We start from the raw sequence: 57,671 nt of genomic DNA on the forward strand, positions 1-57,671 counted from the left end.
TTGCTTTTTATGAAAAGCAAACAGATGAAACAGATATCCAAACTCGGTCTCGCGCCGGGCATTTTCAACGTCAATGAGCCGGTTATTTTCGGTTTGCCGATCGTGATGAACCCGATCATTATCATTCCGTGGGTGATCGCACCGATGGTTGTCACGCTCGTCACCTACCTGGCCATGTCGGCGGGGATCGTGCCCCCTCCTACCGGCGTGACCGTGCCCTGGACCGTCCCCCTTTTCATTAACGGGATTATGGCGACCAATTCCGTCATGGGCGGCATTATGCAGCTGGTCAACCTCTGTATTGTGTTTATTATCTGGTTCCCGTTTCTTAAAGCGCTGGACAAATTAAACATGGCAAAGGAAAAAGAAGCCGAGGCCGAGCAGCATGCACGGGATGACAGCATGAGTATGTAATCAAAATCGCAGTAAGGGAGAGAAATCAATTGACTGAATCAAATATTCAATATCGTTTTCCGGAAGGATTCTGGTGGGGGTCTTCCGCCTCCGCCACCCAAACAGAAGGCGCCGCCGACAGAGACGGAAAAAGCCAAAACATATGGGATTACTGGTATGAAAAAGAGCCGAGCCGTTTTTTTAACGGCGTCGGCCCCGGCGACACGTCACGTTTTTATGATCAATACAAGGAGGATATCCGGCTGATGAAAGAAATCGGCCACAACTCCTTCCGGCTGTCTATTTCCTGGTCAAGATTGATTCCGGACGGAACTGGAGAGGTCAATCAGAAAGCGGTCGCGTTTTATCAGGACGTCATCGATGAAATGCTTGCCCATCGCATTGAGCCGTTTGTCAATTTGTTTCACTTTGACATGCCTCTCGCCCTTCAGCGTAAGGGGGGCTGGGTCAGCCGGGACACCGTTGACGCGTTTGAACATTACGCCAAAACATGCTTTTCGCTATTCGGTGACAAAGTGAAAAAATGGTTCACTCACAACGAGCCGATTGTGCCGATTGAAGGCGGCTACTTATACGACTTTCACTATCCGAATCACGTTAATTTTCAAGAAGCGGTGCAGGCCGGCTTCCATACCCTGCTGTCGAATGCAAGGGCTGTCAAAGCCTACAGAGAATTGAAACAGGACGGACAAATCGGAATCATTCTGAATCTGACGCCTTCTTATCCGAGAAGCTCACACCCTGAAGATCTGAAAGCATCCCGGATTGCCGACGCCTTTTTCAACCGCTCATTTTTAGATCCCGCCGTAAAGGGCGAATTTCCTGAGGAGCTTGTCGAGATTCTCAAGGCGGAAGGCTTTCTGCCGCGTTACGAGAAAGAAGATCTCCGCCTCATTCAGGAGCATACGGTTGACCTCTTAGGCGTGAACTACTACCAGCCGAGACGCGTCAAGGCAAAAGAACATGTTCCGAATCCGCACGCCCCTTTCCTGCCTGAGCGTTTCTTCGATCCGTATGTTATGCCCGGACGGAAAATGAACCCTCACCGCGGGTGGGAAATATACGAAAAAGGAATCTATGACATTCTCACCAATCTCAGAGAACATTACGGAAATATCGAATGTTTTATTTCCGAGAACGGCATGGGAGTTGAAGGCGAGGAACGCTTCCGCGATGAAAACGGCATCATTCAGGATAATTACAGGATTGAATTTATCCGGGAACATCTCAAATGGGTGCATCGGGCCATCGGAGAAGGTTCAAATGTAAAAGGCTATCACCTGTGGACTTTCATGGACAACTGGTCTTGGACAAATGCTTATAAAAACCGCTACGGCTTTGTATCTGTCAATCTGGAAAACGGGGGCGAACGGACCGTCAAAAAAAGCGGCCGCTGGTTCAAAGCCGTTTCCGATCAAAACGGATTTTAACAGATGAGGAGGTACGGCCATGCTTGGAGGTATTGAAGCCGGCGGCACGAAATTTGTCTGTGCCGCCGGACAAAAAGACGGCACCATTCTGGACAGGGCGGAGTTTCCGACGGGAGAACCGGATGACACACTCAGACAAGTCATCCGTTACTTTAAAGATTTCCCGATAGAAGCCATCGGCATCGGGTCGTTCGGACCGATTGACATCCGCCCCGACAGTCAAACATACGGGTGCATCACCGCGACGCCGAAGACAGCCTGGCGGAACTGCCCTATTCTTCAAACGATCAAAAGCGCACTGCATATTCCCGCAGGCTTCACCACCGACGTTAATGCGGCGGCGCTCGGAGAAGCTTCTTTCGGCGCGGCCAAAAACACGGACAGCTGCCTCTATTTGACGGTCGGCACTGGCATCGGAGCGGGCGCCATCATGAACGGCAGATTTGTTCAAGGGCTGTCTCATCCTGAAATGGGCCACATTTATGTCAGAAGACACCCGGACGACGGCTACAAAGGCAATTGCCCTTACCATACAGATTGCCTGGAAGGCCTCGCGGCAGGTCCCGCCATTGAGAAACGCTGGGGGAAAAAAGCATATCTGCTGGCGGATCAGCAGGAAGTGTGGGAGCTTGAAGGCTATTATATTGCCGAAGCGCTTGTGCAGTATATTCTCATACTTTCGCCGGAAAAGATCATTCTCGGCGGGGGCGTCATGAAGCAGCATCAGCTGTTCTCTTATATCCGTCAGCACGTGAAAAAGCGGCTGAATCAATATATTGATCTGCCCGACATTGAACACTTCATCGTTCCCCCTCAATTAGGAATTCACTCCGGCGCGGCCGGTTCGCTCGTATTGGCGGAGCGCGCATTAGAGACGGCAAACCGGGAGGCGGGAAAATGATGAAACTCTTATTTTTGGAACCGGTTTTTAAAGAAAGATTATGGGGCGGGACGAAGCTGCGCGATACATTCGGGTATGAGATTCCTTCTGAGCGGACGGGAGAGTGCTGGGCGATTTCAGCTCATCCGCACGGTACATCCATCGTGCGGAACGGGCCTTTTTCCGGAACATCATTACACCGTCTCTGGAATGAACACCCTGACCTGTTCGGACATCCGAAAGAAGACGCTTTTCCCCTGCTCACAAAAATTCTTGACGCAAATATGGACTTATCCGTGCAGGTTCATCCGGATGACGCATATGCACATCGGCATGAAAACGGAGAACTCGGAAAAACGGAATGCTGGTACGTGTTGGACTGCAAAAAAGACGCGGAGCTCATTTTAGGGCACCGCGCCCAAACAAAAGAAGATTTCGTTCGGCTCATTGAACGAAACGAGTGGGATCACCTGCTCCGCCGCATCCCCATTAAGCCCGGCGACTTTTTCTATGTCCCGAGCGGCACACTGCACGCTTTATGTGAAGGTACGCTCGTCCTTGAAATCCAGCAAAGCTCTGATGCCACCTACCGGCTTTACGACTATGACCGGACGGATGGGAACGGGAATAAACGCGAGCTTCATCTTCAGAAAGTAATTGACGTAACAGACATTCCCCATACCGATGAAAATGTAAAAAGCACTAAGCATCGGATCGGAGATGCTCTTATTACGATACTCGCCGAAACACCTTTCTTTTCAGTTTATCAATGGGATGTGAGCGGGAAAGCATCATTGCCCGCACCCGGCCGGTATTTACTCGCAAGCGTCATTAAAGGACGCGGAGAACTGGATGGATGCCCCGTTCACAAAGGCGATCACTTTATCGTGCCGGCGGATTCCGGAGATTTTGTTATAGAAGGAGATTGTGAGGTTATCGTTTCACATCCTTCATCATCTTAAAAATCAGGAGGTCTTTTATATGCTTAAAAAGTTAGCAGTCTGCCTGTCTATCGTTTTATTACTCTTAGGAGCCGCCAGTCCGATATCGGCTCACACCGTTTATCCCGTCAACCCAAATGCCCAGCAGACGACAAAAGATATCATGAACTGGCTGGCCCACCTGCCCAACCGTTCAGAAAACAGGGTCATGTCCGGAGCGTTCGGCGGGTACAGCGATGTCACTTTTTCAATGACAGAGGAAAACCGCTTGAAAAACGCGACGGGACAGTCTCCCGCCATCTACGGCTGTGACTATGGGAGAGGGTGGCTGGAAACAGCGGATATCACCGATACTATCGATTACAGCTGCAACAGCAGCTTAATCTCATACTGGAAAAGCGGCGGCCTCCCTCAGGTCAGCCTGCATCTCGCAAATCCGGCCTTTCCATCTGGAAACTATAAAACGGCCATCTCAAACAGCCAGTACAAAAACATCCTTGACCCTTCAACTGTGGAAGGAAAACGGCTTGAGGCGCTGCTCAGCAAAATTGCCGACGGCCTTACTCAGCTGAAAAATCAAGGCGTCACCGTTCTGTTCAGACCGCTGCATGAAATGAACGGCGAGTGGTTCTGGTGGGGGCTGACAAGCTACAACCAAAAAGACAATGAGAGAATCTCGCTGTACAAAGAGCTTTACAAGAAGATATACCGCTATATGACAGAGACAAGAGGATTGGATAACCTTTTGTGGGTGTATTCGCCGGATGCCAACAGAGACTTTAAAACAGACTTCTACCCAGGCTCATCTTATGTGGATATTACCGGTCTGGACGCTTACTTCACTGATCCGTATGCGATATCAGGCTATGATGAAATGCTGTCTCTGAAAAAACCGTTTGCCTTTGCCGAAACCGGTCCGTCCGGCAATATCGGAAGCTTTGATTATGCTGCTTTTATTAATGCGATCAGGCAAAAATACCCTCAGACCGCGTACTTTTTGACATGGGATGAACAATTAAGTCCGGCGGCCAATCAAGGCGCGCAAAGCCTTTATCAAAACAGCTGGACGCTGAACAAGGGCGAAATATGGAACGGCGGGTCCTTGACGCCGATCGCGGAATAACCGCTTCTTTTGAAAATCGGTTTTAAAAAACGGCTCTGCTGGGCATATTGTTACCGTTCAAAAAGGAGGGTTCAACAATGGAAAATAACAAAAACAGCGAAGAAACGCTTTCCAGTAAGACGACCGGTAAAGGCGAGTCAGAAGACACGCTGACAAACCGGCAGGGCCATCCGGTCACTGACAACCAGAATGTCAGGACAGTCGGCAATAGAGGACCGACGACATTGGAGAATTATGATTTTTTGGAGAAAATCAGCCACTTTGACCGCGAACGGATTCCCGAGCGCGTCGTTCACGCGCGCGGCGCCGGCGCACACGGATACTTTGAGGCGTACGGAAGTTTTGGAGACGAGGAGATTTCTAAATATACAAGAGCGAAAGTGTTTCAAAAGAAAGGAACGAAAACTCCGGCGTTTGTGCGGTTTTCTACCGTCAACCACGGGAAGCATTCCCCGGAAACATTGCGTGATCCCCGGGGTTTTGCCGTTAAGCTTTATACCGAAGACGGCAACTGGGATCTGGTCGGCAACAACCTGAAAATCTTTTTTATCCGTGATCCGCTGAAGTTCCCGGATCTTGTGCACGCATTTCAGCCTGATCCCGTTACGAACATTCAGGACGGCGAGCGTATTTTCGACTTCATTTCCCAATCACCGGAAGCGACTCATATGATCACTTTCTTGTTTTCGCCGTGGGGCATCCCGGCCAACTACCGGCAGATGCAGGGCTCAGGCGTCCATGCCTACAAATGGGTCAATGAAGAAGGAAAAGCCGTGCTCGTCAAATATCACTTTGAACCGAAACAGGGCATACGCAACCTGACACAGAAGGAAGCGGAAGAGATTCAGGGGAAAAACTTTAACCATGCGACACAGGATTTGTATGAGGCGATTGAAAAAGGCGATTACCCTGAATGGGAAGTGTATGCGCAAATCATGACTGATGACGAGCACCCCGAGCTGGATTTTGATCCGCTTGATCCGACCAAGCTGTGGTATAAAGACGATTTCCCTTGGAAGCCGATCGGTAAATTGGTTCTGAACAAAAACCCGGAAAACTACCATGCCGAGGTGGAACAAGCATCATTCGGAACGGGCGTGCTTGTGGACGGCCTTGATTTTTCAGATGACAAATTACTTCAGGGACGGACATTCGCCTATTCAGATACCCAGCGGTACCGCGTCGGCGCAAATTACCTGCAGCTTTCGATCAACTCGCCGAAAAAGCATGTCGCCACCAACCAGGAAGGCGGGCAAATGCAGTATCGGGTCGATCGGGCAGAAGGACAAAACCCGCACGTCAACTATGAGCCGTCCATTATGGGAGGACTCACCGAAGCAAAGCAGGATGGGAAAGACCATACACCTCATGTCGAAGGCGATGTGAAGCGGGAAGCGATCGACCGGCCGAATAACTTCGGCCAGGCCGGTGAAACATACCGCAGATTTTCGGAATTTGAACGGACCGAATTGATCACAAACCTGGTCAATACGCTTTCTTCCTGCCGGAAAGACATTCAGGATCAAATGATTGAGAATTTCACAAAAGCAGATCCGGACTACGGAAAACGTGTTGCGGAAGGGCTGAAAAAAGCCTCCGAAAGCAGCAGCGGCGGGCCGATCGGCACTACTGATACAGCACAAGCCGCAAAACAGGCTGAACAGGAAAGCCATCCGTCTGATCCGTATTAAATAAAAAAACAGGACAATCGCGTCCTGTTTTTTTTTGAGCTAATTCAGCTCCTGTATATTCTGCTCCGCCGCGGCCGCAAATACTTTCGGCTCCGGACGGTCAAGATCTTCATGGAATAAACTTACTTTGTGAATCTGCCGGTTGTCGTACAGATGAAAGTAGTAGTTCCCGGTGTCACAGCACATAACCGACGTATACTGCGTATAATCAATTTCATTCTCCTCTGTGATCACCGCGCCTTTTGGAATATTCACATTGGACAGCACGTGAAAAGCGGCCGTAACGCCATCCGTTTCATGAGCGGCAGGCTCTAAATGCTCTTTCAGATAAGCGGCTCTGATGAACCGGGATGGCGGCGTGTAATCACCGGGAAGCCCGATCGTTCCAGATCCTTGGCCGAAAGCGGTTAATGTCATTCCGCCCAATGTTTTGCTTTCTGACTGCTGCGGCCTGATTCCGATATAATGGCGCAGATTGGTCACATGCCAAGGAAATTCCGGACTGTTGGTCATCACTCCGGGTTTGTTGTCATATACTTTCATTCCCTCCGGTGTCGGCTCGATGACAATGCAGCCGCCCGTGCGGTCTGATAAAATCCAATGAAGAGGCAGCACCGTATCCAATAACATTAACTTCTTCTCTACAATCGTCAGCATTGAGAGCTTTTCCTTTATGTCTTCAAGAGATTCACAGTTTGATAAGGCCCAGGTGACAAACTCATGAGGAGCAATGTGACAGGTGCCCTCCCGTTCTGCTTTCTCGTATCCCGCAAAGCCCGGAAAATACAGCGTCGCACACGACAGCCCTTTTTCATTTACGCCGTCGGCAAACAGAACATTGCCGAGATTTCTCCCCATGCCGATAAATGCGTATTTCGTCTTATGCATCCTGCCGTCAGCTTCGCTTTTCCAGCTGTACTGACGAGGGTAAAGCACGACGTCCGTACCGAGCTGAAATGCAAAATCCATCGTTCGCGCCAATAGGTGATTACCGTCTGTCGTTTTCAATGTAAGACTTGTACACATATCATCAATCCCCTTTTCATTAATGAAATTTACACAAAGTAAACTATTCTTTCAGCTTAACGAATAATGGCTCCATTCGTCAAAAGATTGACACATTTCTCCTTCATACATATTAGTCAGTAAGCATATCCATGCCTTTTAATCCCTGGTAAATCGTTTAGGCGGCAGTGTTTGTACCGTTTTTCAAAAAAACTTTGAACGGCTGTCAGCGAGGCTTTACAATGTTTTTCCTGCATGCTGGAATTTGTAAACGGCAGGTCAATCTGTTAAGCTATGTCTTTATGTTAAAGAAGAACATACGGAGGAGATTATCTATTGAAAGTAGAAAGGCGAACGATTGAACATATTCCGCATGACGAAAGACACGGAAAGGCTAAAGATTTATTCCCCGTCTGGTTCGGGGCTAATATGCATATTACGACGTTAGTCACAGGCACACTGCCCGTTACAATGGGACTCGATCTCTTTTGGAGTATCGCCGCCATTGTGATCGGAACCTTTATCGGCGCAATCTTTATGGCGTCTCATTCCGCACAAGGACCTCAGCTCGGAATTCCGCAAATGATTCAAAGCCGCGCGCAATTCGGCGTGATCGGAGCGATTCTGCCCCTCTTTTTGGTCATGTTTATCTACCTGGGCTTCTTTGCGAGCAGTACGATTCTCGCAGCCGGTACACTGAGCAGCTTTGTCCCGATTCCGGCTTCATGGTGTATTATCGGCTTAAGCGCCATCTGTTTTTTACTCACGATCTACGGTCATGATCTGATTCACAAAATGCAGAAAATCCTCTCTTGGACCTCCTTTGCCGTTTTTTTTGCTGCAACAATTCTTATTTTTCAACTGCCGATTCCTTCAGGAAGCTGGGTGCCCGGCTCATTAGATCTGCCTGTTTTTCTAGTGGCGGTCAGCGCGGTGGCCACATGGCAGCTGGCATACGCGCCATATGTCGCAGATTATTCCCGTTATCTGCCGGTCAAAACACCGGCATCGCATACTTTTTGGTACAGCTATGCAGGTACGTCAGTCAGTTCCATCTGGATGATGCTTCTCGGCGCCATTTTGACGACGGCGCTCCCGGAATTTACCGCTAATGCGGGAAATGAGATTGTCCGATTGTTCGGTCCGTTTTCCTTTATTATGCTGATCATCGTCCTGTTCGGGCAAATGGCGATCAACGTCTTTAATTTATACGGAGCCTTTATGTCAACCACGACTACCTTGGAGCCGTTTTTAAAACTGAAGGTGACGCCGAAAACGAGAGTGGTAATGATCCTTTGTGTGACGGCAGCGGGTACTGTATTAAGTCTCTTGGGCCAAAGCAATTTCATGGAACTGTTTTTAAATTTCATCTTTTTCATCAGTTATTTCTTAATTCCATGGACGGCGATCAACCTCGTGGATTACTATTTTATCCGCCGCGGAAAATACCACGTCAAATCGATGTTTGACGTCAACGGGCAATACGGCAGGGTCAATTGGATTACAGCGGCCGCCTTCGTTTTGTCGATTATATTAGAAATCCCGTTCATCAATACATCCTTTTACATCGGGCCGCTCGCTGAAATATTCGGCGGAGGCGACATTGCCTGGGTCATCGGCCTGGCCGTTCCGTCGCTGCTGTATTATGTCCTGATGAAGCACCGTCTGAAACAACGTGTGATCAAAATCATCTCTAGAAAAAAGTTCTAGATGAATCTAAGAAAATCAATTAAATTAACCCATACCTTATCCCTAAACCAATCCTTCTCCCGCAAGTTCTAAAGAACAATATTTCAAACATTCTATTCCATAAAACATTTCGGATAACCGAAATCAAAACTGGAATATATTGAATTTGCTTATTTTTCTAGTTAATATAAAAAGCGACAAAGGCCTTTGTAAATAATTTCTTGAAAAATAGGAGGAAACAAATTGTTCGGACCAATTTTAAAAGCATTAAAAGCTCTTGTATCTAAAGTACCTTGGGGTAAGGTCGCATCATTCTTAAAATGGGCAGGTAACTTAGCTGCTGCAGCTGCTAAATATTCATATACAAGTGGTAAGAAAATCCTTGCATATATCCAAAAACACCCAGGAAAAATCGTTGATTGGTTCCTGAAAGGATATTCTGTATACGACGTTATTAAAATGATTCTTGGCTAAGTAATACAAATGAACTACACAACAAGTTGGTTTATACCCCATTCTTGATGTGTAGTTCTTTAAATGTTATTATATATTAAAAGAATAATCCATATAATATATAATAAAAAAGGAGATTTATCTACTTGGAAATTCTTCGTATTGAAAATGTTAAAAAAACCTATGACGAGAAAAACATTCTTTCTATTGAATCTCTCAAGATAAAAAAGGGTACAATTTGTGGGTATTTAGGACGAAATGGTGCTGGGAAGTCAACTACTATTAAGATTGTTATGGGTATTGAATTGCCAAATCAAGGTGAAGTCTACTTTTTAAATAATAAGATTAATTATAATCAAAATGACTATAAGAGATATATTGGTTACTGTCCGGATTACCCCGCTGTTTTTGAGAAGCTGACTGTTTTTGAACATTTAAATTTTATAGCCTATCTTTATGGAATGAAAGATGAAGGTCAAATAAAAGAAGCAATAGACAAATACCTAGAGCACTATGAAATGGAAGAGTACAGAAATACCCTTATTCAGTCTTTATCGAGAGGGAATAAGCAAAAAGTATGTATTATCTCATCTGTCATACATCAACCAAAACTGTTATTGTATGATGAACCTACATTAGGCCTTGATCCCCTAAGTATTAAACAATTCAAAAAAATGCTGAACGACTTTACTGATAATGGTGGAACTGTTTTTTTATCTTCTCATTCATTAGATATTATTGAAGAAATTGCTGACGTTGTATATATTATAGATAAAGGAAAAATAATTAGAGATAATATCTCAGTAAGCGAAATACGTAACACGCTTAACAGCGTTGAAGAATATTTAGTTTCTGCGGTAGAAGGAAGAGAAGTATGAATTTTTATAATTATTTAAAGTTTAAATATAAAATCAGCAATACTGCTAATACCAAAAAAAATTCTAGGATTGACTTATACGCCCAAAGAATTGCTTTTGTTATTTTAATTTCCTTTTTAACATTAATCCTTTATTTCGTTATAAAATTGTTCCCTCATAATATACAAGTTAATATGAATAAGTATACCCTTGGGCTTTATGCTTTCCTTTGTCTTATATCCTTTTCTTCTTCAGTAAAACAATATTATAAAGAGTACTTCCTTTCAATTGAACGCGAGATATTAATTATAGCTCCAATCCAAAAATCTCAAATAATACTTTCAAGATTTTTTGTTGTAACTTTAGAAACAATGATTTTAACTGGATGTTTCTTAACTCCATTTGTTATTGCGAATTTCTTTGCCGGGAATTTAGAATTTAATATTGTATTAGCGACAATGATTCAGATTATTTCTGTATCTTTCTTTTGCAGTTCTCTTACTCACATTTTCTTTGCCCTTGCCTTTCTTATCTCTAAAGGACATGGTCTAAAAACTGTTGCCTATACTTTAATGACTATTTTTGCAGTCGCAGTAATTGGATTAATAATCTTTTCAAATAACTATAAATCTTATTTTATAGCACAAAATAGCACCACAAAATACATACTTTACGGAGTTGTGAAATATTCAGACTTTTTAATATTAAATCATGCAGATGCCTCCGATGTATTGATTTTTATCCTGTTGATAATTTTCTACAGTTTAGTAATAACAGCAATCGCTTTTTATCTCACAAAGCGTTGTTATCGTAAAGGATTATTATCAATCTCATCCCGGGAGCTTAAAAAATCATTTTATGCAAGGAAAGTTTCTTTATTTATTAATAAGTATATTCAAAACTATTTTTTAAAAAAAGATATTCTTTATCTCATTAGATCTCCGAAAATGTTTTCAATATACATAACACCTATACTCTTCACCAGTGTAATTGAAATTAGAAATAAATTCGTATCTTCGGAGCATTTGTTACCTATTTTTATTACTGTTTTTGCTTTGGTCATTACCTCTATTTCATTATCTCTTGTGCAATCAGACGATCTTAATCATAAAGATTTATTGTTTACAATACCTTTTGATTTGGAGTCGTTGTACAGAATAAGAAGTCGATACCTATACTTGATATCGACTGGCATCGCAGGAATTTATTTGGTTATAGTATTTTTAACGGAATCTTTAAGATGGGAGTATTTTCTGTTTGGCGTGTTGGAATTGATGATTCTGACATATATTAATTCAAAAGTAATGCTGAGAAGAGTTTTCCAAAAAAGTAATTATAAATCTCATGGATATAGATATAACGGGTCTTTAGCTTTTATTATTTTCACTCATTTTCTTATATGGAATGTTCCTTTAATAATTTCATTTAGTCTCATATATGAAATTATTAACTTAACACTTCTTCAAAATCATTTATCAAACCGTTCTATTTTTATATTAATAACCCTATTAATAATAATATTTATCATGCTGTATAACAGCAAAAAAACATATGTATCAAAAAAAGGAGATTAATATTATGTCAAGTAAAAATGAGAAAAAGACAACTTTAGAGAAAATTAGTTTGGGCTTCTCTATTATCTGTGTAATATTTCTTTTGTTGAAATTCACCGGTATTCTAAATACCATTATTGACTTTTTTAAATAATAATTTTCAAAACTGCTGTCCAGACTTTAACAAACAATTCCATCTATAGATTAGATGGAATTGTTTGTTAATGAAGTGCTATATCAATCAAATAACATATCTTTTAATATTTTATATTTATTCCGACTAAGTGATAAAATTTCATCTGTATCTTTAAGTTTAAGATTATATGATTTCATATAATTATCAGGTTTTATTTCTTCTATTTTTTTTAAGGGTACTATATAGGACTGATGTATTCTGAAAAAACCATAACTCTGAAGTTTAATTTCTAAATCATTCAAACTTTCCTTACTATCAATAATTTCCTCATTTACTAAATGAATTTTCGTATTGTCTTTTTTTTTCTCAATATAATTTATATCTTCTATATCAATGAACTTTGATAATCCCTTATTTTTTATCACCATTTTTTCAGTTTTATAAAAATTAAAGGCATGACTCATAATTCTTTTTACAGTTTGATTTAAACGAAATACATTAATTGGTTTAACCAAATAATCTTCCGGATAATACTTATAGGCTCTAATTCCAAACTCAATGTAGGAACTTATGAATATTATTTTCACATTCGGATAATTAATCGTTAGAAACTCTGCAACTTCAAAACCATAAGCATTTGAAATACTCAGGTCTAAGATAGCAATATCAAATTTATTTGTGTTAATTTCCTTCAGCAGCTCTTCTGCTCTTGTAGTAGCAAAAACCAACTCTAATTCAGATATACTGTTTACTAAATTGACTAATCTATACAAATCGGATATATCGCTTTCTAAAATCACTACTTTTAATTTATTCATATTAAAATCACACTTTCAAACATACTTTTACAAAGAAACAACACAAGGATCTTTTGTACTAGGTTCTCTCAATATTTAGAAATTCAGTACCCGAAAAGGAGAAGACGTTACTTTATAACTAGGTTTTCCTTACCTTTTCATGACACAATAATTAATAAAAACAACAAATTAAATAGGTTTAGGTACCTAAAACCTCTGATTGGCAAAAAATTCCCGTTAATTTGTTATAATATATTCAAAAAGGAGATTGTGATGGCAAACAGAACAAATAATATATCTGAAATTGAACAAGAAATAATTAAGTTAATTGCATGTGAGATGCCCAATAAACAAATTGCAGATAAACTAAATTATTCTCAAAGGATGATCGAGTATTATATAGCTCGGATATCCAAGAAACTAAATGCGCAGACCAGAGTGGGGATTATTGTTAAAGCTTTCAAACAAAAACTCCTGATATGAATTTAATTTTTAATTATATAAAGTGATTTTTTAGTTAGTCCCTTATTATAAAAAATTATTGTTGCAACCTGGAAAGTAACCCCCGCTTTTTAAAAACGGGGGACTTATTTTAATTATCCCATGAATATTTCCTCAAGGCTTGGCTCTTCAACTATTACTCTATATATATCGATATTCCTTTCAGTTAATATCCTAATAATAGTTGGAATTTTGTCTTCAGAACTTACAGAAAGTGAGAATTCATTCTTCTTAATGAAAATATCGGATCCAAAGTTGCCCACTGCATCTTTAATATCATTAAGATTTTCTTCTTTTACAGAGTGTTTAAATTTCACTTTAATATTAGATGTATATTGCTTTTTCAACTCCATTAAAGTACCTTCATTGAAGATACTTCCTTTTTTCATAATAGCAATCTTTGAACAGATTTTTTCAATTTCGTTTAAATTGTGAGATGTCATAAAAATAGTTTTACCTTCTTCTTGTAAGCTTACGATTAAACTTTGAAGAAGTAATGCAGATTCTGCATCAACCCCTGATGTAGGTTCATCCAAGAAAATTAAGTCAGGATCATGTACAATTGATTGCGCAATTCCAAGTTTCTTTTTCATCCCGAATGAGTACTTACCTACTTTTTTATTTGCATCTTTGATCAATCCTACTCTTTCCAAAACATTCTCACATTGGGGAGTTGAAATTTTTCTTCCATTAATTTTTGAGAAATACTTTAGATGGTCAACAGCTGACATAGAGTCATACAAAGTAGAATAGTCCGGAAGTACACCTATACGATTTTTGATTTTGTCAAGGGATTCTTCATTAAGCAATTTAAAACTTCCAGAGGTCGGTCGAATTATTCCCGTAATCATGTTTATAAAGGTTGATTTTCCGGCTCCATTTCTCCCCAAGAATCCATATATCTCCCCACGTTCTACCTGAAGACTGACTTTATTGACTACAGTTTTTGAACCATACACTTTAGTTAGATCATTAATTTCGATAGCGGTCATTACAAATCTCTCCTTTTAAATAGAAATATTGCGACATATAATATGATGGTAGCGTAAATAAGATTTATAAAAATAAAGTATCCGCCTAAATATGAGTAATAAAAAGGTGTAAGATACTTAAACCAACTAATCCAACCATTCGATGAGAAGAGAGCCCACAGACTTATCGCAGGAAAAACCAAAGAAAATATAATACTAAAAAACATTGATACTCCGGGTTTTGGAATAATCACAGAAAAAAGTATCGTGAAAGATATTCCAACAGTTATAAACGTCATACATTCCGCGACACCTGACCAAAAAAATTCTTTTGATACAAAAGTGATTAATATGTATGAGGCTATAATACAAAATAGCCAAAATAGCCATATTCCAAAAAATTTCCCCAACAGAATTTTCAATCTTGATGATTTAGTTACTAAAAACCGCATAGTCCTCATATTAATTTCTCTATTTATAATATCGTGTGATAGCCCTGAAATTAATAAAAGACCGATAAGAAACACAATACTAAATATCCCCATCGCATATCCATTTGAATCCAATCCTAAATCTTCGATTTTAGAAACACTCTCCATTAAATCAGCAACTAAATACGAAACTGCAAATAGAATTGCTATCGTTATAATGGATTTCACGCTCTTAAACAGACTTTTAAATTCTTTAAAACAAATGGTCCACACCATTATCACTCCTTTTAATAAATATTTACTTATATATAGTATTATAGGTGAATTATTTACACAATAATTAATCACTTTAATATTCCCTTAAATATTAAAAATTACCTATTATGATTTAAATTAAGTTGATATAATCTTTATATTTAGCAAAAATATAACCTCCTCTTATTGCTGATATTATGTAGTAACAATGTGTAAATTGGTGTAATCCCAATAATAGGATCTCTGGGTAAAGAATATATTCAGTCATGTCTGGTCTGACACAGTAACCTTAAGTATAGCTTATATATATTTGTGTATCTTGTTCGATCGTTCTTCTTGTGTATTCATGCTTTTTGCCACTCACCTTTAAAATACGCGGATCAGTGAATAAGACACGGCTGCACACCATATCATGCATAGATTATATAAAAACGACACCAAAAATTTTTTAGGGTAGTTGTATGTGTAAAACGGCTTCATCTCTTCCCGCTACAATGATTCCAAAAAGGATGGTTGATATCTAGTTAATTTCTTTTTCAAGCAGACCTTTCGAAACATGAGAAAGTCACCATCTTTTGAAATCTATCTTTTTTATTTTATCGGATTAGAATGAATACTCAAAAATAATTGCTGTCAAAGTTTTTCCGCAACCGAAAAGGCGCCTTCCCTATGAAGACGCCTTTTCTTTATTCATATTCCTTCCATACACGCGGCAGCAGTTCAGAAAGTTCGTGCGCCAATAAGGTATGGGCGGAGCGCTCTTTCGTCCATAATTCCGCACATTCGCCGTGAAGGCGGACGGCGTTCAATACGGCGTGCTTCGGGTCTTGATGACAGCACAGCATGCCGAGAATCATTCCCGACAGCGTGTCGCCGGTCCCGCCTTTTGCAAGCGCGCCGTTTCCGGTTGTATTCCTGCGGCATTCCCCGTCGGGAAAAGCGATAATGGTTTCGTTTCCTTTCAGGACAATCGTGACATGAAGCCGCTCCGCCCATTCCGCGGCATATTCCGCTCTGTTCTGCTGAATCTCTTGAATCGGAAGGCCTGTCATTCTGGAAAATTCGCCGGGATGAGGCGTCAAGATCACGGGAGCTTTCCTCTTCGGATAGGTTCTTTTCGTAATGGCGCCCGCATCCAGTATGACGGGATAATCGCCAGAAAGCAGCTGATCAGCCGCCTGCTGCACTTCGTCTGTTTGGGGAAGGCCCGGCCCGATGGCAGCGGCCCGGATGGTTTCCCCGGGCTGGCCCGCCGCGGCTTTTTTCCACCCGTCCCGCCAGTACGTGGCTTCCGGCAGCACCGGGACGATAAGCGGAATGACGCCTGCCGATGTACCGATGACGAGCTTGCCGACACCGCTTCTCATCGCGCCCAATCCGGCCAGAAGGGCGGCTCCCGGCATGTCATCGCTCCCGGCCAGCAATAACGCCGTCCCGAACGTTCCTTTATGGCTGTCCGCCTCCCGTTTCGGCATCGTATCTTTCACATCCTGTTCCGTCCAATCCATTATATTCATCTCTGTACCTCCTCTTCTGTCTCCTATTTATATTCCAAACAAGAAGAGATTTTAAACCGCACAAAAAAACAGCCGCTCGTTTGCGGCTGTTTATGTTCTGATCGGAACATCAAGACGGTAAAGCTTCCAGTACCTTTCGTTTTCTGCAAGCAGCTCTTGATGGGTTCCTTCCATTTCTGCTTTTCCATTTTCTAAAAAGACGATTTTATCAGCTGTTTCCACACCCGCTAAATGGTGTGTAATCCAGAGGATCGTTTTCTCTTTAAAGACATCAAAAATCGTATCAAGCAATTCTCGTTCAGTGACCGCATCAAGGCCGACCGTCGGTTCATCAAGGATAATGACCGGCGTGTCTTGGAGCAGAATACGGGCAAGCGCGATCCGCTGCCGTTCCCCGCCTGAGAAACGAATCCCCGTCTCCTGCACGGACGTTTCATATCCGTCAGGCAGTGATTCAATATAATCATGCAGCTTCACTTGCCGAGCCGCACGCTTAACATCTTCATCACTCGCCTTGCCGTTTCCGAGCCGGATATTGTTCATAATGCTCGTGTTAAAGAGATGAGGTTTCTGATTCAAAACGGCCACCGCTGAGGAAATCTGCTCCTGCACGGCCGCAGTTTCCAGCCCGTTCAGCATCACCTTGCCCGAATCGGGAACTAAGGCGCCTTCAATTAAAGCGAGAGAGGTCGACTTACCGGAGCCGCTCCTGCCGAGCAGCGCCATTTTTTCCCCCTGGCGGAGAGTGAAGGAAAAACGGTCAAGCACATGACTGTGCTGATCATAAGAAAACGTCACGTTATCAAATGTAAGTGTCACATCGGATACATCCAGTATCTCATCTATCTGCTTCACCTCACGACTTCGCAGCTCCGGAGCCGCCTTACTCATTCTTTTGATGGAATCCTGATAAGAAGGCACTTCCGTCAGCGCATCCGAAAGGGGCAGAAACGCCTCCGTCAATGGAAATACGACAAGCACAAAGGCTGCGATCATCGTGTTGGCGATGCTGCCGTCCGCATACTGACCCGCCGTCCAGAACAGCATGATCAATATGAAGCCGCCGACAAGGCATTGCGCGGCGAGATCACGCCATCTCGTAAACCGCTGACGCTTGCTTTCAAGGTCAAACCATGCCTTCTCTTTCTCTTCATAAGAGGAAATAAAGGCCGCCTGTCGTCCCGAGAACATCCAGTCGCTCACGCCGAGCACGGCATCTGTCAGCCGGCTGTAGAGCGTATTCCGGCCGCTTTTCAGCCTCATGTTTTTCGCTCTCGTCACAAGAAGCGACACAACCGGAAACAATACAACCAATATAAACAGGTAAATCGCCGCAAAAGCGGCAAACGGCCAGGAAAAAAAGCCGAGTCCGATAACGGATGCCGCATACAGCAGCAAAGCGGAAACCGCCGGGAAAATCGTTTTTAAAAACGCATCCTGCAAATGCTCAATATCCTCAGCCAAAATGCCGAGCATGTCGCCCGTCCGAAAACGGGATGAAAGCATGAGCGAGGCCGGCTCCAGCATATTGTAAAGCCGCACCCTCATATCGGACACGATTTTCAAAATGATATGGTGCCCCGTCAGGCGCTCGGCGTACCGTGAGACTGAACGGGCAATCCCGAAGGTGCGCACGGCCACAATCGGAACGTACACCAGCAGGATATTCTCAGGCCTTGTCGCCGACTTAGAGATCAAAAAACCGGAAGTGAACATGAGAAAGGCCGCCGAAAAAATCGTCACCGCGCCTAAAAAAATCACAAGAACAAACAAACGGGCATTTTGCTTTATATACGGCAGAATCCATTCTTCTTTTCTCATGTTCTTTCCCCCAGTTGCGCCTTTACAAGTTTGGCATATACGCCTTGTTTCGCCATCAATTCGTCGTGGGTGCCGATTTCCGCCACCGCGCCGTCATCAAGCACGATAATTTCGTCCATCTCAAGCATCCAGTGAAGACGGTGAGTGGCCAGAAAGACAAGTTTGTTTTCAAACAGGTCTTTCATCGTTTCTTTTATTTCATATTCTGTTTCAATATCAAGGTGAGCGGTCGGCTCATCCAAAAGGAGAATCGGCCGGTTTCCTAAAAAGGCTCTGGCCAGCGCGACACGCTGAGCCTGCCCTCCGCTGAGCGCCCGTCCGCCCTCGCCGATCCGGCCGTCAAGGCCGCCGGGCAGATCGCGGATCAGTCCGGAAAGACCCGCTGAATCAGCAGCGCGCGCCGTTTCCTCACGGGAAGCATCAGGATGATAAAACCGGATATTATTCATAAGCGTGTCATCAAAAATGTACGGATGCTGCGGAATATAAAGCAGCTGCTTCTGCCAGCCGTCTGACTGCAGATGCGAGCGGGATTCACCGTTTACCTTGATCTCACCGGACGCAGGCTCTAAAAAGCCGCCCAGCACATCAATGAGTGTCGATTTTCCCGCACCGCTTTCCCCGATAATTCCGATTTTCTTCTTCCCTTTAAAGGACAGATGAAATTCAGACATCGATTCTCGGACGGACAAACGCGTAAGCTGTAATTCATCCCCGTCAGTCCACGTATCAAGTTCGAGCGGCTTTTCATCTTTAAAACCGGGCTGCGCCAAAATCGCTTGAATGGTTTTCCCCGCCTCCTGCCCGTTTAACGTCGCGTGGTAATCATTTCCCACTTCGCGGACCGGGAGAAAATATTCAGGCGCGAGAATCAGCGCTGTCAATGCCGGACCGAGCAGAATTTGTCCGTCTATCAGCCGCAAGCCGAGAAACACAGCCACTGTCGCAACCGACAGCATCGTAAAGAAATCCAGGGCGAATGATGATAAAAACGCGACCCGGAGCGTGCTCATCGTCGCCTTGCGGTATCTCTCACTGACATGAAAGATGTTTTTGCTGTGTGATTTGCTTAATCCTAAAAACCGCAATGTCTCCAGTCCGCGGAGCGAATCCACGAAATGATTGGAAAGCGTCTGATAGGACTTCCATTGGCGATCGGCTTTTTTCTGTGCGACAAGTCCGAGCAGGATCATAAATACAATCAAAATCGGAAGCGCAAGAATCAGAATCAAAGCCGATGTTTTATCCTGAAAAAACACGTAAATAACAACGGCCGCCGGCACAATCGCCATGCTGACCATTTTCGGCAGAAACAGCTCTAAATAACGGCGGAACTGGCTGATGCCTTCCATCGCCAGCGTCACCATCCGGCCCGTTCCCTCTTTTTTCGCAAAGCGGGGGCCGAGACGGAACAATTGCTCAAGAAATCTTTTTCTTAAGTCTGCGCCGGTTTGCGCGGCATATTGGTACACGATTTTCTGCCGGACCGCGGTTACCGCATGCCGGACCAAAAACGCAAGCAGGAAAAAGCCGATAACCGGATAAAGAGAAGCAATCCGCTTCCCGTTAAATAATCCGGTTACCGCCTGGCTCAGCCATTCCGCCTGCAAGATGATGGCGGCCGTTTGTATAATCGTTAATCCCGTAATGATCGCAAGAATCCGCTTCATTCCTTTATAAAGAAACAGGTCTTTTCCCATTAATAAGTCATAGGCTCCTTATGGCTGACGCGTTTCCGGAAGACATAATAGCTCCAGATCTGACTGCCGATGACAAACGGCAGCAGAGTCAGTGCAACAATTGTCATGACTTTAAGTGAATAATCACCGGATGACGCGTTAGCTACTGTTAAGTCATACGCGCTTTTCAGCGAGCTGACCATGACGCGCGGGAACAGAGAGATAAAAATCATCGCAACTGTCAAAGCAAGACCCGCGCCGGTCATACCGAATGCCCAGCCGTCTTTTTTCTTGCTCATGAACACAACAGCAAGAACGTTGCAGATGACAATCAGCACGAATACCGGAATCGTGATGTTTGCCCGGCGTGTAAACATATCCGTATCGTATGCAGACATCGCAAAGAAAGCAAGTACAACAAGAAAGATAACACCGATTACGCGTTTTGCCATTTTTCTCGCACGCTCTTGTAAATCACCGATCGTGCGCAGTGTGACAAACATTAAACCGTGCAGGAATGAAAGAAGGGTGACGGCTGCTCCGCCAAGGACGGAATACACGTTCACAATATCTGAGAAACCCGCATGCATATTCATATGGCCGTCAATCGGCATGCCGCGGAACAAGCTTGTGAAGATAAGGCCGAATACAAACGGCGGGATAAGGCTGCCGAAGAAAATCACCCAGTCCCATGTTTTGACCCATTTTAAATGATTCACTTTTCCGCGGAATTCAAACGCCACCCCGCGGCCCATTAAAGCAAGAAGGATGATGATAAACGGAATATAATATCCGCTCAGCATCGTCGCATACCAGTTCGGGAATGCCGCGAAGATCGCTCCCGTACCTGTCAGCAGCCATACCTCATTCGCATCCCAGAACGGGCCGATGGTGTTAATCAGCACTCTGCGTTCTAATTCATTATGGCCAAGAAATCGGGTCGAAATGCCGACACCGAAATCAAAACCTTCTAAAAAGAAAAATCCGACAAACAAAACTGAAACGAGTACAAACCAAAGATCATGAAGTGACCCCATGGTAGACCTCCTGACTGAACGGATCCGTTGATACAGGAACATCCTTGTGATCATCATGGTCCGCACCTTTTTTAATTTCACGAACGAATAGGAAGACAAGCAGCGCGCCTAAAATCAAGTACATGACGCCGAAACCGATAATTGAAAACAGCAGAGATCCCGTCGTTACGTTAGGCGAAACGGATTGTGCGGTTGTCATCTGCCCCATAACCGTCCACGGCTGGCGGCCGATTTCAGTCATAATCCATCCGGCAGAGTTCGCAATGAACGGGAATGCGATCAGTGCGATCATGCCCCGTAAATACCACTTGCTCGTATGAAGCTTTTTGCGGCGGTTCAGAATAAAGCCTGCAATCGCGGCAAAAATCATAAGCGCACCCGCTCCCGCCATAATGCGGAAACTCCAGAACGTCGTTTTAACAGGCGGGATATAGTCGCCTTTTCCGTACGTTTTTTCATATTCTTTCTGAAGTGTTTTCATCCCTTTCACACTGCCGCTGAACTTCTGGTAAGCCAAGTAGCTCAGTGCGTAAGGAATTGAAATTTCTGATGTGTTTTTTTCTTTATTCGTATCAATATTCGCAAAAGCCGTCCACGCGGCAGGATCACCGCTGTCATCCCAAAGCGCTTCACTGGCGGCCATTTTCATCGGCTGCGATTCCATTAAATGCTCAGCCTGCATGTGTCCGCTGAACGCAACGCCGATACCGGCGATCAGACCGACAATCATCGAAAGCTTGAAAGATTTATGGAAGAAAGGCACTTCTTTTTTCTTCAATAATTTAAATGCGCTGACACCAGCGATAAAGAAAGCACCCGTCGCAAGCGCTCCGAAAATGACGTGAGGGAATTCAACCCAAAGCTGAGGGTTTGTCAAAAGCGCTCCGAAGTCATTCATTTCCGCGCGGCCGTTTTTAATCGTAAAGCCGACCGGCTCCTGCATGAATGAGTTTGCCGTCAAAATCCAGAAAGATGACATAATCGTTCCGAAGGATACAAGCCAAATGCAAAGCAAATGCACTTTTTTAGATAAACGGTCCCAGCCGAAAATCCATAATCCGATAAAAATAGACTCCATAAAAAACGCCAAAAGCGCTTCAATCGCAAGCGGAGCCCCAAATACGTCCCCGACAAAACGGGAATAATCAGACCAGTTCAATCCGAACTGGAATTCCTGAAGAATCCCTGTGACGACGCCGACAGCAAAGTTAATTAAAAAGAGATGCCCCCAAAATTTAGCCATTTTGAGATAGGTCTCTTGTTTTTTGACAACGTAAAGCGTCTCCATCAAAGCAACCATAAACACAAGCCCGATAGACATAGGCACAAACAAGAAGTGAAACAATGTTGTAGATGCAAATTGAATGCGGGCTAATACCAACTCACTCATGATGTTTTTCCTCCAATCTGGTAAATTGCTCAACATTTCACAAACATAGTGAAATCATTGCTCGGTATTTCACAAAAAATGATATATTTGCTCAATGTTTCACAAATTCGTCAAAACTATTGAAATATCAGCCTGTACACCCTGGGGGACAGCGGCTGTCATAGAAATGATTCAATATCATTACTTTACAACGATTCAGCCCAAAAAAAAAGATCAATATACCTAAAATCAGGCTGAAATTGTGACTGATTATTGTCGGATTTGTAGAGATTTTATGTCAGCACCTAGGATATTTGTCCCTTTGATATCGTACCTCTTTTTTATTCGTGTGGCGAACAAAATGCTTTTCTCGGTGAAAAAGCCCGCCAAATCGCCATTTTGAGAAAGAAAATGTGAAGAAAGCATGTCCTCTAGTAAATTCATAATATATGAACAATTTAAATTTTTTAGTATACTTTAAATGGGGATATTTTTTCACTACATAACGACTGGGGGAACAAGCATGGGAGAACTTCAACCAAAATTGCAAACGGATTCAATCCAAAAACAGGAACGGACTGATAACTGGTTTGCCAGAGCAATGAATATAAGAATCGGCATTATTCCTCTTCCTATCTATATCCTGCTTTTCTTGCTTATTACGGTGTTTGTCATGAGCCGTGATGTAAAAAGCGACATTCTGACATCAATTGCCGTCATGAGTTTTTTCGGATTTACCTTCGGCCAGATCGGAAAATCCATTCCGATCGTGCGGTCCATCGGCGGCCCTGCGATTCTCGCAACCTTTATTCCATCCGCTGTCGTCTACTACCACCTGCTTCCGAAAGACATTATTACTTCAACAACAGAATTCACGGAAAGCTCCAACTTTCTCTATCTATTTATTGCCGGTATCGTCGTCGGCAGTATTCTCGGGATGAAAAGAGAGACGCTCGTCAAAGCTTTCGTTAAGATTTTTATTCCGCTGATCGCCGGGTCTATCGCGGCCGCCATCGTCGGCTTATGCGTCGGGACGCTGCTCGGGCTCGGCTTTCAGCACACGCTGCTTTATATCGTCGTTCCGATTATGGCGGGGGGTGTCGGTGAAGGCGCGATTCCTTTATCCATCGGCTACTCCGATATTATGCCGATGTCCCAGGGAGACGCCTTTGCGCTTGTGCTGCCGTCCATCATGCTCGGCAGCCTGTGCGCCATTATGTTATCGGGTTTGCTGAATGTCATCGGGAAACGCAAACCGGAATGGACGGGCAACGGGAAGGTTGATAAGTCTGATCATTCCGCTCCCGCATTGGAACAGCCGGCCGATGATAAAACGTTTGATTTGTCCTTTTTCGCTTCGGGCGGTATTTTAGCGGTTTCCCTTTATTTGGTCGGCATGCTGGCGCATGATTTCTTTCAGCTTCCGGCTCCAGTCGTGATGCTCGTCCTTGCCGTTCTCATTAAGCTGTTCAGGCTGGCGCCGGCTTCGATTGAAAACGGAGCCTTCGGCGTCTCGCGCTTTTTCTCGACAGCCGTGACCTATCCGCTCTTATTTGCGATCGGCGTTTCAATGACACCGTGGGACAAACTGATTGCGGCGTTTACGATCAGCAACATCATTACCATTTTATCAATCGTCGTCACGATGATGGCCGTCGGTTTTCTGACCGGAAAATGGCTGAATCTGTACCCGATTGAGACGGCGGTTATTAATGCCTGCCATTCCGGCCAGGGCGGCACCGGCGACGTCGCGATCTTGAGCGCCGCTGAACGGCTTGAGCTTATGCCGTTCGCCCAAGTGTCGACCAGAATCGGCGGAGCGATTACCGTGAGCGTCACCCTTCTGCTGCTTCATCAATTCTATTAAACTGAAAAAAAGCCTCCGCATATGCGGAGGCTTTGTTATTTCATCACATTTTGAATATAAGAGCCGAATGCCGCGCCGGACATGCCCGGCGACACACGGACGCGGTGAAGCCCGTAAAGCCCCTGATCTCTAGACGCCGCTCCCGGCTCTGTCGTGACCGCCATACGGTAGCCTGACGAGGCGGCGGCTTTAAATGTTTCTTTATTATATCGTCCGACAGGGTAGCTGATCATAGACGTCCGCTGCCCGAACATTTGATCAAATAAACGCTTAGAGTCCTTCATTTCACGTCGCTGCTGCTGCGGTGTGAGCCCGTTCAATTCGAGATGGTTCATCGTATGGCTCTGAATGGAAATGCCGTGGGCGGCCATCTCCTTCATTTGCTTCTCAGTCAGATGATTCTTATGCCCGATAAAGTTTCCGATCATAAAGATTGTCGCTTTCATCTTGTATTTCTTTAAAATGGGATAGGCCGCTTTCACATTGTCTGTATAGCCGTCATCAAATGTGATCAGAACACATTTTTCACGCGGCTCCTTATCCTCCGTCAGCATCAGATAGGCTTCTTCAGGAGTCATCGTATAATAGCCGTGATCATGAAGCCACTTCATATGCTGCCGGAATTCTTCCTTCGGCACACGCAGGCTGTTTCCCTCTGAAATGCTGTGATACATCAGAATCGGCAGTCTCGCCGTCCCTTTCGTTTGAACCCAGACGGACGTATCCGGCTCTTTTTTGATTTGCCTCTTTACGGACTTTTTTTCGCTGTGCGCTTCTGCCTTCGGAATGCTTTGTTCGGCGCTTGCCTCATGGCCCGAGCAGGCGGCAAGTGTAAACACGGCAGCCAAAAGGCACATGCACATGATCATGCGTTTCATCGTTTTCCTGCTTTCTGTCTTCTATTTACTTTTTATATCGGTTATGCGTCATAAATTGTTACATCAAAAAAACCGGACATCCAGCTGTCCGGCTTTGCGTTATGAGCGGATTCTGATTTCTGTTTCACTGTCAAAAAAGTGAGCCTTATTCATGTCGAAAGCGACGGTCAATTCCTCACCGGCACGAATGTCATGGCGGGCATCAATCCGGGCGATAAAATCCTGATCCCCGATCCGGGAATAAACCATAATTTCTGACCCGAGCAATTCCGCGACATTGATTTTAGCTGTGATGGATGAATTCTTATAAGATTCTACCACAATCAGCTCGTCATGTATGTCTTCCGGGCGGATGCCGAAGATGATATCTTTGCCGGCATACCCTTTTTCCCGGAGCATTTTCATTTTCCCTTCCGGCACGCTGAGAGCGGCTGAACCGATCTGAATGGCGCCGTCCGTCAGCTTTCCTTTGAAAAAGTTCATCGCCGGAGAACCGATGAACCCGCCGACAAATACGTTTTCGGGATGTTCATACACTTCTTTCGGGGTGCCGATCTGCTGAATTTTTCCGTCCTTCATGACTACGATGCGTGTCGCCATCGTCAGTGCTTCTGTTTGGTCGTGCGTCACATAGATTGTGGTTGTTTGCAGCCTTTGGTGGAGCTTAATAATTTCTGCCCGCATCTGCACCCGAAGCTTTGCGTCCAGATTTGACAGCGGCTCATCCATTAAGAACACTTTGGCGTCCCTGACAATCGCCCGCCCTAATGCAACCCGCTGACGCTGTCCGCCGGAGAGCGCCTTCGGTTTGCGGTGCAGATACTCTGTGAGCCCCAGCATTTTCGCCGCTTCTTCAACCCGTTTTTTAATCTCCGGTTTCGGCATCTTCCTCAGCTTCAGACCGAATGCGATATTATCATAGACCGTCATGTGCGGATATAACGCATAGTTTTGAAACACCATGGCGATATCCCTGTCTTTAGGAGCGATGTCATTCACTCTCGTGTCACCGATATAGAAATCGCCCTTCGTAATGTCTTCCAGCCCGGCTACCATCCGCAAAGTTGTCGACTTGCCGCAACCCGACGGACCGACAAACACGATAAACTCTTTATCTTTAATATGAAGGTTAAAATCATCGACAGCCGCTTCTTTTTGATCGTAATACTTATAAATATGCTCGAGCCGAAGTTCCGCCATGTATATCCCCCTTTATTTGTAAACGCTTTCTTAAATAGGATTGTAACAGCGTCAGACGGCGGCGGATATAGGCAATGTTCATAAAAAAAGTCCGCTGCCTTCGTGCACATTTCCCATTTAATGTGATTTTTCATATTGCAGACAAATGAAATAAGCCAGCAGGGCGCCCCGATATGTCTTAATATCAATACCTGAGCGTTCCGCAAATTTATCAATCCGATATTGAAGACTGTTGCGGTGCAAATGCAGTTTTTTCGATGTGAGCGACATGTTCGAGTTATGTTCAATAAAAGTCTGAATCGTATGCTTCAGCTCCGGTTCTTTCTGAAACAGCAGCGCCGCTTCTTCGTGAAGCAAGGCTGAGAGCTTTTCTCTGCTTTCCTCCGTGAGCATGGCCGGAAATACCGTTTCCGCGGTCAGCGTGCTCAGCTGCGGGAGATGACGCCGGCCGATCTGACAATATTGCTGTTCTCTCTGATAATGAAGGCGCAGACGTTCCCCCTTGCAGTAATACCTTCCGACGAAAAAACGAACACTGAAATAAAAATCGCCTTCGAGAATCTTCACAAAAGATGCGATGTCATCCGAATCTGGCGCTTCCAGCTTTTCTTCCTCCACAATCACGCCATGATCCCTCCCCGTCCGGACAACTGTATATGAAACCGGCCAGAAATGGCGCAGCGCTTCTGTGAATGCCCCCCAGTCCCGTTCTCCCAATAAGTCATAATGGATAAAACGGACACGCGGCTCCTTGACATCAGGCACCGGACCTTCTTCCAGCAGAAAACGCCGCCACCTCTTTGCTGCCGCCGTCTCCGGAAAAAAAACGCCTTTTTCTTCAGCGGGCGTCAAAAATGATTCCAGAAGCAGTTTCTCCTTCGGGGTGATATCCTCCTTCGGAATGGCGACATAGACCCGCCTTTTCTCATCATAAAAGCAAAAGACATCCTCCGCCGTACAGCACGTATCAGACAACACAGCCCTCGGGTAAATTGCCAATAACGGGTTCATATGCGCTCCTTTCTATCGCTCTATCATATTTTCAGTATAAAACGTCCGGCCGATTGTATCCACTTCGTTTTAAGAAACAGCTTTCAGGCTATTTCCCGGGAAACGAATCATAACCGCTTCTGCCGGCATAAGAAAAAACCCTCCGCGCCGGCAGAGGGATCCTTTTTATTTAGAGATATCGACGAAGCCTTCACCAAAGACATCACGCACATCATGAACAATGACAAACGCTTTTGTATCACAGCTTTTAATAATTTTTTTGAGCATGGAAAGCTCTTGTTTCTGGATGACGATATATAAAATTTCCTTCGACTGCCCCGTGTAATTTCCTTTACCCGACAGCAGCGTAACCCCTCTGTCCATCAGCGTGTTGACCTGTTCAGCGATTTCGTGCTTATGCTCAGATATAATTGTCACCGCTTTTTTCGTATTCAGGCCTTCAATGATAAAGTCCATCACCTTCGTTCCGATGTACAGCATAACAATGGTAAACATCATTTTTTCCGCACCGATGATGAAATAAGAACTGAAGACGACAATCAGATCAAAGAACAAAAGCGCATAGCTGATATTCCAATCGAGATATTTGTTCGCAATCCTCGCCAAAATGGCAGAACCCGCAGTCGTGCCACCGACTCGAATAATGATCCCGATTCCGACACCGGCAAACACACCCGCAAAAATAGTATTAATAATGAGTTCATGTGAAGGCGAGTGCCAATCATGCGTCAGATGCAGAAACAGTGAGTTGGCGACAACGGTAATGATCGTATAAAGCGTTGTTTTTCCGTCTAAAAATTTATATCCGATAATCAATAAAATCCCGTTCAAAATGATATTCGTCACCCCGGGCGACCATTCAAACACATAGTACAAGATCAGGGTGATTCCCGTTACCCCGCCCTCTCCAAGATCATTCGGAATGGCGAATAAATTAACGGCCAAAGCAAAGATAAAAGCTCCAATAATCAGCATCAGCACATCCAGCAATCTCTTTTTCATCCCAGACACTCCCTTTTTTATAAAATCAAAAAAGCCCGGGAGAGCACTCTTCATTAAAAGAGCAGAAACTCCCGGGCTTTTATCCCAACGTGTCACAGCAGGAACCTGCTGTGTGTTTTCTCTCGGTCCAGACCAATTCAGCATTGCGGAACCCTAGAAAACCACTGTTTTTTATGTTCAGTTTTTATATTATCTTTCAAGATTATACGGGAAATCACGAACATGTTCAACCACTCTTTTTTCATTAAACCTATGGAAAATGCGAACGATCTGCCGATACTAAAAAGGACCTTAAAATACATGACTAAAAAATCATTAAAATACTTTTTTTCTCAAAATATTATTGACTATAGGTTATTTTACAGGCATTATAGTATGTAGTTTTTAAGAAATAGTTTACATAGGAGGAAATATTATGGCAGGCAACCTGGTGTCTTGTAAGGCGTGCGGCAAAGAAATCGCTAAAGGCGTTAAAAAATGCCCAAACTGCGGTAAAGATCAGAGAAACTTTTTCATGAGACATAAAATCATCACATTGCTTCTGGCAGTGGTGGTTATTATCATTCTCGTAAACATCGGCGGCGGAGGCGGTTCTTCATCATCTAAAACTGCGTCTTCAAAAGCTGCGGAATCTAAAGAAAAACTGTATAACATCGGTGACACTGTTAAGACTGAGAAAACTGAAGTTACTGTTACGAAAGTGGAAAAAAGAGATTCAGTAGGCTCTCAATTTGTCGAGAAAAAAGCGTCTGACGGCGGCGTTATCGTAGCTGTTCAATACACGGTTAAAAATGTTTCAAACAAGCCGTTAAGCTCTTTCTCCATTCCAAGAGCGAAATTAGTAGATTCTAAAGGAACATCTTATGATTCAGATATTGATGCTTCTTCAAGCTATGCAACAGAAACAAAAGTAGACAACAGTAAAATTTTAAGTGACTTGAACCCGAACATTAAAGTGACTGACGTAAAAGCTTTTGAAGTGGATAAAAACGCATACTCTAAAGGCACTTGGAAATTAAAGTTCAGCAACGATGTTGAAGTGAAAATTAAATAATCATCATAACAAAAGAGACCCTCATCATTTGAAGGTCTCTTTCTTTTTACACCTTTTGGTACCCGTTCACATTGGAGGACTGCCACTTCCAAGAGTCGGCGCACATTTCTTCAAGCCCGCGCTTTGCTTCCCAGCCTAATTCAGCCTTCGCTTTGGCCGGGTCTGCGAAGCATGCGGCGATGTCTCCCGGGCGCCGGTCGGCAAAACGGTACGGCACTTCTTTTCCTGATACTTTTTCAAACGCCTTGACCATCTCCAGAACGCTGTAGCCTCTTCCTGTGCCGAGATTATAGGCGTCGGCGCCCGTTGTGTTCAGCACCTTTTCGAGCGCTTTGACATGGCCCTCGGCAAGGTCAACGACATGGATGTAATCCCGCACGCCGGTGCCGTCCTTTGTCGGATAATCATTGCCGAACACCTGCAATCGCTCAAGCTTGCCCACAGCGACTTGTGCGACGTACGGCATTAAATTATTCGGGATGCCGTTCGGGTCTTCTCCGATCCGGCCGCTCGGGTGCGCGCCGAACGGATTAAAGTAGCGGAGCAGCGCAATGCTCCATTCAGAGTCCGCATTATGCAGATCGCGTAAAATCTGTTCCAGCATCAGCTTTGTCTGCCCGTAAGGATTGGTGGCGCTTAAAGGAAAATCCTCAGTGATCGGCGTTGTTTCCGGAACGCCGTAAACCGTCGCTGAAGAACTGAAGACGATTTTTTTCACACCGTGTGCCTGCATGGCTTCACATAAAATAAACGTTCCCGTCAGATTATTATGATAATAACGGAGCGGAACAGCCACAGACTCACCGACGGCTTTTAATCCCGCAAAATGAATGACGGCTTCAATCTCATTTTCAGCAAACACCCGGTGAACGGCGTCACGGTCAAGGAGATCCGCTTCATAAAACACAAGCCCTTTTCCGGTAATGTCTTTCACACGCTCCAATGCTTCCGGTGAACTGTTTGACAGATTATCCAGAACCACGATGTCATAGCCGCCGTTTAACAGCTCGACACATGTGTGGCTTCCGATATAACCCGCTCCGCCTGTCACTAAAATCGCCATGAAGAAAGCCTCCCCTATTGAATGAATTGACCATATTATATCGGTTTTTTCTTCCTCAATCATCCATTTCCAAAAAGTTTAATCGTTTAGTCATCGTTTCTTCATAATTTATTTTCATTCGCGTAAAAAACAGAGCCCTCGATTCAAACGGGTTGTGAAATAGAAATCCCTCCCCCGCGCATGGTAAGATAAGACAAAGGAGATGACGGTATGAAAAATGAAATCATTGAACGCTTTACCTCTTACGTAAAAGTCGATACACAGTCTGACGAAAACAATGAAAACTGCCCTTCAACCCCCGGCCAGCTGACATTGGCCAACATGCTGGCAGATGAATTAAAGTCGATCGGCATGACAGAAATTACAGTCGATGACAACGGGTACGTCATGGCGACTCTGCCGGCGAATACGGATAAAGACGTGCCGACTGTCGGTTTTCTGGCTCACGTGGACACCGCGACCGATTTTACCGGAAAAAATGTGAATCCTCAGATTATTGAAAGCTACGACGGGCATGATATCGTTCTGAATGACAAACTCAATGTCGTCCTGTCGCCTGAGCAATTCCCGGAACTTTCCCGCTATAAAGGCCAGACGCTGATTACAACAGACGGCACGACGCTGCTCGGAGCCGACAACAAAGCGGGCATTGCCGAGATCATGACGGCAATGGCGTACTTGATCAAACATCCGGACATCAAGCACGGAACGATCCGAGTCGCGTTCACGCCTGATGAAGAAATCGGCAGAGGCCCTCACAAATTCGATGTCGGCCGCTTCAACGCCGCGTTCGCCTACACGATAGACGGAGGCCCCCTCGGCGAACTGCAATATGAAAGCTTTAACGCAGCCGCCGCAAAGCTTACTTGTTACGGAAAAAGCGTCCACCCGGGAACGGCGAAAAACAAAATGGTCAACGCTTCAAAAATCGCGATGGAATTTCATCACGCGCTGCCGAAAGAAGAAGCGCCGGAATATACGGAAGGGTATGAAGGCTTCTATCATTTACTTTCCATGGACGGAGACGTTTCTGAAGCCGCCCTGTCGTACATCATCAGAGATTTTGACAGAGACCGCTTCGCAGAACGAAAAGAATATATGCAGAAAACCGCCGATGCGCTGGCGGCCAAATACGGCAAGGAAAGCATCAAGCTTGAACTGCGTGATCAATATTACAACATGAGAGAAAAAATCGAACCGGTCAAAGAGATAGTCGATGTCGCGTATCAAGCCATGAAAAACCTCGACATCGAACCGATTATCGAACCGATCCGGGGCGGAACCGACGGCTCACAGCTCTCTTACATGGGACTGCCGACACCGAACATTTTCACGGGCGGCCAAAACTTCCACGGAAAATATGAATACATTTCCGTCGATCATATGGAAAAGGCGGTAAACGTCATTGTTGAAATCGCCAGGCTCTTTGAAGAGCGCGCTTAAAACCAAAGCCCCCTGCTTTGGTTTTTTTCTTTCACATGAAACCTTTCCTTCTTTCTTTCCGTATATAAGGTATGAAATGGAAAGAAGGAGTGAAGACTATGGCAAGAGGGACTGTAGCGAAAGAATTGAAAAAAACCTTAAAAGACCCGCGTGTACTGGAGACAAAATCAAACCCTTTTAAAAAACTGCGGAAAATGTTCAAACGATTTTTTTAAGATAACATCTCGTTTTCTTTAAAAAAATAAAGAAAGCGCTGTCAACTCGCAGTCATCTGTTAGAAGCAGTTATTTTGCATATCATAAGGTTTTTTAGGGTACTGAATAACACAAAGCAAACGAAAACACCGAAGTAGTTAATTAGACACTTACAAAAAATAGTAAAAAAGTTATATAAACGATCATCATTCATCAGCCGATACAATCTATAGAACCACAACAAGAGCAAAATTTCTTCAACCCATAGTTATTTTTACGGAAAATGACGTTATTTTTTAAAAAAGTGACAATTGTTTGAATACTTTTCGTTTGTTTTTTCGTACAATAATAATACCAAAACTTTTTTTGGGAGGTATGTAAAATGATGCTACTTATTTTCGCTGCTTTGACAGGGTATCTTGTTTTCTCTTTCAGTAAGGACAACCGCCGGAAAACGCCAAAGACAAGCCCGCTGGTGACAGCTGCCGACACGAATAACATCATTGATTTAAATGCGATCCGTCAAAAACGCCGGATGCCGCTATCATAAAAACGACAGCTGCCGCAAAATCGGCAGCCTTTTTTTATGCACCCGGCCGATATGAAACCTTCCGCCTCCTTTTTTCGTACAACATAAAAAAGGAGTTTTTTTATGTACCATTTTTACATCAAAGAGCGAATGTTTACGTTTAAGAATCGTTTTCAAGTGTTTCTTGAAAGCGGAAAAGAAGTCTACAATGTTGAAGGAAAGCTGTTTTCATTCGGTGATGAACTGAAGCTGACTGATTTGGACGGCCGCACGCTCGCCAGCGTCAATCAGAAACTGATGTCGCTCGTTCCCCGTTACGAGATTTCCGTCAGCGGCAAACCCGTCTGCCAAGTCATCAAGAAAGTCACGTTTTTCAAACCGAAATTTGAAATTTCCGGACTCGGCTGGAATCTTACCGGCGATGTGTGGGGCCGGAATTTTCAAGTGACAGACGGAAAATCAAACCGGATGACCGTCACCAAATCATGGATGAGCTGGGGCGATTCCTATCATTTGCAGATTGAAAAGGAAGAGGATATTGCTCTTTGTCTTGCCATCGCCATCGTGATAGATATGATTCTATTTGAGGGTGACAAATAAAAATATTTATCGAAATATATTGACAATATGAGAAAACATACTAAGATTAAGAGTATTACAGTTTATTCTGAAAAATAGCATATTTCCTTATCAAGAGAGGTGGAGGGACTGGCCCTATGATACCCGGCAACCGCTGTTCAGCAGAATGGTGCTAAATCCTGAAGATAAGGTTGAGATTTGCGGACGCAAGCTCTTCCCTATCCGAGGGAAGAGTTTTTTTATATTTCATCAGGAAAGAAGGAATCGTTCATGTCACAGCAAAACACAGAACAACCATCGCATACTCTTCTAAGAAAAAACCCGCCGTTTCGCGCGGATCAGGTCGGAAGCCTGCTGCGGCCGGCGGCTGTGAAGCAAGCCCGCCTGCAAAGAGCGGCGGGTGAGATTTCGGCAGAACAGCTGCGCGAAATCGAAAACAGAGAAATCATCCGCAGCGTGGAAAAGCAGAAAGAAACCGGCCTCAATGTCGTGACTGACGGCGAATTCCGCCGTGCCTGGTGGCATTTTGATTTTCTCGAAAATTTAGACGGGGTTGAGGCATTTACGCCTGAAAGCGGCATTCAGTTTCACAACGTACGGACGAAAGCGCGCGGCATTAAAGTAACGGGTGATATTGATTTTTCTCAGCATCCGATGCTCGAAGATTATAAATTCCTGCACAGCATTGCCGGCGATGCTGTTCCGAAAATGACCATCCCAAGTCCGAATATGCTGTTTTTCCGCGGAAAATTGGAAAAAGCGGACTACCAGAATGATTACAAACAATTTCAGCACGATGTGTCAAAAGCGTATAAAAAAGCGATTCAAGCTTTCTATGACGCCGGGTGCCGCTACCTTCAGCTTGATGACACCGCATGGGCCGTTTTCTTATCTGAAGCGGGGCTTCGTCAGATTGAAGATTTCGGCACAACGCCGGATGAGCTGCGCAAGCTGTTTGCCGCTTCCATTAATGACGCGATCAAGGACCGCCCTGACGATCTGAAGGTTACGATGCATATCTGCCGCGGCAACTTCCAATCCACATGGACGGCTGAAGGCGGCTATGATGCAGCGGCTGAAACGATTTTTGACGGGCTTGACCTTGACGGATTGTTCCTGGAATATGATGATTCCCGCTCCGGCGGCTTTGAACCGCTCCGCTATGTCAAACGCTCTGATCTTCAGCTTGTGCTTGGATTGATTACATCAAAACATGGCGAACTTGAAGACAAGGACGCGATTAAACGCCGGATTGAAGAAGCTTCACAATATGTCAGCCTGGATCAGCTTTGCCTCAGCCCGCAATGCGGATTCGCCTCCACTGAGGAAGGAAACCTGATCACAGAAGAACAGCAATGGGCGAAACTGCGTCATGTCGTCAGCATTGCCGGTGAAGTCTGGAAATAAAAAAAGACACGCAATCAGCGTGTCTTTTCTGTTTACAGAGGACCGGTTCCGATTAAAATATCGATATCTATCGTAATATCCGCCGCTTTTCGGCTGATAAACCGCCGGATGCTTTCATCAGTACATTTCCATGTTAAGGGCGTCATTTTCACAAGCCGCTCGAGGTCAGGCTGCGATAAGGTCTTCGTGTAACACAGCCGTTTGCGCTCAAAGGTTTGAAAGCCCGCTTGGAATCGTCCGGCCGCAGAATCGGCGGTGTCATTCCGCCGAGGACTGTCTCCGAAGAAGAATTCCCTTACTTCCTTCAAATAATCACGCCGCGGCACCGCTTTAATGACTGTGCCGCCCTTTCGTAAAAGCCTGCTGCATTCCTTGTAATTCCAAGGTGATAAAACAGACATCACGACATCAAAACAGCTGTCGGCAAACGGCGCATCCGCCACATCAGCAACGGCAAAAACCAAATGATCCCCGAAGGCCTTTGCGGCATGCAGCACACCTTCTTTCGAAAGATCAATGCCGATTCCCGTCACGGAAAAAGCGGGCTGAAGCCATTTGCATACGGCGGCTAAATGAGTACCTTCTCCGCATCCCGCATCCAATATCGCCGCCGTTGTTTGCGGAGATTGAATGCGGCTGATGATGGCGGCGATCTCCTTTTGAACCGGGACAAAAAATTCCCGGCTGTCAAAAAGAGCGCGTCTCGCTTCGAACAGCCGCCTGTCATAGCGGGTTTTGACCGATTTATTGAGGAAATTCACATATCCTTGCTTTGATATATCAAATGTATGCCCGTGTCCGCACATCAAGCTTTTGTATTGTGAGACCGCCATGGCCGAACTGCATAGCGGACACCTGAATACGGACTGGCATGATTGCAGTAATTCCGCGCGTTTTCTTTTTATAGACGTCAATAAAAACACCTCATTCATTCGTTATTCCGATGAAATGAAAAAGGCATAGACAAATAAACCTCGCAAAATTGGAAGTTTAACCTATTTATCTATACCTCTCATTATCTGTAACGAATGAACTGAATGATCATGAAAATGACCCCTTTTCTGCCGTCTTTTGAAGGCGGTGCCCTCAGATCCATTTTATCAGCTGCATCCCGTCTTTACAATGAACCGGAACTATTTTTCGGGGGCTTTTATACCTTTATTATCCAATTACTTGTGAACATCCTTTATTTTCTTTATTTATAATATAAATTTATTATTTTGAAAATATCTAAAAAGGTTGATTTTCAAAAATTGAAACGATAAAATACTGCTATCTCATGTAATATCGTTATTCTTGTATATGATCAGTAATATGGTCTGATTGTTTCTACCTAGTGCCGTAAAAGACTAGACTACAAGAAAGTTTGCATAAATTTGAACGAGTGAAAAGCATATGATGCTGTCAGTCTATTCTTTTCTTTTGGCTCTTATTTATCACACTTTCTGGCTTTCAGGAATTTGTGACGAATAAGAGCTTTTTTTATTTCCATAATACCCTTATAGGAGTTGCTCACATGTACTTTTTATTGAACATTGTCGGTCTCATTGTTGTCATGGCTGTTGTTTTCTTATGCTCACCCAACAAGAAGAAGATTAAATGGCGTCCGATTGTTATGCTCCTCGTCTTTGAGTTTCTGATTACTTGGTTTATGTTAGGGACAAAAGTCGGCGGCTTTGTCATCGGGAAGATCGGCGCGTTCTTTACATGGCTGATTTCCTGCGCCAGTCAAGGGATTGCCTTCGCCTTTCCGTCTGTCATGGCGAACCCGACGGTTGATTTTTTCTTCAGCGCATTGCTGCCGATTATCTTCGTCGTGACCTTCTTTGATATGCTGTCGTATTTCGGTATTCTGCCGTGGCTCATTGATAAAATCGGCTGGCTGATTTCTAAAATATCCCGTCTGCCGAAGCTGGAGAGCTTTTTCTCCATCCAGATGATGTTTTTAGGAAATACGGAAGCTTTAGCCGTCATCCGCCAGCAGCTTGCCGCCGTCAGCAACAATCGGCTTCTGACATTCGGGCTGATGAGCATGAGCAGCATCAGCGGTTCGATCATCGGATCGTACTTGACGATGGTTCCGTCCACTTATGTGTTTACAGCCATCCCGCTGAATTGCTTAAACGCGCTTTTAATCGCCAATATGCTGAATCCCGTGGACGTTTCTAAAGAGGATGATATTATTTACGTTCCTTCAAAAGCGGAGAAAAAAGACTTCTTCTCCACGATTTCTAACAGTATGCTTGTCGGCATGAACATGGTCATTGTTATTTTAGCGATGGTAATCGGATATGTGGCGTTAACGGCTGCGTTAAACGGCGTACTCGGACTGTTCATGCACGGTTTGACCATTCAAAAGATTTTCTCATACATCTTCAGTCCGTTTGCCTTCCTTCTCGGATTAGGCGTACATGACGCGATGTATGTAGCACAGCTGATGGGCATCAAGCTCGCGACGAATGAATTTGTGGCAATGGCCGATCTGAAAGGGCAGCTGAAATCACTTCCGCCGCACACGATTGCCGTGGCTACGACATTCCTGACATCATTCGCAAACTTCAGCACCATCGGTATGATCTACGGATCTTATCAATCTCTGCTTGATGGTGAAAAATCAGCCATCATCGGGAAAAACGTCTGGAAGCTGCTTGTCAGCGGAATTGCCGTTTCCTTATTGAGCGCAGCGATTGTCGGATTGTTTGTCTGGTAAAAGAAAAAAAGCGATACCGCTCCGTTTTGGAGTGATATCGCTTTTTTTTATTGATAGACGGATGCAGGCACGAAAACGTCCCGGATTCCTGCCGCGTACGGTCCGAGATCATATTGTCCGAACACAACGGCAATGCCGTTTTTCGTAAAGAAGAAAGGTCTTTCGTTATTGAGGATGATCTCTTGTTTTTTGACGTCCTGGTCAAACAGATCGTTATGTTTCTTAATGTAGCCGTAAAGATAGTCTCTCGTTTTGTTGGCTTTCGTTTTTGTATTCAGCACATCATTGAGTGTGACCCGTTTTTTTGCGGCCAGGTCGTAATTAAAGGTCTGAACGGCTGTCAGCCCGTGTGCGCCGCCTGTGTAACTGTAGTTTTCCGTCTGAATGCTGAGCTTGCCGCCTTGATTATACTTCACCTTGAAATCTGCCTGGTATTCCGCTTTGTAGCCTTGTTTTTCACCGTCTTTTTTGTTTTTTACATATTCTTTGTACGAGTTTTCAATATAGCGTTTGAAGTCCTGATTGATTTTCTTTTCAAAAGATGCGTTTCCCGTATTTGTGACCTCGGGGTACGTCAGCTGCTTTACATGCTTATACGTCTGGCTTTTGACGACGGGCTTTGCGGTTTGCGCGGCCTCGGCTGAAGGCGCGAAACCTCCGAACGGCGCGGCTGTCAGCACGGTTAAGAGCACGGCCGCCATCATTTTGAATGCTTTTTTCATCACAACTCCTCCTTTTCATTACCGTTCCCTTTTTGAAAACGGTTTACACTCTATAGACAGCGCAGATCAGCAAATTGTTTCTGGGCCTTCTTTCACATTTTCTCCATGAAAAAAGAGACATGGATAATCCACGCCTCTTTTACCGTGAAGGTCTTTGCGCAATGGCTTCATAAACGGCTTCCGCCAAATCGGAGTTGCCGAACATCTCCAAAACGCCGATGACGGTTTGATCAGGAATCGGTTCTGATTCCTCCTTCGGCACGACAAGCTCTTCAGCCGTTTTTCGCAGCTCTTCGTTTAAAGGCTGTCCGGGGTAAGCCTTGCTGTAAATGGCCATCGGATCAAGGTCATGATTGACGCACCATTGGGCAAACACCAAAATCATCATGTTTTCGTCACGCCGGTAATATTCTTCGAGTTGTTTTTCGGTAAACGGCTTCACTATCAATCGCTCCTCCAGAAAATCTACCCCTAAGATACACAAACACAGAGCGGAAGTAAACCAAAGAGGGTGAAACATATTATTTCATCAACCCGCCTGCTTTAAATAATGCAATGCCCTGACTGTCCCGGACAGCGGAAGGTACGGATTTGCACGGAAGCAATTTCGTTTTCTCCCAATATTCTTTCACAAGAAAAAAGCGCCCCTCTCATAAAAAGGCGCTTTTTCATTCTTATATGTTTCTGTGCCAATGCCGATGCTCAGCCACGGCTTTCAGAAATTGTTCATGGTTTCCGTCCGGAACAAGACCGGGGCCGCTTTCGGTTCCGGCGGCGAGGGCGAGAAGTTCTTTTCCTTCACCGGAGGCGCCGATCGCTTTGTAATGGCTGAAAGCTTCGTTGACGAAGTCTCTGGCCGATTTTTGGGCTTTGAGGCTGTCTGTGCTTTGTTTTCCGCCCGGAATGAAAACAGCGTCGTACAGGACGGAATCCGCTGTCAGGAACGTGGCTGACGCTTCGAGCTCCGTGCCGTTTTCTCCCTTAACGGTTCCAAGCACAGGACTGATGATATCGGCTCTGACTCCCGCCTGTTTGCATGCGTCAAGCACTTGTTTGACTTGCTCATCAGAAAACCCGTGGTCGGTTAAAACCGCAACCTGCCTTGTCGCTGCCGTCTTCACCGTGTTTTCCTGGCTTAAGGCCGGGGAAGTGAACGTTTCATTAGATTCACGGTCCTTCGGCGGCGGGTTCACGCCGATTCCTTTCGCAACACGCTCGGCAAGCCCGGCGTCGACGTGACTGAAGACATCAACCACCTGCTGCTGCACATCCTTGCTGTTCACTTTTCCGACTTCAAAACAGAACGCGGAGATGATATGTTCTTTCTCGGCGGGAGACATGCTGTTCCAGAACATCTTGGCCTGAGAAAAATAGTCATTGAAGCTCTCACTGCGCTGGCGGATTTTTCTGCCTTCTACTTTTTCCTGGTAATGAACGTATCCGCCTTCTTCTTCTGAGGCCGGCGACGGATCATTGTTCTGCAGGGAATTTTTATGATAGGCGACAGGTCCCTTATTAATCGTCATCCGGTGGTAGCCGTCGTATTGGTTGTTATGGAACGGGCAGACCGGCCGATTGATCGGAATCTCGTGAAAATTCGGCCCGCCAAGACGGATGAGCTGTGTATCTGTATAAGAGAAAAGCCGGCCTTGAAGAAGCGGATCATTGGTGAAATCAATGCCCGGCACGACATTTCCCGGGTGAAAGGCGACCTGTTCCGTTTCCGCAAAGACATTGTCCTGATTGCGGTCGAGGGTCATTTTTCCGATCAGCTTGACGGGAACCAACTCCTCCGGCCACAGCTTCGTCGGATCAAGGATATCGAAATCAAATTTAAATTCATCTTCTTCGTCAATCATCTGAACACCGAGCTCATACTCGACTTTGCCGCCGTTTTCAATCGTTTCCCACAGGTCGCGGCGGTTGAAATCGGGATCTTTCCCGGCAATTTTCTGCGCTTCATCCCATACGAGGGAATGAACGCCGAGCACGGGTTTCCAGTGGAATTTGACAAAGCGCGCTTTTCCTTTCTCGTTGACGAAACGGAACGTATGCACACCGAAGCCCTCCATCATCCGATAGCTTCGCGGGATGCCGCGGTCAGACATCGTCCACATGACCATGTGCGCGGATTCAGGATTGTTTGCGACAAAATCCCAGAACGTATCATGAGCCGTCGCAGCCTGCGGCATTTCATTGTGCGGTTCCGGTTTTATGGCGTGAACGAGATCCGGGAATTTGATCGCGTCCTGAATGAAGAACACCGGAATATTGTTTCCGACGAGGTCATAGTTCCCTTCTTCAGTATAAAACTTCGTCGCAAATCCCCTGGCGTCACGGACGGTGTCGGCTGACCCCTTGGAGCCTGCCACTGTTGAGAAACGGACGAAAACAGGTGTTTTGACAGACGGGTCCTGCAAAAATTTCGCCCGTGTATATTCCGTCATCGGTTCGTACACCTGAAAATGCCCATGAACGCCGTACCCGCGTGCATGAACAACCCGTTCCGGAATCCGCTCGTGGTCAAAGTGCGTCATTTTTTCACGAAAATGAAAATCCTCCATCAGCGTGGGGCCGCGGACGCCCGCTTTTAAAGAATGCTCATCCTCAGACACGCGAAGCCCCTGATTGGTCGTCATTTTTTTGCCGCTGTTATCAGATCGGTACTGCTCCAGCTGTTCGTCCTTTGAGTGTTCATTTACTCGTTTGTTTTGATCATCACTCATGTCAGTTCCCCCTTCTAAAACGAAACATTCTACAGCACATTTACCCGCGGCGTTCTTTAAATAAACTGCTGATCCGCTCATTAGGATTTTAGGTCTGTATTTACGTATGCGGTCATACACATTTTGAAATAAGCCATTTTCACAGAAACAAAATGTGAAAGCGCTTACCAAAACAGCTGTTGAACAGGGGAGGTCATATCATGCTTGCCATACTCGGTTTTGTGATGATGATTGTTTTTATGTACCTTATTATGTCTAACCGGCTTTCCGCACTTATTGCTTTGATTGTCGTTCCTGTTGTGTTTGCCCTGATCAGCGGATTTGGCAAAGATCTTGGCGGGATGATGATTCAGGGTGTTACAGACCTCGCTCCTACCGGGATTATGCTGTTATTCGCCATCCTGTATTTCGGCATTATGATCGACTCAGGCCTGTTTGATCCTCTCATTGCCAAAATCTTATCGTTTGTCAAAGGAGACCCGTTAAAAATCGCCGTAGGGACAGCGGTTCTGACGATGACCATTTCGCTGGACGGAGATGGGACAACAACGTATATGATTACGATTGCGGCAATGCTGCCCCTTTACAAACGGCTCGGCATGAACCGTTTGGTGCTGGCGGGGATTGCGATGCTCGGTTCGGGCGTCATGAATATTATTCCGTGGGGCGGACCGACGGCGAGGGTTTTGGCTTCCTTGAAATTGGACACGTCAGAAGTTTTTACGCCGCTGATTCCCGCTATGATCGCCGGCGTTCTCTGGGTGATCGCCGTTGCTTATCTCCTTGGAAAAAAAGAACGGAAGCGTCTCGGCATCATTTCGATTGAACACGCGCCGTCTTCTGATCCGGAGGCGGCGCCGCTGAAGCGTCCCGCTCTCCAGTGGTTTAACCTGCTGCTGACTGTCGCTCTGATGGCCGCGCTGATCACCAGCCTGCTTCCCATCCCTGTTCTTTTTATGATCGCGTTCGCCATCGCCTTGATGATCAACTATCCAAATGTCAAAGAGCAGCAGAAACGGATTTCGGCGCATGCGGGTAATGCGTTAAACGTTGTCTCAATGGTGTTTGCGGCAGGCATATTTACAGGCATTCTCTCAGGCACAAAAATGGTCGATGCGATGGCGCATTCTCTCGTTTCCCTCATCCCTGATGCCATGGGTCCGCATCTGCCGTTGATCACGGCGATTGCCAGCATGCCTTTCACCTTTTTCATGTCGAATGACGCCTTTTACTTCGGTGTCCTTCCCATCATCGCCGAAGCCGCTTCCACTTACGGAATAGACGCCGCTGAAATCGGAAGGGCCTCCTTGCTGGGGCAGCCTGTGCATCTGCTCAGCCCGCTTGTGCCTTCCACCTATCTATTGGTCGGAATGGCAGGCGTCAGCTTTGGCGACCATCAAAAATTCACTATTAAATGGGCCGTGGGGACAACAATTGTGATGACGATTGCGGCGCTTTTGATTGGGATTATTTCGTTTTAATTAAAAAAGGATTTCCGCTGGCGGAAATCCTTTTCTGTACATTATTTTTTTGTATAGCGCACCCAGTCATAATGAGCGTATAGCGGATTTACACCATTGTAGGAACCGAGCCAGTCATCGACACCTATCCCATTCCACAAGTTCATCATGATCTTTCCCGGTGTTGTCGGGATTTGGCTTGTCGCAGTATGTTTTAATTGCCCATCGACATACCATTTTATAGAGTTCGGCTGCCAATCGAACGCATACGTATGATAGGCATTGGCCGCGTCAAATCCGAGATCTGCAACCTTCTCATGGTTTCCCGCGCCATTTGTATAATAATTAAATTGAACCTTTGTCGTGTCTTTTCCTAAAAATTCGATATCAATCTCATCCCAAGGGGTACCATCCGTTGGACCTGTATAAGTGAAGAACGATGAAACGATCCCCGTGTTTTTAGCCGGTTTCATTCTGACTTCATAAAGTCCATAGCCATAGGTTTGAGCGGAGCGGTTCTCCCCGCAGTCAAACTTGTTATAAGACGGGCTTGTCAGCGCCAAACGCATTTCACCTGATGACGTCACGGATACATTATTTGCACGCCAAGTGCAGTTGAACATATCTCCATTGGAGTAACCATTTGCTTTTTGCCAGAAACCGGAGTTATAGCTGTTAAAAGGTTCAAAAAACGATCCGCCTGTTTGAGCTGATGCAGCAGAAGTGATCGCACACAAACTCAAAAACAATCCAGTGACAAGAATGAGCAGCACTCGTTTCATACGATAAAACATGTCGGCATTCCCCTTTCTTTGAGAGCGATTTCTTTATCGATCATACATGATTCTGTTAAAAGGGAACATCGGTCAGAATAATGATAATAACGAATCTTAAAAAAACCTAAATTACCATCAGCAAAAACAGAAATGATCCGCGCTCATTGTAATTTAGGTTTTGCATGCTTATCAGCAACAATCCTAACAAGATCATATGTGAATGTAAGAAAAAATGAATCCAAGAACAATAATGCCAACGCTTTCATTATGCTTGTTTGACTACCCTTTCTATGTGAATCGTTAAATACAGCAGCTCGTCACTGGTGAGCTTGTGCTCATACTCTCTCTCAATCCAGGTTTGGATTTTCTTCGTGCATTCATACGCCCGACGGTATTTTTCTCCAGCAAAAAGTCGATGTGTGCCGTTAAAAAGACGCTGCGCGAAAAACTTTATGTGGGTGACAAACCGATAATAGTGAAGCGATTCTTCGTTGAATTCAATCTTAAAATGGTATTTTACGATCCTCAAAATCTCTTGCATGACTTTTGTAATGCTGATGATATTGGGCATCTCCTCATTTACAATATGCAGCGCAATAAAACCTGCTTCATCCTCCGGCAGAGACACGCCAGTCTTGTTTTTTACCATGATCAGCGATTCTTTTCCGATTGCAAATTCGTCTTTGTAGAGCCGCTTCGTTTCCCACAGCAAGGCGTTTTTGATATCCAACCCTTTCTTATTGCGCTGAATGGCAAAGTTAATATGGTCGGTCAGCGACACATAGATGCTGTCGTTGAGCTTTTTGCCAAGCTGTAATTTCGCATAGCTGATAATCTCCTCGGATACTTCCATATACTCGATCGGAATATCATACAAAAGGGTTTTGAACTTCGGATACATCTTTGTTATCGAGGGTGAGCACTTTCTCAATGCGGGCTTCATCTGCCGGATCTCCCGTTTTCTTTTGAAAAGCAATGCCCCGGCCCATGATGACCAATTCCTGATTGCCTTCTTTGAGCACACTGACGACATTATTATTAATGACTTTCGCAATCTTCAATTCCGTCTCCCTCCCGCCTGACCATTTACCTGCTACACCTTGATTGTACATCCTTTTTGTACCAGGTCAATATCTCCAGGTCAATCAGAAAACGCCGTTCAGAAATCATTGTCCAACAATGAGGCAGAGGCGCATATAATGCAGAGAACCGGTTTTTGGGAAGGAGCGTGTGTGATGAAACGGTTTTCGAAAGAAGAAAGCAGCTGGATGCTGTATGATTGGGCCAATTCAGCTTATTCGGTCATTATTATGACGGCGGTGTTCCCCTTGTTTTTTAAAGCGGCGGCGGCGGAAAACGGCGTCAGCGCAGCTGATTCCACCGCTTATTTAGGCTATACGATTGCCGCCGCGACTTTTATTTTGGCGATGCTCAGCCCCGTCTTAGGAACGATTGCCGACTACAAAGGATGCAAGAAACGGTTTTTTGCCTTCTTTTTTCTGATCGGTGTGGCGGGCACCGCCACGCTGGCTTTGATTCCCGGCGAATCTTGGATGCTGTTATTAATTTGTTATACGATTTCCACGATCGGCTTTGCCGGATCTAATGTGTTTTATGATGCGTTTCTCGTTGATGTGGCCGCAAAGGAGCGGATGAATATGGTGTCCGCCAGGGGGTTTGGACTGGGCTATATCGGCAGTACAATCCCTTTTCTCCTCAGCATTGCCGTGATTCTGTCAGCACAAGCGGAGGTGATTCCGCTGTCCGCCAAGACTGCGGGCCGCATTGCCTTTTTAATTACGGCGGCATGGTGGGGACTGTTTTCGATTCCGCTCCTTCTCCGCGTCCGCCAGCGCTATTATATCGAGAGGGAGCCGCGGCTTGTGATCAGCAGTTTTATACGGCTGGCCGGCACGCTGAAGCAGATCAGGAAGCACCGGGCGCTGTTTTTGTTTCTGCTCGCCTATTTCTTCTACATCGACGGGGTCGGCACCATCATTACGATGTCCACGTCATACGGGGCTGACCTCGGCATCAGCGCGGCAAATCTGCTGATTGTTTTATTTGTCACTCAGGTTGTCGCCGCGCCTTTTTCGATTTTGTACGGGCGGCTGGCCGAACGGTTTAAGGGAAAAACGATGCTTTATGCCGGGATCGGCGTGTATATGATTGTCTGCACGTATGCTTATTTTATGGATTCCGCTTTTGATTTCTGGGTTTTGGCTATGCTTGTCGCCACTTCCCAAGGAGGTATTCAGGCGCTGAGCCGCTCTTACTTTGCAAAGCTTGTCCCCAAACAGAACGCCAATGAGTTTTTCGGATTTTATAATATCTTCGGCAAGTTCGCTTCGATTATCGGCCCGCTTTTGATTGCCGTCACCGCCCAGCTGACCGGAAATTCGTCAGCCGCCGTGTTCAGCCTGATTTTGTTATTTGTGATCGGCATCGCCATCCTTGCGTTTGTGCCTGAGGAAACGGCGTAAAAAAAGCCTGCGCGCGGCAGGCTTTCTATTTTATTTCTTGGCTTTATGGACTTTCAGTTTTTTGCCTTTGACCGTCGTATTTTTCATGATGTCAAGAACGTGCGGGCCTTTTCCGTTCAGAATTTCGACGTATGATGCGTTGTCCAGAATCGTGATAATCCCGATATCATCGGCTGAAACGCCGTCGATTTTCGCGATCGTCCCGACAAAATCGACCGCTCTGAGTTTTTTCTTTTTCCCGCCGTTAAAGTACAGCTTCATGATGTCTTTGTTTAACTGTTCGCTTTTGTCTGTTTTGACATCGGGGCGGGCGTTCAATTTTTCCGCAAATGCCGCTTTCCGTTCCGCTGTTTCTTTTTCCGACGGCGCCTCCCGCTTTTGGATGCGGAAACCGATATATGTCTCAATGTCATTCAGAAAACGCGATTCAGAAGGCGTCACAAACGTAACGGCCAGTCCGCGGTGTCCGGCGCGCCCCGTTCGGCCGGTGCGGTGCACATAGCTTTCTTTTTCAAGCGGAATATCATAATTGATGACGAGGCTGATGTTTTCAATATCAATTCCTCTGGCGGCAACATCGGTCGCAATGAGATAGCGGAACTCGCCGCGTTTGAATTCATTCATGACGTCAAAGCGGTCTTCCTGCACCATGCCGCCGTGAATTTTATCGCAAGGGTAGCCCAGCCTGTCCAGCTCATCGGTTAACTGGATGACTCTTTCTTTTGTCCGGCAGAATATGATGCAGCTGTCCGGGTTTTCGGTGATCAGGACATCACGCAGCAAAGATGTTTTGTCCTCTTCTTCTGTTCTGGTGACAAAATGCTCAATGTCTTTTGTCGTCAGGCCTTCCGCTTTTACTTCAATCAATTCAGGGTCTTTCATATATGTGCGGCTCAGCTTCTCGACGTCATCCGGCAGCGTCGCTGAAAACAGCATGGTGACTCTGTTTTTCGGCAGATGCTGAATGATGGCTTCCACCTGTTCAATAAATCCCATATTCAGCATTTCATCCGCTTCGTCAATCACCACATACGCCAGCCGTTCGAGCGGCAGCGTCCCTTTTTCTATGTGATCAAGCACACGTCCCGGCGTTCCGGCAACGACGTGGCTTTTTTGCTTCAGTTCGGTTTTCTGTTTGTCAAAAGAAGCTTTTCCGAAAACCGCCGTGGCTTTTATCCGTTTGAAACGGCCGATATTCGTGATATCTTCTTTAATCTGCGCCGCAAGCTCGCGGGTCGGCGTTAAAATCAGGGCCTGCGGTTTGTTTTCCTCCCACTCCGCAAGCTCGCAGATCGGAATGCCGAAAGCCGCGGTTTTGCCGCTGCCCGTCTGCGATTTGACGACGAGGTCTTTTTTTTGCAGCGCGGCGGGGATGACGCGCCGCTGCACTTCAGTCGGCTCGGTGTATTGCAAGCCATTCAGCGCCCGTCGGATCTCGGGGCTGATCGCATATTCATTAAACTCATTCATGACTAAACTCCTTCTCTGTCCGGCTCCCCTCATTATACGCGAAATGCCGCCGCTTTACCCTGACGTTTTGCCGGGCCGTTCGGGGGACTGCTTTTTCTTCATGTCGAGCACGACCCATTTGGCGCAATAAAAGCTCATACTTCCTTCCCCGTCATCGACATAGTAGCGGATCGATTCCCAGCCGCCGTCGACTGGGCTGATATCCAGATGGATGTCGGTGATGCTTTCAAGATCATCCAGCCGGGCAGACCTCACATCCTCAAACCGCAGCACGGCATCATACTGCCCATCAGTCAGCTTCAGCTCAAACACCGGGATTTTATCATAATACTCGTTATACCCGGTATAGAACGTAAACTCCGTCAATTCAAAACAACCCGGCGAATCCGGCCCCAGCAGAACTGCTTTCTCATGTTTGTGCCATTCCATTTTGTGCCTCCTTACTTAACACCTTCTTCTCTGCTGCTTCATATTGACGGCAGTAAAAGCGGAACGTTTGGTTCTCCCACTCCTCCACGAGAAAATGCTGTCCATCATCTCCGTCAGCAGGATCAATTGCTACAATGCCTGAGCCAGCCGTTTGACTCTCCATTTCTTTTATTTGAACGGAAGAAACGTCTTTGCATGTGAGCCTTACACGAATGAGCTGATGTTCATACTCAGAGGAAAACGCCAGCTCAATTACAGAAATCTCTCGTCCCCGAAGGAGGCGGAATTCTAAAAGCTCCTGAATCAGCCACTTATTCTTTTTCATTTTCTATAAATTCTCCTATAGAAGCGGCATACAACTCAACATCGGCAGTCTCATGATCCCACAGATAGACAGTCTCCTCCATTACACTGTCCGTCTTTTTCAAGCACAGCTTATCCCCGGTTCCGTTGTCGGCAATTACGATCAAATCGTCGGGCATACTCTCTTCTCTGCACACACTGTTTTGCCTGATCACATCATCCCAGGTTTTCTGCAAACGGCTTTGTTCACGGATAGCGAAAAAAATCCACTCTCCGATCTCCGCAGGGTTCTTTTTATGAAGCAGCCGTTTATACGCTTTCGGAAAAGACGCTCTCAAGCTTTTTTCCGCAGCCCTGAACTCTTCTTCTGTCATCCTGTTATTCCTCCCCCGTAAAAACATGAGATTCATTTGCAAGCGGTCTTCACTTTTGAAATAAGACAGGAGCGTTTCTTTCTATCGCCCTTATTAGCGGTGAGCCAAAAACCGTAATGGTTTGCTGCCGCGGATCCCCTAGCAGCCCCCACTGGAAGTCCTGATGAATAAAGAAACAATAGTCTCCATTTGGAATAACGGAGACCAGCCATTCACCGAATTCATCTTTATCAATTGGCGCATGAGGATTAAATAGATAACATTCATGCTGCCAGTCCAGCGCATATATAAACTCTTGCTTTAAGGTACAAGATTGAAGTGCCTTTAGTATCTGCAGTACGATGAGTTCCACTGCATTCATGGTCAGAATGATTGGGTCGCTTGTGTTTATTTTTGTATTGATTTTTGTAAAGACTAATTCCGACATGAACGCACCCTTTCTTCATGCGTTTTCATAAAACCCTGCACCCAATCTTTTAATTCTTCAATCGTATGCAGATACGAATCAGGCGAATCTTTCAGATCAAACCCGCTCAAATACACGAGCATCTCCCAAACGTTTTCATCCTCAACCTCCGGATCATCTGCAGCCACGTACTCGCATGCCCAATCCGACACTTCTTCCCTCGCCGCTTGACCGTTCAGGATCAGATTAGCCTTCTTCAGACATTCTGCTATTGTGGGTTCTTTCACGTCAGAAGCCTGCCTTTCTTGTTTAAAATGCTGACCAACAGCCCTCTTACCCGTTCGTGCCGCCCGATTTCCCGGCTGAGCTCCGGATAATCTGTTAAAGCGTTTTTCAGCTGCGCATATTGCGGATACAGCTCAAAAAAGGATTTATATAAGGCTTTACGCTGGCGCTTAGGCATTTGTTTATTCGCCAAAACAAAATCTAAGCTGCCGCAGACAAGCGCGAAATACTCATAAAAATCCCCCGCGCAGGCAGCCCCCTCAAAGTCTTCTTCGAATCTCCCAGCATCCGAAGGCAGCGGACCCTCTAATTCTTTTTTGTGTAATTTCAGGTTTTGGATGACGTCATCATTTAAAGAATATCTGATGGATTTTATCATCTCATTTTGATGCTTTTCCATTACTGATATCCCGCTTATAAATCCCCGAATTCGAGACCGCGTAAATGGCATCGCCAGTCAGCTTCAGCTGATGCCCGGAAAGCTCATCGCCATCCGCATCACAGCACGTTATCTCTTGCATCGGCAGACTGACATCGGCCGGAATGAGAGACAGTGAATGATCATCTTTGCATACCCAAAACCCGTTATCTGAAATCGCTAGCTGGTCGTAAACCCCGGAATATGCTTTATCAGAAATAATCCACACTCGTTTCACGTCGGTTTCTTCAAACGCAGCAATGACTGTATAAGCGTAATACAGCATGTAGATTAGTCCGTCTTTTTCTGCAAGTGCATAACAGTCATCTACCGCGGGCGCATATATTTCTGAAAGCTGCTGATCAATGTGGGTTTTCTTTAGCTGCCCGTCTAAAGTGAAGCACAGCACACTGTGCCCTTCAGGATTTTCATCACTATAAATACCTTCATCACTTAAACCGATCCACAGGTTTTGTTTTTCATCCAAAAGACTGCATGAAACCCCTGAAGGGAGAGAAAATGCACTTTGTTCTGTTCCTTCTGCTGAAAATACTTTCACTTTATACTCATGCGATTCAAAGAAAATCAACACATACCAGTCAGCCGAACTCTGTTGGAACAGCATAATATCCTCATACGGGATTTGTTCATCGATATGAATCACTCGCGTATCGCCCGATTTGTCGATGATCGTAAACGAAAGCCCGCCATTCTGATGCCGTCCGAGATACAGATGCCCGCAGTTATCAAAATGGAAGAAACGTCCTTTTATTGATTCGTCATGTATCTTGTTCATTTTTATTTTCATGTCATTGCCCCTTGAGTCTTGGGTGATATTTTTATCGATCGCACTCTGTAAATTGATATGCAGATGGCTGAAAAAAGCCATCTGCATAGGATTGATCAAAACTTTACCAGATATAAATCGTTATCATGAAAGATAAACATGCGGTCCTGGACGGCTCTGTACGTTGTTTTTCCTTTTCTATCAATACCGTGTATCATGACGTCAGCCTCTGATAACCCTTTGCTCTCTTCATGAAATGCAAATAGGTTATCCTCGTGATTCTGTATCAGCAGCACCCTATTTTTCGAAACGGACAGCTGGTCACAATAGGAGTATTGATCGCCGTTTAGCACATATTCTGCAACAGTACGAATTCTGTCCCGTCCAATCTGATAATGACCGATGACACAGCAATCCTCTCCCTCAAAACATACATACAAATCAGATTTGATCGATTGTATGGCATAGCATTCGTGCATCATTTCTTTAAAATCGTCTTTAAAATAAAACGTTCTGTCTTCTGCATGAAAAGCAAATATCGCTTTCCCTTGAGGGTTTCTCTCATCATACATACCCTCGTCTGTTAATCCGATCCATAGTAATCCATCCTCACCCAGATGAAATACATTGGCGCTTAATAGAAAAGAACAAATCGGATTGATTTTATTACTGTTTACGCAGTATACAGCTAATTGACACGTATAATTTTCCAGGTAAACGATCACGATAGTGTCATCATACGAATCAACCAGATTGAAATGGGCATCTTCAGAAAATCCGTGTAACTCTTTTTTGATTAAAAGAGAGCTGCCTTTCATAACCTCCAATATTACTTTGTGATCATGCACCGACACAATAAATACTTGATCATCCCGACCCGCATTGAAATAAATGATGTGCTCTCTTTTATATGACCCAACCCGCTTCGCGGTAAGTTCTAACATCAGCAACACTCCGTTGAATAGGAACCTGAAATTTATATTAAATTAATCAATGATATATAAATCTGCTGCATCGTATTCAAACCAAATGATTTTTTCATTATTTTCAGTAGTTACATCAACCTTTTGAGTGTTCAGGTTCATGCAGGACTTATTTTTGGCGGGATTTGCTATTATAACAACAAAGTCATTGATCGATGTTAAAAAATATAATTCATCTAATAAGTGATCTGCCATCAATTGTTCTTTGGTTAGAACACATTCAATATGAATGAACTTTTTCGATACAGTATTCATATTTATCATTTTCTTTTCAACCTTCTTCTTCCATTCTTCAATAAAAGAAGGGAATGCCATTACTTCTATTAGAGCTGTTTCGAACTCTAAGTCATTCATTAATTTGAGAAAAAGTATCTTTACTCACTAGATCACATGAATAAATCGAATTGTATTTAAGCGGATTAATCACATCCAGATTCCCTATAGCCCTCAATGATTCTTTTTGTAAATTTAAAGGAGTGTTCATGTTTGCCTCCGCGAACGATTTCGTTATGTAAGAAAAGAGAGGCTGGGAACCTCTCTTATTTGTTTATTTATGATTTCGGATGATACGCATAAAATGATTGGTCGTCAAAGCGAACTGTTTCAGCTTCTACAGCAATCAGCATTCTGTTCATGTCAATGAGAAAATTAGCATTTGATTGATACTCCGGAATTACAGCATTTGATAGATTACCGATTCCTTCCGGGTGGTAACTCATCTCAAATACTTGCCAATTGTATTCTTCCGAATCTATTTTTTCTAATCTCATATCACCAATATCTGCACTAAAATAAACAGATGCTGCATTTTTAACAACCTGAACCTTAAAACAGGTCTTTTTTAAAGAACTGATAATCGACCTTTAAAATATTACATCCCTCGTCAATATAATCTACTCTATTGTTCAATTTGTTTGTGCATTGTCTTCTCCTTCTCCTAACTAACACTAACAAACCCATTGATAGAAGTGTCTTGATGATAAACATAGATTATTCAAACAAGCCCCAAAAATATATTACTCTGCATATTTGTCATTAAATATCTGTTGAATGCAAAAATACTATCTGGAGATTATTTGAAATCCCGTTTAGAACAATCAGATGATATCGGTAGTAGGTATTAAAAATATACTTATTTGTAATGTGCCATAAGTGTTTTTTCAAATTCAACTGGAACCGTCTGATTTGGGAATACAACTGATATCCAATCTAAGACAACGCCATCTAACGATCTCCAAGTTGCTAGTTCTTTTCCTTCACTCTGATGATCAATACCTAGAATACAGATTTCAAGTTCTCTCTCACCATAAATCGCCCACTTTAAAGTCGGTGAAGCCCAAACAACACGAGATGCAATATTCATTATACAGTCACTTTTACTGTGCTTTGGATAATCAGTTAAGAGTGACAGATACTCATCTGCAGTTATATGCAAAGGGATCTTTATCCAGTTAAAATACTCAAATTCTTCGTAGAATTGGTTTATATGTTCAGAACTGTCTATAACAGCCATTAATATAAACTCATCATGATGTTCATTAGCCAAACTCTTAAACATTCCCCAACTTTCTTCAGATAATACCCAATGGAATTCCTCGAATAAATAATAATTTTTCCTTTGCTTAAAAACTTGTTTAGGCAATGTTTGATCTACGTGACATAAGGAATTAATTATGGATTGATAGACTTTTAACTCCTTAGGATGATCAATAAAATAGTGATTCATCTTATTTCCCCTTTAATGTCGCATTCTGATTTTGTGTGTGAATTTTTTTCTACCTTTAGGTGTATATTCCGCGGTTGGATAGGGACTTGACTTAGCATGTTTCCTTAGGGAATACTTATTCCCATTTTTCGTCATAGTGATAACACCCCCATGATGAACTGATTTTCTCCATCCTTGTCTTCTTAAATTTTTTTCAAAAGTTCTTCTTTTTACATTAGTAGAATAATTTTTGAACCTAGAAGTTTTTCCAGTTATATCCCTATAACTTGAGTAGGCCCTTCTAGCCCGTACACTTTTTCTAGATAGTTTATATGTTTTAGCAGCTTTATAAATCCGATTAGCACCCTTAAATAACTTCCCAGGCCCAAAGTTCGAAGCCGCTGCCCAGGCTGCACCTCTCCATCCTTTACCTGATTTATATGCCTTATATCCGTCATAAGCCGCAAAGCCGGCGTTAATGGCTAGCCACACCCAATGCCCATCTGGATCAACATTCATCACCGGGTTGTTGTTTCCGTATGCATATCCATTCTGATCTAAAGAATCCCCATCGCTGCCCGGGTCTGGGTCTAGTGATAAGAATACACCGTTTCTTGGTTCGTAGTAGCGGGCCATGAGATAGTACAGGCCGGTTTCTTCGTCGTATTGGTAGCCTGCGTAGCGGTAGCGGTTGTCTTTTACTTCGTCGCTTGCTTCGGTTTTTGTCGGATTTCCCCACGCATCGTACTGATATTTGGCAACGGTTTTTCCCGTGCTGTCTGAGATGGCGATGACGTCGCCGTGTGCGTTGTAGTGATAGAAATATTTCTTGCCGTTCTCTGTATAGGATAACAGCTGGCCGCTGTCACCATACGTGTATGATTTTGTGACGTTGTTGTCGGCGTCTGTTTCATACAGGACGTTCAAGCTGTCTCCGTCGTAGAAGTAGTTCGTGACGTTTCCGTTGACGGTTTTTTGGATTCTGTTTCCTTTTTCATCGTATTTGTATGTTGCGAACGGCTTGTCTTCGCCTTTTTTCGTGACGGCGGTCAGGTTGTCTTCCGCGTCCCACGTATATGTGTATTTGCCGTCAGATATGCGGTTGCCGTTTTTATCATAGGACAGGTCTTCGTCATTCACCTTCGTCAGCTGGTTCATGATATTGAATGATGCGTTGACTGATTTGCTTGCGCCGTCCTTTGTGGTGGTGACGTTTGTCCGGTTGCCGAAGCCGTCGTACGTATATTGAATGACGGTGCCGTCTTCATGAGTTTCTTTGACGAGCTGGTTGAGCTTGCCGTATTCGTACTGCACCTTTCCGCCGGCTGAGCTGTCGATGACCGTGCGGTTGCCGTTGGCGTCGTATTCATAGCTTTCCCGGAAGATGCTGCCGCCGTTTTTCGCTCCGATATGAAGAGAGCTGACAAGATTCCGCTCATCATATGAGAAGCTCGTGCCGACTTCATTTCCGCTGATGAATGTCTGGACATTGCCGTTTTCATCATAATCAAATGTATAGGCTGAAGTGCCGTCTTTCATTTCAATCATTTGATCAAGTTTGTTGTACGTAAAGCTGTTTGTTCCTTTTTGGCCGCCGTGGCTCCATGAGAAAGTTTTCAGCTTATCTGAATCAGCCGGATACGTCCAGCTTTGGCTGCCGCCGCGGTCGGTTAATTCGGTCAGGCGGTTTTTGTTGTCAAAGGTGCGTTTTTTCGTTGTATTTTGTTCTTTGTTTGTGACCGACGTTTCATTGCCGTTTTTGTCATAGGTAAAGTTGTATTTTTCAGTGCCGTTATACGCTTTTGACTTAACCCGGTCGGTGCCGTCATAGGTCAGCGACACTTCATTGCCGTTGGCGGAAACGGTTTTCGTCAGGTTGCTGTTGGCGTCATATTCACTCTTCAGTACATTGCCGAGCGGGTCGGTTGTTTTGACGAGCTTGCCCATGACGTCATATTCATATTGATAGGTCTGGTTTGCGCCGGCCCGAATCGTTTTTGTCAGCTCATTTCCTTCCTTGTCATAGCTGTGAAGGATGGATGTGCCGTTTGACAGGGTCAGCTTTGTCAGCTGGTCGGCCTGATCGTATTCGTAGGCGGTTGTTTCGCCTTTCGCGTCGGTTTCAGACATTTTCTTGCCAGTCTCGTCATATGAAGCAGTGCTTGCATAACCTAGTTCGTCTTCTTCTTTTGTGACGTAGTTTCCTTTTTCGTCATAGGTGTTTTTCGTCAGGATGCTTCCTTCGATTAATCGGATGTCATCAAACCACGCCGTTCCTGTGGCGCTTTTTTGGAACAGAATGCTGATTTCGATTTTATTGATCGGCTTTGTTTTCGGAATGACTGCCGCCGCCCGGTTCCATTCCTGTGTCCCCTGCGGGAATTTGGCGGTGTAGACGCCCGTCGTGCCGTCCGCATAGGTGACGCCGGCCTGAAGCGCGTAATCATTGTCGTTCGTTAATTTTACGCCGTCTGCCTTGGACATCCCTGTCAGCGTGATATATACCGGCTTATCGTCCGCGCTTTGGCCTAATGTGACGGTTTGTTTTGCGGCCGCATTGGCTTGTGATGCATTTGTGCGGGACGCTTTTAATGAGCTGTCATCATCGAAGCCTTCATCAAGGTCAGCGGCGGCTCCGCTTGTGCTCCAGCCATCTGCTTTAGCCGTGAAACTGCTGTTTTGAACCGGGTTATAGCTTGAAGAGACTTCGCCTTTTTCCAGCTGAACCTGATCAAACCACGCTTTTCCTTTGCCGTCCTTGTCTTTATGATCCACTTCCATATAGACGATGGCTTTTCCTGCATTGGCCGGTGTTGTAAAGGTAATCTGCCGTTTCGTCCAGTCATTCTTTCCGGCTAATGCGCCTGATTCATTGTGAATCCATTGAATGCGTTTTTGGTCTTTGTCACGCAGATCAATGTTGAAATACGCTCTCGCCTTTGTCAGATCCGTTTTGATCTGGCCGCTGAGTGTATACGTCGTATTCGGCTCAAGCTGCACTTCCTGCGTTGCGGACGCATGGCCGTGCTCTGTTCCGGCTGAAGCGGATTGTGAGGTGATCTCCAGTGCTTTTTGTCCGGACAGCGCGCCGCTTCTTGCTTTTACAGACGCGATGCTTCCGCTGTCTCTCGTAGCGGTGAGATTCCAGCCCAGCTTTGTTGCTTCAAAGCTGCCGTCTTTCAGCAGGCTTGCCGAAGCTGCCAGCTCTTTGCTTGATTGAATGAGATTACCGTATTTGTCATACACGGCGGCGGATGAGGATTTTCCGCTTTGATCCGTTTCAGAAACGGCATCCAGTCCGTCGTACGCAATATCAGTGATGTTCCCCTCGGTATCCTTCATTTTCGTTACGTCATTGTTTTTGTTGTACTGATACGTTTCGGTGCCGTAGTTGTCTTTTACGGCTGTGACGTTGCCGTCTTTATCATATTGATAGCTTTCTGTCGCTTTGCCCGCATCCGCGTCGTTCGGATCGGTGTCCTGAATGACGTTGTTGCCTTCGTATACAGTGTTGGTCGTGATTTTCAGCCCTTCGGCATCATCGATCATCTGAATCGGGTTGCCCGCCTCATTATAGCCGTACTGCACTTTGCGGCCGTTCGGCTGCGTCATGAGCAGCGTTTTTTTGTCCGCGTCATAGCTGTAGTCGTACGTTTCTTTTTTCGCATTGACGGCTTTGGTCAGACGGTGGCCGCTGTATTGGTATTCAGTGAACAGCGGTTTGTCATCCGTGCTGTTTGCGGAATACTGCTTGACGAGGCGCCCTTCGGCATCATAGTCGTAGCTTGTGACGCTGCCGTCAGTATCCGTCACCTTTTTGAGAAGGTCTTTGTCATATGAATACGAAATCTTTTTGTTTTTCGGCCCTGTAAGAGATGTGACATGGCCGTTTTCATCATAGGTAAATGTCAGCTTGCGCCCTGATGCGTCTGTTATGGCGGTCAGCTGATTGCTGTCGTTATATTCGTATACGGTTGTGTTGTTGTGTCCGTCAACGACTTTTTGAAGCTTGCCGCCTTTTTTGCTGAAATAAGCGTTCGTCTGATCCTTTGTTTTTAATACAAATTGGTCGCTTGTTTCTGTCAGTTCGAGATAAACACCCGTCGGCGGCTGATACGTGCCGTCAGATTTTTTCGTGAAGACATGTGTTGTCGCGTCCTCATCAATATAAACGGCTCTGCCGTCTTCAGAAAGGATCGACGTTTCCGCATCGGCATACCATCCTTGGCCGAACATATGGTCAGAGCTGTCAAGGCTGTTAAAGGTCCGGGAGAGTCCGAGCCCCGGCCCGCGTCCGTCGATTGACATATCTTCTTCATTGACGATGACATTTCCCGTCGCGCCGTTCAGCTGTCCGTCCGGAATGTCGATAATAGACCAGAATTCTTCCGTTCCGAGGAATTCCGCACCTTCATGGAAAACAGGGTTAAAAGGTGCCGTCGGTATACTGTCACCATTTGCGTCATAGGCGGTCAGCGTAAAGGAATAGTTCTTCTTCCCTTTGTAATTGCCGTTTGCGTTTTCGTAAACAGGTGAAGGGTCAAGCGCCAGTTCGCCGCCCTTTCCGTCCGTGTGAAGCTGGAATTTTCCCGCTTTCACTTCATCGGCTGACGGCCAGATGTGTTTGTTTTGGGTCGTCCAATGATCGGTATCCCCGACATCGAATGATTGATAGTCTTTTCCGTTGTAGATGTTGATTTTGTAGCCTTTGGCGTTTTTGACTTTATCCCATATGAGATTGACATAACCCGTTTGGCTCGATTTCGTGTTCGTATAGACGTAGCCTGTCAGATTTTTCGGCTTTGCGATATCAGGCAGCGCCGGACTAGCTTCCGGTGAGGCGATCGCTTCTCCGTC

The 57,671-nt window shown here is 45.0% G+C and carries 51 protein-coding genes, 2 pseudogenes and 3 riboswitches (2 of these 56 only partly in view); of the genes and pseudogenes, 21 read left to right on the forward strand and 32 right to left on the reverse strand.

Annotated elements, in window-relative coordinates; genetic code table 11:
* The 6 genes from celB to katX all read left to right on the forward strand — a co-directional run.
* On the forward strand, positions 1 to 414 hold the end of the coding sequence (celB, locus tag L3V45_RS18385) for a PTS cellobiose transporter subunit IIC (RefSeq protein ID WP_015387520.1). Its footprint begins 906 nt before the window's first position; 414 of the gene's 1,320 nt are visible here — the last part of the coding sequence; the start codon falls outside the window, past its left edge; the stop codon is at positions 412 to 414.
* Positions 415 to 443: 29 nt separating this feature from the next.
* The gene (locus L3V45_RS18390; RefSeq protein ID WP_088037216.1) at positions 444 to 1,844 is read left to right on the forward strand and encodes a glycoside hydrolase family 1 protein; all 1,401 of its coding nucleotides are present in this window, start codon (positions 444 to 446) and stop codon (positions 1,842 to 1,844) included.
* Positions 1,845 to 1,863: 19 nt separating this feature from the next.
* The gene (locus L3V45_RS18395; RefSeq protein ID WP_014306086.1) at positions 1,864 to 2,745 is read left to right on the forward strand and encodes an ROK family protein; all 882 of its coding nucleotides are present in this window, start codon (positions 1,864 to 1,866) and stop codon (positions 2,743 to 2,745) included.
* Positions 2,742 to 3,686 (forward strand): mannose-6-phosphate isomerase, class I, encoded by a 945-nt coding sequence (manA, locus tag L3V45_RS18400; protein ID WP_072588355.1) that lies wholly within the window; start codon positions 2,742 to 2,744, stop codon positions 3,684 to 3,686. The genes L3V45_RS18395 and manA overlap by 4 nt, the downstream gene beginning before the upstream one ends.
* Positions 3,687 to 3,705: 19 nt before the next feature.
* A complete protein-coding gene (locus L3V45_RS18405; protein ID WP_043867544.1) occupies positions 3,706 to 4,788 on the forward strand; it encodes a glycosyl hydrolase in 1,083 nt (360 codons plus the stop codon).
* Between the two features lie 77 nt (positions 4,789 to 4,865).
* Positions 4,866 to 6,479, forward strand: coding sequence for a catalase KatX (gene katX, locus L3V45_RS18410; protein WP_236837162.1), 1,614 nt, complete (start codon positions 4,866 to 4,868; stop codon positions 6,477 to 6,479).
* Between the two features lie 39 nt (positions 6,480 to 6,518).
* On the opposite strand, the gene L3V45_RS18415 is transcribed toward katX, so the two are convergent.
* Entirely contained in the window at positions 6,519 to 7,505 is a 987-nt protein-coding gene (locus tag L3V45_RS18415) for a choloylglycine hydrolase family protein (RefSeq protein ID WP_003150840.1), read from the reverse strand.
* Positions 7,506 to 7,820: 315 nt separating this feature from the next.
* On the opposite strand from L3V45_RS18415, the gene L3V45_RS18420 reads away from it, so the two are divergent.
* The 4 genes from L3V45_RS18420 (at position 7,821) to L3V45_RS18435 (ending at position 12,057) form a co-directional block, all read left to right on the forward strand.
* Positions 7,821 to 9,194 carry a purine-cytosine permease family protein gene (locus tag L3V45_RS18420; protein ID WP_236837164.1) on the forward strand — a complete coding sequence of 458 codons (1,374 nt, stop codon included), beginning with the start codon at positions 7,821 to 7,823 and terminating at the stop codon, positions 9,192 to 9,194.
* A gap of 222 nt (positions 9,195 to 9,416) precedes the next feature.
* Positions 9,417 to 9,647, forward strand: a complete 231-nt coding sequence (locus L3V45_RS18425) for an AMEP412 family response elicitor (protein WP_017418614.1) — start codon at positions 9,417 to 9,419, stop codon at positions 9,645 to 9,647.
* A gap of 125 nt (positions 9,648 to 9,772) precedes the next feature.
* Positions 9,773 to 10,504, forward strand: coding sequence for an ABC transporter ATP-binding protein (locus tag L3V45_RS18430; RefSeq protein ID WP_234949505.1), 732 nt, complete (start codon positions 9,773 to 9,775; stop codon positions 10,502 to 10,504).
* Positions 10,501 to 12,057: an elicitor-associated permease-like protein gene (locus L3V45_RS18435; RefSeq protein WP_236837166.1), complete on the forward strand. Its 1,557-nt coding sequence runs from the start codon at positions 10,501 to 10,503 to the stop codon at positions 12,055 to 12,057. The genes L3V45_RS18430 and L3V45_RS18435 overlap by 4 nt, the downstream gene beginning before the upstream one ends.
* 216 nt (positions 12,058 to 12,273) lie before the next feature.
* On the opposite strand, the gene L3V45_RS18440 is transcribed toward L3V45_RS18435, so the two are convergent.
* On the reverse strand, positions 12,274 to 12,990 hold the full coding sequence (locus L3V45_RS18440; RefSeq protein ID WP_236837168.1) for a LytR/AlgR family response regulator transcription factor: 717 nt from the start codon (positions 12,988 to 12,990) through the stop codon (positions 12,274 to 12,276).
* Positions 12,991 to 13,242: 252 nt separating this feature from the next.
* On the opposite strand from L3V45_RS18440, the gene L3V45_RS18445 reads away from it, so the two are divergent.
* Positions 13,243 to 13,452 carry a response regulator transcription factor gene (locus tag L3V45_RS18445; protein ID WP_017418609.1) on the forward strand — a complete coding sequence of 70 codons (210 nt, stop codon included), beginning with the start codon at positions 13,243 to 13,245 and terminating at the stop codon, positions 13,450 to 13,452.
* Between the two features lie 113 nt (positions 13,453 to 13,565).
* Here L3V45_RS18445 and L3V45_RS18450 read toward each other — a convergent pair whose 3' ends face one another.
* On the reverse strand, positions 13,566 to 14,462 hold the full coding sequence (locus tag L3V45_RS18450) for an ABC transporter ATP-binding protein (protein WP_234949508.1): 897 nt from the start codon (positions 14,460 to 14,462) through the stop codon (positions 13,566 to 13,568).
* A gap of 246 nt (positions 14,463 to 14,708) precedes the next feature.
* On the opposite strand from L3V45_RS18450, the gene L3V45_RS18455 reads away from it, so the two are divergent.
* Positions 14,709 to 15,212, forward strand: coding sequence for a hypothetical protein (locus L3V45_RS18455; protein ID WP_234949509.1), 504 nt, complete (start codon positions 14,709 to 14,711; stop codon positions 15,210 to 15,212).
* Between the two features lie 601 nt (positions 15,213 to 15,813).
* Here L3V45_RS18455 and L3V45_RS18460 read toward each other — a convergent pair.
* The 5 genes from L3V45_RS18460 to L3V45_RS18480 form a co-directional block, all read right to left on the reverse strand.
* The gene (locus L3V45_RS18460; protein ID WP_025853654.1) at positions 15,814 to 16,644 is read right to left on the reverse strand and encodes an NAD(P)H-hydrate dehydratase; all 831 of its coding nucleotides are present in this window, start codon (positions 16,642 to 16,644) and stop codon (positions 15,814 to 15,816) included.
* Between the two features lie 90 nt (positions 16,645 to 16,734).
* Entirely contained in the window at positions 16,735 to 18,465 is a 1,731-nt protein-coding gene (gene cydC / locus L3V45_RS18465; protein WP_236837176.1) for a thiol reductant ABC exporter subunit CydC, read from the reverse strand.
* Positions 18,462 to 20,165, reverse strand: a complete 1,704-nt coding sequence (cydD, locus tag L3V45_RS18470; RefSeq protein ID WP_234949510.1) for a thiol reductant ABC exporter subunit CydD — start codon at positions 20,163 to 20,165, stop codon at positions 18,462 to 18,464. Before cydD ends, cydC begins: the two co-directional genes overlap by 4 nt.
* Positions 20,165 to 21,181 carry a cytochrome d ubiquinol oxidase subunit II gene (gene cydB, locus L3V45_RS18475; protein ID WP_015387513.1) on the reverse strand — a complete coding sequence of 339 codons (1,017 nt, stop codon included), beginning with the start codon at positions 21,179 to 21,181 and terminating at the stop codon, positions 20,165 to 20,167. Before cydB ends, cydD begins: the two co-directional genes overlap by 1 nt.
* Positions 21,165 to 22,571, reverse strand: coding sequence for a cytochrome ubiquinol oxidase subunit I (locus L3V45_RS18480; RefSeq protein ID WP_014306093.1), 1,407 nt, complete (start codon positions 22,569 to 22,571; stop codon positions 21,165 to 21,167). Before L3V45_RS18480 ends, cydB begins: the two co-directional genes overlap by 17 nt.
* 502 nt (positions 22,572 to 23,073) lie before the next feature.
* On the opposite strand from L3V45_RS18480, the gene L3V45_RS18485 reads away from it, so the two are divergent.
* Positions 23,074 to 24,417 carry a citrate/malate transporter CimH gene (locus tag L3V45_RS18485; RefSeq protein WP_014306094.1) on the forward strand — a complete coding sequence of 448 codons (1,344 nt, stop codon included), beginning with the start codon at positions 23,074 to 23,076 and terminating at the stop codon, positions 24,415 to 24,417.
* A gap of 35 nt (positions 24,418 to 24,452) precedes the next feature.
* Here L3V45_RS18485 and L3V45_RS18490 read toward each other — a convergent pair whose 3' ends face one another.
* The 4 genes from L3V45_RS18490 to L3V45_RS18505 all read right to left on the reverse strand — a co-directional run bounded on the left by L3V45_RS18490 (position 24,453) and on the right by L3V45_RS18505 (position 28,508).
* On the reverse strand, positions 24,453 to 25,295 hold the full coding sequence (locus tag L3V45_RS18490; protein WP_234949511.1) for a polysaccharide deacetylase family protein: 843 nt from the start codon (positions 25,293 to 25,295) through the stop codon (positions 24,453 to 24,455).
* Positions 25,296 to 25,394: 99 nt separating this feature from the next.
* Positions 25,395 to 26,495, reverse strand: a complete 1,101-nt coding sequence (locus tag L3V45_RS18495; RefSeq protein WP_014306096.1) for an ABC transporter ATP-binding protein — start codon at positions 26,493 to 26,495, stop codon at positions 25,395 to 25,397.
* A 117-nt stretch (positions 26,496 to 26,612) separates the two neighbouring features.
* Positions 26,613 to 27,506 carry a PucR family transcriptional regulator gene (locus L3V45_RS18500; RefSeq protein ID WP_003150820.1) on the reverse strand — a complete coding sequence of 298 codons (894 nt, stop codon included), beginning with the start codon at positions 27,504 to 27,506 and terminating at the stop codon, positions 26,613 to 26,615.
* Positions 27,507 to 27,671: 165 nt separating this feature from the next.
* Entirely contained in the window at positions 27,672 to 28,508 is an 837-nt protein-coding gene (locus L3V45_RS18505) for a YitT family protein (protein ID WP_003150818.1), read from the reverse strand.
* Between the two features lie 66 nt (positions 28,509 to 28,574).
* Positions 28,575 to 28,676: riboswitch (guanidine-I (ykkC/yxkD leader) on the reverse strand.
* Positions 28,677 to 29,022: 346 nt separating this feature from the next.
* Here L3V45_RS18505 and L3V45_RS18510 point away from each other — a divergent pair.
* Entirely contained in the window at positions 29,023 to 29,562 is a 540-nt protein-coding gene (locus L3V45_RS18510) for a DUF4352 domain-containing protein (protein ID WP_119834765.1), read from the forward strand.
* Positions 29,563 to 29,608: 46 nt separating this feature from the next.
* Here the strand turns inward: L3V45_RS18510 and galE are convergent, their stop codons facing one another.
* Positions 29,609 to 30,625 carry a UDP-glucose 4-epimerase GalE gene (gene galE / locus L3V45_RS18515; RefSeq protein WP_032857205.1) on the reverse strand — a complete coding sequence of 339 codons (1,017 nt, stop codon included), beginning with the start codon at positions 30,623 to 30,625 and terminating at the stop codon, positions 29,609 to 29,611.
* 210 nt (positions 30,626 to 30,835) lie between these two features.
* On the opposite strand from galE, the gene pepT reads away from it, so the two are divergent.
* From pepT to L3V45_RS18535, 4 genes are all read left to right on the forward strand, one after another.
* Positions 30,836 to 32,068, forward strand: a complete 1,233-nt coding sequence (gene pepT, locus L3V45_RS18520; RefSeq protein WP_003150810.1) for a peptidase T — start codon at positions 30,836 to 30,838, stop codon at positions 32,066 to 32,068.
* A gap of 576 nt (positions 32,069 to 32,644) precedes the next feature.
* Positions 32,645 to 32,812 (forward strand): hypothetical protein, encoded by a 168-nt coding sequence (locus L3V45_RS18525; RefSeq protein WP_003150808.1) that lies wholly within the window; start codon positions 32,645 to 32,647, stop codon positions 32,810 to 32,812.
* Between the two features lie 102 nt (positions 32,813 to 32,914).
* Complete coding sequence (locus L3V45_RS18530) at positions 32,915 to 33,391, forward strand: LURP-one-related/scramblase family protein (RefSeq protein ID WP_003150780.1); 477 nt, start codon at positions 32,915 to 32,917, stop codon at positions 33,389 to 33,391.
* Positions 33,392 to 33,475: 84 nt separating this feature from the next.
* Positions 33,476 to 33,562: riboswitch (SAM riboswitch) on the forward strand.
* Positions 33,563 to 33,640: 78 nt separating this feature from the next.
* Positions 33,641 to 34,777 carry a 5-methyltetrahydropteroyltriglutamate--homocysteine S-methyltransferase gene (locus L3V45_RS18535; protein WP_234949512.1) on the forward strand — a complete coding sequence of 379 codons (1,137 nt, stop codon included), beginning with the start codon at positions 33,641 to 33,643 and terminating at the stop codon, positions 34,775 to 34,777.
* A gap of 32 nt (positions 34,778 to 34,809) precedes the next feature.
* Here L3V45_RS18535 and L3V45_RS18540 read toward each other — a convergent pair whose 3' ends face one another.
* A complete protein-coding gene (locus tag L3V45_RS18540) occupies positions 34,810 to 35,691 on the reverse strand; it encodes a methyltransferase domain-containing protein (RefSeq protein WP_021734073.1) in 882 nt (293 codons plus the stop codon).
* A gap of 362 nt (positions 35,692 to 36,053) precedes the next feature.
* A riboswitch (purine riboswitch) is annotated at positions 36,054 to 36,154 on the forward strand.
* A 139-nt stretch (positions 36,155 to 36,293) separates the two neighbouring features.
* On the opposite strand from L3V45_RS18540, the gene L3V45_RS18545 reads away from it, so the two are divergent.
* Positions 36,294 to 37,487, forward strand: a complete 1,194-nt coding sequence (locus tag L3V45_RS18545) for a NupC/NupG family nucleoside CNT transporter (RefSeq protein ID WP_003150774.1) — start codon at positions 36,294 to 36,296, stop codon at positions 37,485 to 37,487.
* Between the two features lie 47 nt (positions 37,488 to 37,534).
* On the opposite strand, the gene L3V45_RS18550 is transcribed toward L3V45_RS18545, so the two are convergent.
* From L3V45_RS18550 to L3V45_RS18560, 3 genes are all read right to left on the reverse strand, one after another.
* Positions 37,535 to 38,209 carry a DUF3298 and DUF4163 domain-containing protein gene (locus L3V45_RS18550; RefSeq protein ID WP_003150773.1) on the reverse strand — a complete coding sequence of 225 codons (675 nt, stop codon included), beginning with the start codon at positions 38,207 to 38,209 and terminating at the stop codon, positions 37,535 to 37,537.
* Positions 38,210 to 38,348: 139 nt separating this feature from the next.
* The gene (locus tag L3V45_RS18555; RefSeq protein WP_046341506.1) at positions 38,349 to 38,597 is read right to left on the reverse strand and encodes a hypothetical protein; all 249 of its coding nucleotides are present in this window, start codon (positions 38,595 to 38,597) and stop codon (positions 38,349 to 38,351) included.
* Between the two features lie 286 nt (positions 38,598 to 38,883).
* Positions 38,884 to 40,935 carry a catalase gene (locus L3V45_RS18560; protein WP_201489119.1) on the reverse strand — a complete coding sequence of 684 codons (2,052 nt, stop codon included), beginning with the start codon at positions 40,933 to 40,935 and terminating at the stop codon, positions 38,884 to 38,886.
* Positions 40,936 to 41,135: 200 nt separating this feature from the next.
* Between L3V45_RS18560 and citH the strand changes: the two genes are divergently transcribed.
* Positions 41,136 to 42,416, forward strand: coding sequence for a citrate transporter CitH (gene citH / locus L3V45_RS18565; RefSeq protein ID WP_236837184.1), 1,281 nt, complete (start codon positions 41,136 to 41,138; stop codon positions 42,414 to 42,416).
* A gap of 41 nt (positions 42,417 to 42,457) precedes the next feature.
* Here the strand turns inward: citH and bglS are convergent, their stop codons facing one another.
* Entirely contained in the window at positions 42,458 to 43,189 is a 732-nt protein-coding gene (bglS, locus tag L3V45_RS18570; RefSeq protein ID WP_003150769.1) for a beta-glucanase, read from the reverse strand.
* Positions 43,190 to 43,436: 247 nt separating this feature from the next.
* A pseudogene (licT, locus tag L3V45_RS18575) lies at positions 43,437 to 44,232 on the reverse strand (BglG family transcription antiterminator LicT).
* 171 nt (positions 44,233 to 44,403) lie between these two features.
* Here licT and L3V45_RS18580 point away from each other — a divergent pair.
* A complete protein-coding gene (locus tag L3V45_RS18580; protein ID WP_236837189.1) occupies positions 44,404 to 45,654 on the forward strand; it encodes an MFS transporter in 1,251 nt (416 codons plus the stop codon).
* A gap of 30 nt (positions 45,655 to 45,684) precedes the next feature.
* Here L3V45_RS18580 and L3V45_RS18585 read toward each other — a convergent pair whose 3' ends face one another.
* The 13 genes and pseudogenes from L3V45_RS18585 to L3V45_RS18645 all read right to left on the reverse strand — a co-directional run.
* Positions 45,685 to 47,124, reverse strand: a complete 1,440-nt coding sequence (locus tag L3V45_RS18585; protein WP_015418533.1) for a DEAD/DEAH box helicase — start codon at positions 47,122 to 47,124, stop codon at positions 45,685 to 45,687.
* A 54-nt stretch (positions 47,125 to 47,178) separates the two neighbouring features.
* On the reverse strand, positions 47,179 to 47,553 hold the full coding sequence (locus L3V45_RS18590; protein WP_204530085.1) for a hypothetical protein: 375 nt from the start codon (positions 47,551 to 47,553) through the stop codon (positions 47,179 to 47,181).
* Complete coding sequence (locus tag L3V45_RS18595; RefSeq protein ID WP_015387504.1) at positions 47,534 to 47,878, reverse strand: hypothetical protein; 345 nt, start codon at positions 47,876 to 47,878, stop codon at positions 47,534 to 47,536. The genes L3V45_RS18590 and L3V45_RS18595 overlap by 20 nt, the downstream gene beginning before the upstream one ends.
* Positions 47,865 to 48,230 carry an SMI1/KNR4 family protein gene (locus L3V45_RS18600; RefSeq protein ID WP_003150757.1) on the reverse strand — a complete coding sequence of 122 codons (366 nt, stop codon included), beginning with the start codon at positions 48,228 to 48,230 and terminating at the stop codon, positions 47,865 to 47,867. Before L3V45_RS18600 ends, L3V45_RS18595 begins: the two co-directional genes overlap by 14 nt.
* Before the next feature lie 49 nt (positions 48,231 to 48,279).
* A complete protein-coding gene (locus L3V45_RS18605; protein WP_003150756.1) occupies positions 48,280 to 48,657 on the reverse strand; it encodes a DUF2716 domain-containing protein in 378 nt (125 codons plus the stop codon).
* Positions 48,645 to 48,923 (reverse strand): DNA-binding protein, encoded by a 279-nt coding sequence (locus L3V45_RS18610; protein ID WP_236837193.1) that lies wholly within the window; start codon positions 48,921 to 48,923, stop codon positions 48,645 to 48,647. Before L3V45_RS18610 ends, L3V45_RS18605 begins: the two co-directional genes overlap by 13 nt.
* Positions 48,920 to 49,300, reverse strand: coding sequence for a YxiJ family protein (locus L3V45_RS18615; protein WP_159165039.1), 381 nt, complete (start codon positions 49,298 to 49,300; stop codon positions 48,920 to 48,922). Before L3V45_RS18615 ends, L3V45_RS18610 begins: the two co-directional genes overlap by 4 nt.
* A gap of 1 nt (position 49,301) precedes the next feature.
* On the reverse strand, positions 49,302 to 50,147 hold the full coding sequence (locus tag L3V45_RS18620) for a DNA-binding protein (protein ID WP_115996837.1): 846 nt from the start codon (positions 50,145 to 50,147) through the stop codon (positions 49,302 to 49,304).
* Positions 50,148 to 50,242: 95 nt separating this feature from the next.
* Complete coding sequence (locus L3V45_RS18625; RefSeq protein WP_115996839.1) at positions 50,243 to 51,070, reverse strand: hypothetical protein; 828 nt, start codon at positions 51,068 to 51,070, stop codon at positions 50,243 to 50,245.
* A 42-nt stretch (positions 51,071 to 51,112) separates the two neighbouring features.
* A complete protein-coding gene (locus L3V45_RS18630) occupies positions 51,113 to 51,424 on the reverse strand; it encodes a hypothetical protein (RefSeq protein ID WP_236837194.1) in 312 nt (103 codons plus the stop codon).
* Between the two features lie 236 nt (positions 51,425 to 51,660).
* A pseudogene (locus L3V45_RS18635) lies at positions 51,661 to 52,069 on the reverse strand (YxiG family protein).
* 172 nt (positions 52,070 to 52,241) lie between these two features.
* Positions 52,242 to 52,835, reverse strand: coding sequence for a hypothetical protein (locus L3V45_RS18640; RefSeq protein ID WP_003150742.1), 594 nt, complete (start codon positions 52,833 to 52,835; stop codon positions 52,242 to 52,244).
* 12 nt (positions 52,836 to 52,847) lie between these two features.
* Positions 52,848 to 57,671: the 3' portion of a DNRLRE domain-containing protein gene (locus L3V45_RS18645; protein ID WP_236837196.1), read on the reverse strand. 2,208 nt of this gene lie beyond the right edge of the window; only the last 4,824 of its 7,032 coding nucleotides appear in the window; its start codon lies off the right edge, out of view; its stop codon occupies positions 52,848 to 52,850.

This window comes from Bacillus sp. R45 (genome assembly GCF_021729365.1).
Taxonomy (GTDB): Bacteria; Bacillota; Bacilli; order Bacillales; family Bacillaceae; genus Bacillus; species Bacillus velezensis.

Coding starts and splice junctions, on each gene's coding strand:
- L3V45_RS18395 (WP_014306086.1), top strand. CDS start 1,864: ATGCTTGGAGGTATTGAAGCCGGCGGCACGAAATTTGTCTGTGCCGCC.
- manA (WP_072588355.1), top strand. CDS start 2,742: ATGATGAAACTCTTATTTTTGGAACCGGTTTTTAAAGAAAGATTATGG.
- L3V45_RS18405 (WP_043867544.1), top strand. CDS start 3,706: ATGCTTAAAAAGTTAGCAGTCTGCCTGTCTATCGTTTTATTACTCTTA.
- katX (WP_236837162.1), top strand. CDS start 4,866: ATGGAAAATAACAAAAACAGCGAAGAAACGCTTTCCAGTAAGACGACC.
- L3V45_RS18415 (WP_003150840.1), bottom strand. CDS start 7,505: ATGTGTACAAGTCTTACATTGAAAACGACAGACGGTAATCACCTATTG.
- L3V45_RS18435 (WP_236837166.1), top strand. CDS start 10,501: ATGAATTTTTATAATTATTTAAAGTTTAAATATAAAATCAGCAATACT.
- L3V45_RS18440 (WP_236837168.1), bottom strand. CDS start 12,990: ATGAATAAATTAAAAGTAGTGATTTTAGAAAGCGATATATCCGATTTG.
- L3V45_RS18445 (WP_017418609.1), top strand. CDS start 13,243: ATGGCAAACAGAACAAATAATATATCTGAAATTGAACAAGAAATAATT.
- L3V45_RS18450 (WP_234949508.1), bottom strand. CDS start 14,462: ATGACCGCTATCGAAATTAATGATCTAACTAAAGTGTATGGTTCAAAA.
- L3V45_RS18460 (WP_025853654.1), bottom strand. CDS start 16,644: ATGAATATAATGGATTGGACGGAACAGGATGTGAAAGATACGATGCCG.
- cydC (WP_236837176.1), bottom strand. CDS start 18,465: ATGAGAAAAGAAGAATGGATTCTGCCGTATATAAAGCAAAATGCCCGT.
- cydD (WP_234949510.1), bottom strand. CDS start 20,165: ATGGGAAAAGACCTGTTTCTTTATAAAGGAATGAAGCGGATTCTTGCG.
- cydB (WP_015387513.1), bottom strand. CDS start 21,181: ATGGGGTCACTTCATGATCTTTGGTTTGTACTCGTTTCAGTTTTGTTT.
- L3V45_RS18480 (WP_014306093.1), bottom strand. CDS start 22,571: ATGAGTGAGTTGGTATTAGCCCGCATTCAATTTGCATCTACAACATTG.
- L3V45_RS18485 (WP_014306094.1), top strand. CDS start 23,074: ATGGGAGAACTTCAACCAAAATTGCAAACGGATTCAATCCAAAAACAG.
- L3V45_RS18490 (WP_234949511.1), bottom strand. CDS start 25,295: ATGAAACGCATGATCATGTGCATGTGCCTTTTGGCTGCCGTGTTTACA.
- L3V45_RS18495 (WP_014306096.1), bottom strand. CDS start 26,495: ATGGCGGAACTTCGGCTCGAGCATATTTATAAGTATTACGATCAAAAA.
- L3V45_RS18500 (WP_003150820.1), bottom strand. CDS start 27,506: ATGAACCCGTTATTGGCAATTTACCCGAGGGCTGTGTTGTCTGATACG.
- L3V45_RS18505 (WP_003150818.1), bottom strand. CDS start 28,508: ATGAAAAAGAGATTGCTGGATGTGCTGATGCTGATTATTGGAGCTTTT.
- L3V45_RS18510 (WP_119834765.1), top strand. CDS start 29,023: ATGAGACATAAAATCATCACATTGCTTCTGGCAGTGGTGGTTATTATC.
- galE (WP_032857205.1), bottom strand. CDS start 30,625: ATGGCGATTTTAGTGACAGGCGGAGCGGGTTATATCGGAAGCCACACA.
- pepT (WP_003150810.1), top strand. CDS start 30,836: ATGAAAAATGAAATCATTGAACGCTTTACCTCTTACGTAAAAGTCGAT.
- L3V45_RS18525 (WP_003150808.1), top strand. CDS start 32,645: ATGATGCTACTTATTTTCGCTGCTTTGACAGGGTATCTTGTTTTCTCT.
- L3V45_RS18530 (WP_003150780.1), top strand. CDS start 32,915: ATGTACCATTTTTACATCAAAGAGCGAATGTTTACGTTTAAGAATCGT.
- L3V45_RS18535 (WP_234949512.1), top strand. CDS start 33,641: ATGTCACAGCAAAACACAGAACAACCATCGCATACTCTTCTAAGAAAA.
- L3V45_RS18545 (WP_003150774.1), top strand. CDS start 36,294: ATGTACTTTTTATTGAACATTGTCGGTCTCATTGTTGTCATGGCTGTT.
- L3V45_RS18550 (WP_003150773.1), bottom strand. CDS start 38,209: ATGAAAAAAGCATTCAAAATGATGGCGGCCGTGCTCTTAACCGTGCTG.
- L3V45_RS18555 (WP_046341506.1), bottom strand. CDS start 38,597: ATGATGATTTTGGTGTTTGCCCAATGGTGCGTCAATCATGACCTTGAT.
- L3V45_RS18560 (WP_201489119.1), bottom strand. CDS start 40,935: ATGAGTGATGATCAAAACAAACGAGTAAATGAACACTCAAAGGACGAA.
- citH (WP_236837184.1), top strand. CDS start 41,136: ATGCTTGCCATACTCGGTTTTGTGATGATGATTGTTTTTATGTACCTT.
- bglS (WP_003150769.1), bottom strand. CDS start 43,189: ATGTTTTATCGTATGAAACGAGTGCTGCTCATTCTTGTCACTGGATTG.
- L3V45_RS18585 (WP_015418533.1), bottom strand. CDS start 47,124: ATGAATGAGTTTAATGAATATGCGATCAGCCCCGAGATCCGACGGGCG.
- L3V45_RS18590 (WP_204530085.1), bottom strand. CDS start 47,553: ATGGAATGGCACAAACATGAGAAAGCAGTTCTGCTGGGGCCGGATTCG.
- L3V45_RS18595 (WP_015387504.1), bottom strand. CDS start 47,878: ATGAAAAAGAATAAGTGGCTGATTCAGGAGCTTTTAGAATTCCGCCTC.
- L3V45_RS18600 (WP_003150757.1), bottom strand. CDS start 48,230: ATGACAGAAGAAGAGTTCAGGGCTGCGGAAAAAAGCTTGAGAGCGTCT.
- L3V45_RS18605 (WP_003150756.1), bottom strand. CDS start 48,657: ATGTCGGAATTAGTCTTTACAAAAATCAATACAAAAATAAACACAAGC.
- L3V45_RS18615 (WP_159165039.1), bottom strand. CDS start 49,300: ATGATAAAATCCATCAGATATTCTTTAAATGATGACGTCATCCAAAAC.
- L3V45_RS18620 (WP_115996837.1), bottom strand. CDS start 50,147: ATGAAAATAAAAATGAACAAGATACATGACGAATCAATAAAAGGACGT.
- L3V45_RS18625 (WP_115996839.1), bottom strand. CDS start 51,070: ATGTTAGAACTTACCGCGAAGCGGGTTGGGTCATATAAAAGAGAGCAC.
- L3V45_RS18630 (WP_236837194.1), bottom strand. CDS start 51,424: ATGGCATTCCCTTCTTTTATTGAAGAATGGAAGAAGAAGGTTGAAAAG.
- L3V45_RS18640 (WP_003150742.1), bottom strand. CDS start 52,835: ATGAATCACTATTTTATTGATCATCCTAAGGAGTTAAAAGTCTATCAA.